The following is a 57,671-nucleotide window of genomic DNA, read 5'->3' as shown; positions in this document are numbered from 1 at the left end:
TGCTAAAAATTGCAGACGAACTTTTTGAACGCTTTGATGAGAATGGAAACTATTTCTCGGCTCAAAATTCCCCTGCTTTTATAAGTCTTACTACCGGTAAGCCTTCACAAACTATATTAAAACAAATTAATAGAGTAACCCGGGAGCAACTATGGTATTATGTTCAGGGTGCGCCGCTTTTTGATGAAAAAGGAAATGTGTCGCTGGTATTGGTTACAAGCACAGATATTACTGAGCAAAAAAATACAGAAGAAAAAATAAAATACAGCGAAGAACGCTTTCGTTCTCTTGCACAAACCTTACCGCAGATGATTTGGGTTACCGATGCTCAGGGCAATGCCGAGTTTGCATCTGAAAGATGGAAAGAGTATACGGGTATTGATCCCCGAGGCGAAGAAGAATGGAGAGCAATTGTTCACCCTGATGATTATGATACTATTAATGCAGCATGGTTTAACAGCTTAACCACCGGCAACATTTATAATGCTGATGTGCGACTTAAAAACAGTAATGACGAATACAGATGGCACACTGTAATGGGTGAGCCTGTTTTAGACAGCGAAAATGAAATAGTAAAATGGGTTGGTGCGTTTACCGATACGCATCAGGAAAAGTTATTTACACAAGAGTTGGAATTGAAAATTAAGGAGCGTACCAAAGAGCTCGAACAGTTTAATATTGAATTGGAAAAAAAGAACAAAGAGCTAGAATCTTTTGCCTATATATCAAGTCATGATTTGCAGGAACCACTTCGAAAAATTCAAATCTTAGCTACGCGCATCATCGAAAGAGAATCCTTATCAGAAATAGGAAAAGATAATTTCAACCGAATGCAGTTGGCCGCTAAACGTATGCAAACGCTAATTGAAGATTTGCTTGTTTATTCAAAAGCTAATACCGCCGAACGTATATTTGAGAATATCCACCTAAATATAGTTATTGATGAAGTTAAAGACGATTTAAGCGAAGAGCTGAAAGAAAAACATGCTACCATTGAAACAAATGAATTGTGTGAGGTTAAAATTATTCCTTTTCAATTTCGCCAGCTTATGCACAACCTCATTGGGAACGCCCTAAAATTTTCGGTTCCTAACATACCGCCACACATAATAATAAAAAGCGAACTAGGATATGGCATCGGCTTTGACAACGAAAAATTAAAACCAAAAAATAAGTATTGTCATATTACAATTTCGGACAACGGCATTGGTTTTAAACAGGAATACAGTCAAAAAATATTTGAAGTATTCCAGCGTCTTCACGGAAAGAATGAATACAACGGAACGGGTATCGGACTTGCCATCGTAAAAAAAATTATAGAAAACCACGAAGGTATTATTAGTGCCAACAGTGAGTTGAATAAAGGTGCGACTTTTAACATTTATATTCCCGCATAGTAACAAAGAATACTAAGTATCAACAAATCATGTTCTAGGGAAGTTTGTTTTATTTCAATATTTTGTTAATAGCTTCCACCGTGGTGGCATGATAACCTGATTTTGCCTTTGTATAAATTTGATTTGCCCATATTTTTCCTTCGGAAGTTTTAATCATTTCCTTATAAAGTGACGTTAAGGAATAAGTTCGGCTGTAGGACGTAAGGAATTGTTCGATGGCAGGATAGGCAAATTTATACTGATGCTGTATTGCTATTATAAACCATTGGCGACGCACTACGAAATTTCCGCCGTTGGTAAAATTGAATTCGGTGTCGATGGCTGTCATTTCCTGAGCTGTTATATCCTTTGGCAGGTAATCAATGAAATGTTGCTTTTCGTTTGTTGATTTTATCTTTTTGCTTAATCCTTTTACTCCTGTTTTTCTCCATGTCTTTTGAATTCTGTCAATAGCGTTGAAATCTGCTGATACCGGATTAATTATGTTGGATGGAATTCCCGGTTTGTAAATCCAATCTTCCATTTTTATTTTGTTTGCCAATGCCTTATCGCCTTTAATTAAGTTGGTATTGAAATAATCTACAAAGTCTTCGGTTGTTATTGATTGGAAAGCATGGTCATTGAAGTAATTGGTCAGGAATTTATCAAATTTTTCACGGCCTATAGCGGTTTCAACAGTCTGCAGGAAGGCATATCCTTTTTCGTATGGAATATCACTCAACGCATCGTCGGGATTTTTTCCGGTGGAGTTTATTTTTAATCTCGTATCCGGGCTGTCTTTTCCTAAATCGGTCAAGGCTATTTCAAGTACCTTTCGGCTTAGAACCGTTTGCATTTGGGCTTCGTTAATACCGAATACTTCTTCACCAATCCTGTGTTCTACATAGGTTGTGAAACCTTCGTTAAGCCAAATATCATCCCAGGTTGCATTGGTTATCAAATTTCCGCTCCAGCTGTGTCCTAATTCGTGCGCCAACAGGCTGGTTAAGGATCTATCGCCAGCTAAAACCGTTGGAGTTAAGAAGGTTAAATTTGGATTTTCCATTCCACCAAACGGAAAGCTTGGCGGCAAAACAATTACGTCATAGCGTCCCCAGCGATAAGGGCCAAATAGTTTTTCGGCGGCGATAACCATTTTACCGAGTTCGGCGAATTCCCATTTGGCCTTGTCAATTACAGTATGTTCGGCATACACTCCGGTTCTGTTGTCTATAGATTTGAATTCGATATCGCCAACGGCAATCGCCATCAGATACGACGGAATCGCTTTGTCCTGTTTGAAAGTATAAACTCCGGTATCGTTTTTCTGTTGTGGATTTACCGCGCTCATTACTGCCATCAATTCTTTTGGAACAGTAACCTTAGCATTATAGGTAAAGCGAACACTTGGGGAATCCTGGCACGGAATCCAGGTGCGTGACCAGATGCTTTCGCCCTGAGAAAACACAAAAGGTTTCTTTTTGTCAGCGGTTTGTTCAGGCTTTAACCATTGCAGTGCTACACCATCTTTGGTTGTGTTGTAATAGATGTTGACTTTTGTTGTGTTGGATTCAATAGTAATATGGAGTGGTTTGCCGTGTAAAGCAACTTCCTTTCCTAATTCAAATTTGGTTTCCTTTTCGTCATCGCCTAAAGTAACTTTGGTTATATTCAAAGTGTTTTCATCAAAAATGATTTCGTTTCCTTTGGAAGTGTTTTCTATTGTCCAGGATGCTTTTCCGGAAATGGTTTGCGTATTAAAATCGACTTTAATATCCAGGTCCAGATGTTTGGCAATTGCTTCGTTTGGATTTGAAAAGGAATGTACATCTTTTACTAGTTGATGTTTTGGAGCAGTTTGCTTCGCCTGTTCGGTGGTGCTTGGGTCTTTTTTTTGGCAGGATGTGGCTAGAGCAATGCTAAGCAGGAGTAAACCAATCTTCTTCATATTGTATTTATTTATTTAAAAAATCCCGTTTTGAAATTTTCAAAGCGGGATTGTTATTAGTTCCCTCGACTATCTCAGGATGACATTTGGTTATGCCAGCATCGTAACCGGGTTTTCCAAATACTGTCTTAGGGTCTGAAGGAATTGTGCTCCTGTCGCCCCGTCAACCGTTCTGTGGTCGCAGGCTAGTGTAAGCATCATAGTGTTTCCAACTACAATCAGGCCGTTTCTTACTACCGGTTTTTCTTCGATAGCACCAACTGATAAGATAGCTGAGTTTGGCTGATTGATGATAGAAGTGAATGACTGGATGCCGAACATTCCTAAATTAGAAACAGTAAACGTACTTCCTTCCATTTCGGATGGTTGCAGTTTTTTAGATTTTGCTTTGCCGGCTAAATCCTTTACGTTTCCGCCAATTTGCGTTAGCGACATTTGATCTGTAAATGGTAATACCGGAACCACCAATCCGTCTTCAACAGCTACAGCAACGCCTATATTCACATGGTGATTGATGATGATTGCATCAGCCTGCCATTGGGTGTTTACTTTTGGATGCCGCTTTAATGCCATTGCACAGGCTTTGATAACCATATCATTGAAAGATACTTTCGTATCCGGAATGCTATTTATTGCGGCGCGGGATTTTATCGCTTCATCCATAAAAATTTCCACGGTTAAATAGAAATGTGGCGCGGTGAAGATTGACTCTGAAAGACGAATCGCAATGGTTTTACGCATTTGCGAATTTTTAACCACTTCGGTATCTTTTTCTCCTGCGGGAATAAACGGTCTTACCATAGAAGTTTGCGGCACCTCGACTGCGCTCGGTGTGACAACAGATTGTGTTGTAGAAGGTGTAAAGTTTTCGACATCACTTTTAGTAATGCGTCCATTTTCTCCTGACCCGTTTATTTGTGAAAGATTGATTCCTTTATCTTTTGCAATTTGTTTTGCTAATGGAGAGGCGAAAATTCTGTCAGAGTTTTCAGTTGTCGGTTGTTGGTTTTCAGTTGATGGTTGTTGCACCTCGACTGCGCTCGGTGTGACAGCCTCTGTAGACCCGCCGCCGTTTTTAAAGTTTTCGGCAACACCTGAAATATCTGTTCCTGCCGGACCAATTATGGCTAAAACGCTGTCAACAGTTGCCGATTGTCCTTCTTGAATTCCGATGAATAATAAAGTCCCTGAGTTAAAGGATTCAAATTCCATTGTAGCTTTATCAGTTTCGATTTCGGCCAAAATATCACCTTCTTTTACTTCATCGCCTACTTTTTTCAACCATGCTGCCACAGTTCCTTCAGTCATTGTGTCGCTTAAGCGAGGCATGGTTACTACTATAACTCCTTTTGGTAAAGAAGCTGTTGTCGGTTGTGCGTTGTCGGTTATCGGTTTTGATTCTACTAGAGCTTCCGCAGGTTTCTCTTCAGATTTTATTTCTGTAGCAGCCAGAGCCGAACCTTCTGAAATCATTCCCGAGATATCTTCTCCTTCTTTTCCAATGATGGCTAAAAGGGAATCTACTGCGGCGGTTTCACCTTCCTTAATCCCTATGTATAATAATGTACCGGAATTAAAGGATTCAAATTCCATGGTAGCTTTATCCGTTTCGATTTCAGCTAAAATATCGCCTTCTTTTATAATATCGCCTTCTTTTTTCAACCAGGTTGCAACTGTTCCTTCGGTCATCGTATCGCTCAAGCGGGGCATTGTGATTTTAGTCGCCATAATTATAGTCTGTGAGGGATGAAAGGATAATTTTCTTGTTCGTAAACTACGTCATACAATTGCTGTGCTTCAGGGAAAGCAGACTCTTCGGCGAATGTGACACATTCTTCTACTAAATCTTTTACTCTTTCATCAATGATTTCAATTTCTGCATCTGTAGCATAATTTTTTTCTTTGATGATGTCCAGCACTTGTGTGATTGGGTCAATTTTTCTGTATTCTTCTACTTCTTCTTTTGAACGGTATAATTGTGCATCCGACATAGAGTGACCTCTGTATCGGTATGTTTTCATTTCTAAGAAAGTTGGTCCGTCACCACGACGTGCTCTTTCCATAGCTTCGTGCATCGCTTCCGCAACTTTTACAGGATTCATTCCGTCAACTGGTCCGCATGGCATTTCGTAGCCCAAACCTAATTTCCAGATGTCTGTGTGATTGGCAGTTCTTTCTACCGAAGTTCCCATAGCGTAACCGTTGTTTTCACAAATAAAAACTACTGGTAACTTCCATAGCATTGCCATATTGAAAGCTTCGTGAAGTGAGCCCTGACGCGCAGCACCATCACCAAAATAGGTAAGCGTTACACCGCCAGTGCTGAAATATTTATCGGCGAAAGCCATACCCGCACCCACAGGAATCTGAGCACCAACAATACCATGACCGCCATAAAATCCGTGTTCTTTTGAGAAGATGTGCATTGAACCACCCATTCCTTTGGAAGTTCCGGTTACTTTTCCAAGTAGTTCCGCCATTACTTTTCGTGGGTCAACACCCATTCCGATTGGCTGAACGTGATTACGATAAGCGGTAATCATTTTATCTTTTCCACCTAAGTTCATAGCGTGTAATGCACCCGCTAAAACGGCTTCCTGACCATTGTATAAGTGTAGAAATCCTCTAACTTTTTGTTGAATATAAAGTGCTGCAAGCTTGTCTTCAAACTTTCTCCAAAGCAGCATGTCTTCGTACCACTTTAAATAAACTTCCTTTGTTACTTCTTTCATTTTTTACTTTTTGCTAAAGCGTTATAAGTTGTAATTATATTTCAACGCAAAATAGTTCACTCACACACAAATTTGCGCCCCGAAGGTTCGTGAGCAAAAGTAAAACATTCCGTGTAAGAAGTAAAATTTAAAGGGGTAATTTTTTACAGCTAAAGGAAGTTTTTGTCGAAGGTAAGGGGCAATAAATTTTTAATCGAATCTGATTTATAAATTTCACCACTTTCTCCCATAAAATAAATTTCTATTGGTGCGTTTTGCTTGAATTCATATTCAGAAATAGATTGTCTGCAACCGCCACAAGGTGGAATTGGAGTAAGAGTAGGATTTGTATCCGAAGCTGCGGAAATTGCCATTTTTATAATTGTAGCTTCCGGATAAATCGCATTTGAGTGAAAAATTGCTACTCTTTCAGCACAAAGTCCGGAAGGGTATGCCGCGTTTTCCTGATTGGAACCTAAAACAACTTTCCCATTGTCTAAAAGTAATGCGGCACCAACCCTGAATTTTGAATAAGGAGCATACGCATTTTTTCTAATTTCTATGGCTTGTTGCATTAATGACTGAACATCCTGAGGAAGCTCTTCAACGGAATGAAATGCGGTTAGCGAGGTATTGATTTCTATTTTTTTCATTTAACTATCGGGGAAAAAAAATCCAAATCTCATTTTTGAGATTTGGATGTTATTTTTATAATTTAGCACTACTAATAATCTTCGTATTTGTCGCCAAAGGCAAACGATAATGAGAAACGAAGTGTGTTTTCTAATGGGTTTTTCACTTTTGATGCTGAGAATAAATACGATACATCGACTTTAACTACGTTGTATTTGAAGCCCGCTCCAAGTGAGAAAAATTTTCTGGCTCCTTTTATTGGGCTTTCATGGAAATATCCTAAACGAAAAGCAAATGAGTCCTGATATAAATATTCTGTCCCAACAGAATAGGTAAACTCTTTTAGTTCTTCGCTGAAGCCTCCGGGCGCATCTCCAAATGAGGAAAAGATACCGGAAACCCAGTTGATTTTGTTATACTTAGCTCTATTAGATGTATTTTCATCATTAGCAGCAGTTACGTTGGCTGCATTTGTTGCGTTAGCAGCAGCTATTTCTTCAGGGTCAGTGTTATTTCCATTACCATTTGAATCAACTGGCGCAACTGAAACAGGGTCTACTCTATAAGGAGGAGTTGGTACTAAAAGTTTTGCAAACTCAACGCTTACAGATACTTTGTTGAAATCGTCAAGTATAAAATCATAACCAGCACCAATTCTCATGTTGGCTGGAAGGAAGTTGGCACTGTTATCGTCAGAGGCTCCAGCATCATAATTAATTTTAGGTCCCATATTTTGGAAATTAAAACCAAGTCGCAAACGGCCATTAAAACTTGAGAAAGCTGCTTCTTCACCTACATAATAACCTGCGACATCAACAGCAAAAGAACTAGCGGGTTTGGAATCGGTGGACTCGCCTGAAGGAATTCTTAAAGCAGAACGAATATATCTTCCGGCAATTGCCATGGAAAATCGCTCACTTAATTTCAAAGAATATGAACCATCAAATGCTAATTCATTTGGCTTAACAATTTGCGCAGGATCCTCTGCATTTTGTCTTAATTCGATTTCACCTAAACCAAAATAGCGTAAGCTAACTGCAAATGCACTTCTTTCATTTATTCTGTTATAATAGGTCGCTTGTCCCAATGAAATATCGTTAACTAAGTTAGTTAAATAAGGCGTGTAACTTGCTGTAAAGCCTTGTTTGTCTGTGGCAAATGCATATTTTGCAGGATTCCATTGTTGTGAGAAAGCATCTGTAGAAGTAGCAACTCCCTGGTCTGCCATACCGGCAGCGCGTGCATCAGCAGCTACTAGAAGAAACGGAACGCCCGTAGTAATAACCCGGCTATCTTGAGTACTTCTTTGTGTTTGTTGTGCAATGATAAGTTGTGAGGTTAATATAAATAAGATTGCGATTTTTTTCATTTTCATTTTTATAAAGGTTAACAAAGATACTATTTTCCTATAGGATTACAAGTTTTTCTATTCTTTCTGCTTTTTTGTTCGATAAAGTGGACTTTACTGTTAATTTATAGACATATACACCTTTCCCAATACGGTCTCCGAAATCATCTTTGCCATCCCAGGTTATGTCTCTCGACAGAAAACCATCTGTGGTGACTGTTTGATTTTTGGTCCAGACAATTTTACCAGTGATGGTCATTACCTGCACCTGGACATCCAATGGTTCAAATGGCCTGTTGTGGGAAAACCAAAATTCGGTATAACTCACAAAAGGGTTTGGGTAATTTAATACATGTTCGAGGGCAATGTTTTCATCACCAACCACTACAAATTGAATTTCGGAGGTTATTGGATTATTATAAACATCCCAAGCTTTAAAAGTAATTGTATGTAAACCAACCGCTAAATTCCGTAACGGAAAATAAACCCTGCCTTTTGTGTAATCATCCAGTTCAGTTTGATAATAATCATTCATGATGTAAGGTTTTGTTTCATCACCGTCAAGGATACCGACGATATCATGACCAATTCCACTTGCCGTATTTATTCCATGTTCGTCTTCGAGTTTGGCCAGAAAAAAAGGAGATTCATTTGTAATACCACCATTAACAAAAGTTTCATCATTCATATAAAGCTTTACCGTTGGGCCTGTATTATCAGCAACAGCGCTTGTGTTGATTCCTCCAATTTTAATATCTGTATTGTAACCTGCTTTGTCTAAATGAATCTGATTTCTTTTGGCGTAAAAACTAATTCTTCCGTTGCCAACAGGAATCCTGATATCTCTTGGAACTACAAATCCGAATTCAAAATTTCCACTTGTAATAGAAGCATTTCCCCTAAAAATAGTTTCCCCCAAATTTGTAAAAGTCATTGATGGACTATTGTTGTCATTGTTGAGCGTAGTGCGTATTACGTTTTTATCAAATATATTAACTGATAAGTCACCGTTATATGTTGGCAATGGATTATTATTTTCGTCTAAAACTTCTCCGGCTAATTTAACAAAAGCCAAGGATTGTAAGTCAGCTATTGGTCCAGTAATTGGCATGTCATTTACTTTAGTCAAAACCACTTTTGGACGAGGAATTGCCAACATTAAGGCTGGATCGCCCAAGTAAAACACCACGTTGCTGGCGGTAGTTGAGCTAAAGTTTTTGGCAAGGCGAAGCGCTTCTGCAATGGTTGTATAATTGTCGCTACCGTACGAAAATAAATATTCAGAAAGCTTGTCATTAAATACTTCTGCATTTCCCTGATCTATAGAACGAACGGTAGTTATCATTGATATAGCACCACCTCTTGGATTCCAGTAGGTGTATTCGCCGGCAGTTGGACGATAGGGGTTATCAAATCTCGAAAAATCGCAAGTAATCGTTATAAAAAGTGGGTATTTGTATCGGTTACTCAAGTTTTGGCCATCTGATTTTTCCCAAATTCGTTCACCGGATAAACCATCTTCACCACCATGTCCTAAATAATTGAACACTAACGCACCTTTTTCAAAAGCAGCAAAAATTTCTTCTCTTGCTTTTGGGTATCGTTTTCCTCCGGCTGAAGTTTCCTGCTCATACGAATCAAGCAATATTTTTTTGAAATTGATAAATGGTTTTTGGGCAACCAGAACATCAGTAAGATTGTTTTGCTTTAGCTGCAATGTCGCATCAGAAGGTTTGTCTGAATCATCAGCTATGGCGACATAATTGGTTCGCCAGCTACCATAAGATTTCAAATCATTGTATTCAATTACTTTGTTTACCATTTCATCGGCCTGTTGGGTTGTACTCACAATCATTCGTCCGACAGCAATATCAATTCCACCTAAATCAAAAGTGATGTTGGTACTGCCATTAAATGAGGTATTTCCATAATCTAATCGGCCTTCGTCGTCATCCATCATTCCAAAAAAATCATCAGATGCAAATGACGATTGTGATTCGGTATAACTGTTTAATGCCTGATATATCGGGACGATATTGGTGTTATTGGGAATGCGGTCTTTAAAATCATAGGATGCGTCTCCAAAAAGGTTTACATATTTTACACGTTCTCCTATTGGAGCATTGAAATAAACATATTTCACAAAATTTCTAATCGCACCGATATCTTGTTTTCCGGATGCAAATTCGGGATAAATGCTTTCCAGATTTACTACTTTCACATTCAAATTGGAATAACTTCGATGAAAAGCAGCTAATTTTTCGGCTTGAATATTTAAAAATTTCGGGGTAATAATTAAATAGTCAATTTTCTGCCACTGCCCCTGAGCATTATTAAAAACGGTCCCTTTTAAATTTTGGTTATCCACTTTTGATTTCGAATCTTTTGATGGCGTATAATAATCGGAATTGTCAATGGCGACATATTTCCGAATTTCTCCCATATACGATTTAAATGAAAACGCGCTGGACGATGTGTTTTCTACTTTGGTTACGTTAAACCTATCGGTGATGTCCCAAATTTGGGAGATTGATGACGCATTTGAAAGCTGGTATTCGCCAACACCTGTTAGCGAAGCTGCCTGGTCAAATTGAAATTTAAATTGTTTTCCGAATGCCTGAAGATTTCTCTTGGCTTTAATGTTGATGTAATCTAAATAGCCTCTCGAACTTGGCACGCCACCATTATCAAAAGTTACTTTGATGGTAACATCTTCGGTAGATACATTGGCATTTGAAAAAAAATTCTTTTCTATAATTAGGGCATCGCTACTACTTCCGGGATCGAGAGAGATATTTCCAACCAATTGGGAGTTGGCTTCTATTTTAAAATTATTGGTAGTCGAAGTTACGGCAGCAACATGCGTTCTTATTTCAATAGGCGATGAGGTTACAATATTTGGAAATTTAAATTGAAAATCCTGTACGTTGTCAACGCTAAAGCCTTCGCCAAACCAAATTCTGCCTAATTTTTCAACATTTACTTCGTCAATTTCGTGAAACTGATAATCGTCAAAAGTGGTTATAGGTGTTGCAACTCCTGTTGGTTGTGTTATATCAACAATTCGCTTTCCAACATCACCTTGCGTTGTTACATAATAATAGGATTTATCAGCATAGATGTTTAAGCTGCTTTTGTAATCGTCACTCCAGGTATCCATACCTTCTGCATAAAAGAGAATAAAATCCGGGCTATCAAAAACGCCATCGCTTTCGCCGATAACCTGAATGGCGTTTTCGGTTAAATCGATAGGGTAGTCCACAGAGTTCAGTAGCGGTAGCATTCTTCCGCCATTGCCATAGATTTTTATTTTTCGTGGGTCAACATTGGTATCAAGTCCTAAACTTTGAAGAAAGCTTTTGGTTATTTTGTACACTCCTGATTTTTGAACATAGAACCGATACCAATTCCCAGTGCTTAAAACAGAGTTTTCGATGGCGGTAATATTGTTAGGAGCTTGTGCCTTTGCCGCGTTTTGTGGAACTGTATAGTTAAATGAAATTAGTTTTTTAAAAGAGTTTCCTTCCTTAACTATAGGCGTAAGCGTAATTTTCCCATAATACTTGTCTCTGGCATTATAGCTTTTAAAAGTCGATTTAAAACTGGACGGAATATTTTTTTTGGAAATATCTCCAAGCTGGCTTTCGAGAATAGGTTCAAATACAAGATTGGTTATTTGAATTCCATTTTCACTCACCTTATTGTTTAAGGACATTGTCAAAGAAAAAGATACCGTTTTGGAATAAACATCGAACTCGTAGTTTTGAGGATTAAACTGAGGAACCATATACGACATTCGGCCATAAGACAATTCTTTCTTGTCTGTCCAATTCACTGAAACGTTTCCCTGATCTTGGGCAATGGCTAAGAATGTGCTCAAAAGCAGTAAGCAAAAAGTAATAATCCTTCTCATAAGTATACAGTAAACGGATTTTTTCGAAAATTAGTATAAAAAAACAAAAAAATATTTTTTTTGAGACAAAATACAATAAAACTATTAATTTTGCGTTATATATAAAATCCGCTTAGGGAGCGAATTCAGTATTAATTAAAAAAAGTTGTTGCAATTTAATGGTAAATACTTATATTGCGCCTCGAAATTTATACCTACTATGAATATGAAAGTAAACAAAATTATAGCAGTAAAATTATTACTATCATTAGTGATAATGGTCGGTTTTACGAGTTGTAGTAAAAAGTCTGAATCAAAAGGCGGTTCAAGAGCAACCGGTTGGAAAATCAACGATAAAAAGGGAGGTTTTCAATATGCTTCAAAATTTAAAAAACAAGCAACGGGACCAGGTTTAGTTCTGGTTGAAGGTGGGACATTTACCATGGGTAAAGTTCAGGATGATGTGATGCATGATTGGAATAATACGCCAAATCAGCAACACGTGATGTCTTTCTACATGGACGAAACTGAAGTAACCAATATGATGTATATGGAATACTTAAATTGGCTAAAAACAGTTTTCCCGCCAGAACAGGAAAATTATAAAAACATATATGAAGGTGCTTCTCCGGATACCTTAGTGTGGAGAAATAGATTGGGATATAATGAAACGATGACAGAAAACTATTTGAGACATCCGGCTTACGCTGAATATCCTGTAGTTGGAGTTAACTGGATTCAGGCGACGGAATTTGCGAAATGGAGAACGGAGCGTGTAAACGAAAAAATTCTTGAAGACCAACGTTATTTGAAAAAAGATTCCAAAGTTACAGATATGACCGCTGACAAAGTTTTCAGTACCGAGGCTTATCTTGCTTCGCCATCTACTGCAAAAGGGGGAGATGAAAAACTTGTTTTGAAAAAAGGTAAAGGAAGAGGAACTGCTCCAAAAGCAAGTAGTACTCCTGGCGCCAATAACACAGCTGGTAATAGCGCTAAAAATGTATATGCGCAAAGAACTTCCGGTTTGTTTTTACCTGAATATAGATTACCGACTGAAGCGGAGTGGGAATATGCTGCTGCTGCTGATGTAGGACAAAGAGAATACAACGCCTACAAAGGGCAAAAGAAATATCCTTGGTCCGGAAGTTATACACGTTCAGGAAAAAGACAGGTTAGAGGTGATCAATTGGCTAACTTTAAACAAGGAAAAGGAGATTACGGTGGAATTGCCGGATGGTCTGATGACGGTGCGGATATCACTAACAAAGTTAAATCATATCCTCCAAACGATTTCGGATTGTATGATATGGCAGGAAACGTAGCAGAATGGGTTGCCGATGTTTACAGACCTATTGTAGATGATGAAGCAAATGATTTCAATTACTACAGAGGTAACGTTTACATGAAAGACAAAATTGGTGAAGACGGTAAAGTAGAATTAGTTACTGCTGAAACCCAAAAATTTGATACTTTATCAAACGGTAAAATTGTATCTAGAAATTTCCCTGGACAAATTGCGCAAGTTCCGGTTGATGATAAAGAAACTTATTTGAGACAAAACTTTGACAAATCAGACAACAGAAACTATCGTGATGGTGATAAACAATCAACAAGATATTTCAAATTTGGTGGTTCAGAAGAAGGTGATGAAAAAGGTAAATTGAGAGACGACCAAAGAATGTACGATTCTCCTAAACATAATGTATCTACTGATAGTTTAGGGAATATGGTTAAAAAATATGACCATTCAAATAAGCGTACCACTTTAGTAAATGATGATGTTAGAGTTTACAAAGGAGGTTCCTGGAGAGACAGAGCGTATTGGTTAGATCCTGCACAAAGAAGATATTATCCACAAGACATCGCAACAGATTACATCGGATTCAGATGTGCTATGTCAAGAGTAGGTGCAAAAGCTGATAAAAAGAAAAGAGCAAGAAACTAGTTTTTAGTTTTATGAATAATAACAAAAAAGCCCTATTTTTAAGGGCTTTTTTATTTTAACTATTTTGCGAAATGACCATTCAGAATATTCATGATTTATTTTTAAAATGCAGCAAAGTTTCAATCGATACAAGAAAGATTGAACCTAACTCTTTTTTTGTGGCCATCAAAGGAGAACGTTTTGACGCTAATACTTTTGCCAAAGAAGCATTAGAAAAAGGAGCAAGTTATGTTGTCATTGATAACGCCGACTATTATATTGATGACAGAACAATTTTGGTGGAAAATAGTTTAGCAACGCTTCAGGAGTTGGCAAAATTTCATAGACAATATTTAAAACTCCCTGTCATTGCCTTGACAGGAAGCAACGGAAAAACCACGACAAAGGAATTAATCAATGTCGTTCTGTCAAAAAAATTCAATACAAAAGCCACAATTGGAAATTTAAACAATCATATTGGAGTTCCGTTAACTCTCCTTTCTTTTACCAATAAAACTAAAATGGGCATTGTAGAAATGGGCGCCAATCACCAAAAGGAAATAGAATTTTTATGCGAAATTGCCCAGCCCGATTATGGTTATATTACCAATTTTGGCAAAGCGCATCTCGAGGGTTTTGGTGGAGTAGAAGGTGTGATAAAAGGGAAGAGTGAAATGTATGCTTATCTAAAATCTAATGATAAGTCTGTTTTTGTAAATCTTGATGACGAAATTCAAAACCATAAAACTATAGATTTCAATAGAATTACCTTTAGCCAAAATAATCAAAGTGCGAGCGTTTTTATAAAAGATGTTACGGCAAATCTTTTTGTTAAAATTGAAACACTTGGAGTTGAAATCAATTCTCATTTAATTGGATTCTACAACGCTAATAATATAAACGCGGCAATTACAATAGGAAACCATTTTGAAGTTCCCACAGGTGACATAAAAGCCGCAATTGAAGATTATATTCCCGAAAACAATCGTTCTCAATTACTAAAAAAAGGCTCTAACGAAATCATCCTTGATGCTTATAACGCCAATCCAAGCAGTATGATGGTTGCCTTGGAAAACTTCATTCAATTAGACAAAAGGAACAAATATATTATCATCGGCGATATGTATGAGTTAGGTGTAGAAAGCCTTGCTGAACATAAAGCCATTGTTGATTTTTTGGATCAAAACAGTTCTTTTGAATGTCATTTTGTTGGCAAGGATTTTTTTGCAAACGGTATTCAAAATGAGCACTTCCATTTTTATAATACATTTGAAGAATTTGCCCAATATCTTTCTTCGGTAAAATTGGAAAATCGGACACTTCTTATTAAAGGTTCCAGGGGAATGGCTTTAGAGCGAGCATTGGAGTTTCTGTGAAACTACTGGAGATTTTAAGGGATTAGCTACGCTGTTCCCAAGTGGTTTGACTTGCACAACAAACCAAACTTGTTTGCAACAAGTTTTAATTTTATAACGGTTTACAAAGCGAGCTTCTGACACCGCCATAAAATAAAAAAACCGAAACGTTAGTTTCGGTTTTTTTTGTGGGCGATGAGATTTGAAATTAAAAGGAGGAAGCCCAGTGGGCTTCAGGTAAACAGCTTTAGCTTGTAAATGTAACTGGGATTAGCTACGCTGTTCCCAAGTGGTTTGCCCTGCACAACAAAACCAAACTTGTTTGCAACAAGTTGTTTTTTTATTTTATAACGGTTTACAAAAGCGAGCTTTTGACGCCGCCATAAAATAAAAAAACCGAAACGTAAGTTTCGGTTTTTTTTGTGGGCGATGAGGGATTCGAACCCCCGACCCTCTCGGTGTAAACGAGATGCTCTGAACCAACTGAGCTAATCGCCCTAATGCGAGTGCAAATATAGACTACTTTTTTAATATTGCAAACATATTCGATAAAAATTATAAAATTTCTGCAACTACAAATGTGCTTCCGCCAATATAAATTAGGTCATTACTATTTGCATTTTCTATAGCAACCTGATAAGCATTTGATACAGAAATGTATGTTTCGCCGATAAGATTAAAGTCCGCTGCTTTTTCTTTTAAAATTATTTCGTCTAATCCTCTCGAAATATTTGGTTTGCAAAAATAATAAATAGCTTGTCTAGGAAATAATGGCAGAATTTCATCGAGGTTTTTGTCATTGACCAATCCCAAAACAATATGTAACCGTTTGTAGTGCTCCTTTTTCAATTGATTTATGACTATTGTCAATCCGTGAGCATTATGCGCAGTATCGCAAATAATCTTTGGATTGTCTCCCAGTTGTTGCCATCTGCCTTGTAATCTTGTATTTTTAACCACATTCAAAAAGCCATTTTTAATGTCGGTTTCAGATACAGATAGTAACTCGTTGCCCCGCAATACTTTTAGGGTTTGCAAAACAGTTTTCTTATTTTGAATTTGATAATCGCCAAGCAAGGCAGATGGGTAATCCTCTTGTATTAAATCGGAAGCAAAATATATTTCGGAATTGGTTTCTTTGGCTTTGACCAGAAATACAGGTTTAGTTTCAGCAGTATATTCGCCAATAACCACAGGAATATTTGGTTTGATAATGCCGGCTTTTTCAAAAGCAATGGCTTCCAGCGTGTTTCCCAAAAATTGAGTATGATCAAGTCCGATATTGGTAATAACCGAAATTAATGGAGTAATGATATTAGTTGAGTCCAATCGGCCTCCCATTCCGACTTCAATAATATTGATGTCAGTTAGTTCGGCTACGAAATACTCAAAAGCCAATCCGACGCTCATTTCAAAAAAACTCAATTCATTGGCTTCGAAAAACGGTTTGTTTTTATTTATAAAATCACAAACATAATCTTCGGAAATAGGTATTCCGTTGATGGCAATTCTTTCGCGGTAGTCTTTTAAATGAGGCGAAGTATATAAACCGACTTTATACCCGGCTTCCTGTAAAACCGATGCCAATAAATGTGAAGTAGAACCTTTTCCATTGGTTCCCGCCACGTGAATGCATTTCAGGCGAAGTTCCGGATTTCTCAAATGTCTGGCTAACAAAACAGTATTGGTAATGTCCTCTCTATACGCTGTGGCACCTTGTGCTTGATACATCGGCAATTTGTTAAACATCCAATTGAGTGTTTCTTTATAGTTCATAATTTTCGGAAAAAATTGGCGGTCAATATACTTTTATACGTTTTTTTTCGTTTATATTGTGATGCGTATTCGAAAGCACAAAATTGAAATTATTTTCAGAATTAATTGCCATAAATCAGATAAATATGATAAGCACGTTTTTACAATTACAAGCTGACACTTTAGCTCAAGCGCTTCCTACAGTAGATAAAGCAAATGCTGCTTTAACCAATGAAGTTTCGGTTTTGGAATTTATTTTTAAAGGTGGTCTGTTCCTAATCCCAATTGCCATTTTGTTATTCTATACCATCTACCTCGTTTTTGAGCGCTATTTGTATATCCACAAAGCAGCTAAAATCGATAATCATCTGATGAAAGATATTCGTAATCATTTGAATAATGCTAACATTGAAATGGCAGTTTCTTCGGCCGAAAGAACGGGTAACTCTCAAGGAGCAATCATAAAAGAAGGTGTGCTAACAATTGGGAGGCATATTGGGGAAATAGAATCAAATATGGAACGTGCGACTAATATCGAAATTGGCTATATGGAAAAGAAATTAGGACAATTAGGCCTGATTGCCGGTATTGCACCAACATTAGGTTTTATCGGAACTATTTCCGGAGTTATTAAAATCTTCTATAGTATTTCGGTAACGGAAGACATTAGTATCGGAAATATTTCAGGAGGATTATATGAAAAAATGATTAGTAGTGGAGCCGGTTTGATAGTTGGGATTATTGCCTACAGCGCTTATCACTTATTCAATGGAAAAATTGATGCGTTTTCATTATCCATCCAAAAACAAATATTAGAATTTGTAAATATAATTCAAAGACCAAATGGCAATAAAGCGAAATAAACGATTTCACGCAGAAGTCGCCACATCCTCTTTGAGCGACATTATGTTTTTCCTGTTGCTGTTTTTCTTAATCATCTCAACATTGGCAAATCCAAATGTTATCAGAATGACATTGCCAAAATCGAAAACCAACGAGAAGACAAACAAGCAACTTATTACATTATCTGTAACCGAAGAAAAAAGATATTTCATTGACAAAGAGGAAGTGCTTTTGGAACAATTGGAATCCCGATTACTTGAATTAATGGATCCCGAAAAGCAACAAACGGTAATAATTAGAATTCCGGCTACGATGCAGGTGCAAGACCTGGTTGATGTATTGCAAATAGGAGTGAAGAACAAACTGAAGTTTGTGATAGCCACGAGTCCGAAATAAGCTTTATAAAATTAAATAATTTAGCATATGAAACTGAAAACTTTACTTTTGATGGCATTTGTAACGGTATCAACTTTTGCGCAGGAAACCGAATTTAAATTTTCGAAAGAAGGACTAACCGATTTTATTGTAACCAATTATGATGGATCTGCGAAAGATACGTACAACAGAGCATTAGCATGGGTCAAAGACACCAGCAAAAAAAGCTTTGTAAACTTCGTTGTGGTTTCCTCTGTCGAAAACGAAAATGAGAAACTTGTTATTGAAGGCGTGAAGCAAAATTTTATTTGCAGTAAGGCCGGAGGGACAAATGTGTGCACATTCGCCACCTTTACCATTGCCATCACTTTTAAAGATGGAAAATACAAATTGGAAGCTGTTGGCTTAAGTGAAAAAGCCAATAATTCCATTAATACTGTTGTCCACAATCTGGATGATTTTTCAGAGTATTATGATAAGGATGGTACGTTGAAAAAATATAAAGATGAGGTTCCCGTGGCTTATGAATCACTTTTTAATGATTTGAATAAAAGCCTGATTGCCTTTATGGATAAGAAGAAGAAAGCAGAAAACTGGTAAATCTTATTTAAACTTAAAAGAAACCCGTCTCGTTTTTGGAGCAAGATGGGTTTTTGTAATTAATAGTTTCTCGTATATGTTGTTTTTTCCTTTAAGATTACCGATTCGGTTCCGTCGTTTATTTTGAACTTAGTTTTTAGGGTTTCAGGTTTATCTATTCGTTGGATAAAAACCATAAAATGTAAATGCGGTCCATTGGACCAGCCTATATTTCCGCTGTAGCCTATTAAATCATTTTCCTTAACAACATCCCCTTCTTCCACAGCTGCTCCGTTTTGTTTTAAATGAACGTATTGCGAAAAGGTACCGTCGTTATGATACAGCAGGATATAATTGTTAAAGGCGGCACAGCTTCTGACTCCACAATTTTGATTATTGTTTTCAACCACCTTTACTACGATTCCGTCTCTGGCTGCGAGGATACTTGTTCCAACCGGCATTGTGAAGTCAAGTGAATTTTCATTTTGATGCGAAAAGCTTCCATTATACCCTTGGAAAATAGAAAACGAACTTCCCTTTTGAAACGGAAGGGAATAGTTGTAATCGATAGGATTGGTGATGGTGCTATCTCCATAGTTGACCTTAGATTTTGTGGTAAAGCCACCACCGCTATTGGGTTTGACTTGTTCAAGTGTAGTGATAACAAACCCTTTTGTCTTAGCCGGGACAACAAAAATTTTGTGATTGCCATTGGACGATGAAAGGTTTGTAAGTTTGAAGTCTATCAGCATGGAAATTGGACAAAACTCATCGTTGTCTGCTAAAACCTTATATCCGTTTGCGGTTTTCTCGTGGTAAAGATTTTTTTTAATCTGCGAAAAACAGGGAATAGTGAAGGTTAATAATAAAACAAAGATTATTGATTTCATAGAAATTAGTTCAGGCTGAAGGTGTAAATTATTTTTCCGACCTGGGTTTCCGGCGCATTACTGTCGGCTTGCCATTTTGTATTCATTGCAGCAATCTTAGCTTGGTCGAGTAAGCATCTTGCGGTGTTAGTTGTTCCCTGAACTCCGGCTGTCACACTTACCGTATTTCCATTTCTGTCAACTGTTACCTGAACTGCGACCCGGCCTTGCTCCTGACAGGTATAATCCGGTTGGGGTTTGTTTAGCGCTTTTCGATTACCCAATGAATAGCCTGAACCGCTTCCGTTTCCACCACCATTTCCTGAACCTGTCCCGGTGCCCGTCCCTGAACCTGTCCCTGTTCCATTGCCAGAGCCTTTTCCGCCACCAGTCCCTGTGCCGCTTCCGTTCCCGTAATAACCGTTTGAATCTAAATTACCACTTGCGCTTCCTTTATTGCCGTTTTTAGTATCATTACCATCACCACCTTTATTGCCTAGAATACTCGATAGAGCATCATTCGCATTTTTAGAAACCTTTGGTTTTACTACGGCCGGTTTTACATCTTTTTTAACCGGAACCGGAGTCTTGACATTGTCTTTCTTTGGCACAACAACATTGTCGTCTGCGTTATCATCTGAAAGCACATCCTCATCCGGGGTAGTCGCTGAGGCTGCTTTAACCTGTTCTTTTACGTTTAAGACTTCACTTTTGTAATTATCGCCCATGCCAAAATCGCTATCGCCAAAATTCATCTCGATGCCGCCACCGCCACCACCGCCCATGATTTTCATGTCAGCAGGAGGCCAAAAACGCAATAGGAAAAGTAAAAGAATTAATAAAGCATATACCACTGTTGTAAGGGCTAACGATTTTTTGTCATCTTGAGATAGTTCAAAACTCATGGCTTTTTGTTTTGTTCGTTAATAGATATAACGCTTAAAAATACAAATTATTGTGTAATAGCAACGTATATTTTTTATTAGACAAGTTGTTTCAGGGCAATTTCAAAAGCAGTAGCGCTGATGTTTTTTTTGTCTGCATTCAAATTGTGTGCCTTTTCTAATGCTCCCTTTATTATTTCCGAAATATCAGAAAAGATAGCTTCGTCGGTCATTTGGACTTTTTTCTCCATAAAATAAGCAAAGACCCTTGCCATGCCACAGTTTGAAATAAAATCAGGAATCAAACTTACTTTGCTGTCGGTTTCTTCCATAATGCTGCCAAAGAAGATTTCTTTGTCTGCAAAAGGCACATTGGCACCACAGGAAATTACTTCTAAACCGTTGTTGATCAGATTGTCAATTTGTTCTTTGGTTACCAAACGGGATGCCGCGCAGGGTGTAAAAATATCTGCGCCCAATGTCCATATTTTTTGATTGATTTCTTCAAACGGAATCATATTTTGCGCTACCAGTTTGTTTCGGTCTTTGTTTAAGAACAATCTTTTAATATCATCAAAAGTATAACCTTCTTCGTTTATGATTCCACCATCACGGTCGATTATCCCGATAATCTTTGCGCCCATTTCGGCAAGATAGAAAGCGGCAGCGGAACCAACATTTCCAAAACCCTGAACAATGGCTTTTTTACCCTGTACATCGCCGCCATATATAGTATAATAATGGCGAACGGCTTCGGCAACGCCATAACCTGTAATCATATCTGCAATTGTATATTTACGCAAAACATCCGGAGAGAATTTAGGATTTTCTATTACTTTAACAACACCTTGGCGTAATTGCCCGATGCGGTTGATCTTATCAGCTTCAGTAGGTTTGAAATGTCCGTTGAAAACGCCTTCCTGCGGGTGCCATACACCACATTCTTCCGTGAACGGAATTACTTCATGAATCTCATCGACATTCAAATCACCGCCGGTTCCATAATAACTTTTTAATAATGGAGAAACGGCTTTGTACCAACGTTGCAGTACCCCTTTTTTGCGAGGGTCATTTGGATCGAAATTGATACCCGATTTTGCACCACCAATTGCCGGGCCGGAAACAGAAAATTTAACTTCCATTGTCTTTGCCAACGATAGCACTTCGTTCATGTCCAATCCTTTTCTCATTCGCGTTCCGCCACCGGCAGCGCCACCACGGAGGGAATTAATTACTGTCCAGCCTTCTGCTTCCGTTTCGGAATCTTTCCAGTTGAATACTATTTCGGGTTGTTTATTTTCGAATTTTTTTAATAATTCTTTCATGAGATTAGCGTGTTTGGTGGCGCAAATATAGTGATTCAGAATTGTGTTTTTGATGAAAAGAGAATACGTATCACTCAAAATGTAGTTCCGTCCAAGTAATGCTTCTGCTAACCTAAACACAATCAGATTATATCCAAATCCTGTAAAAGGGGATGTATTGAATATTTCAGATTCAGAAAACGCAAGCTACAGAATTATAAATACTCTAGGACAGCAAGTTGCTAAAGGAACAGTTCAAAATGGTGTAATTGCTGTTTCCGGATTGACCTCAAACCTCTATATGTTAGAACTTGAAGTAAATGGACAAACCGTTGTAAAACGTTTTATCAAGGAATAATCTTGAATTTATAAAATTAAAACGCCGCTCATTGAGTGGCGTTTTTTATTTTAAAATAATTCCCGAAGAATGGTTGTGTTTTGCTCCGGTAACACTCGCTAAAACATTGATTTCGTTTCGTAGTTTCAAAACGCCAAGCAAAGCAAAAATAAGGGCTTCCTTGTATTCTAAAATCTTAGCATCAGGAATAATGATTTCGATTTGAGGTAAATGAAACTGCATTTTTTCCATCAAAAAATCATTATAGGTTCCTCCGCCGGTTGCTAATAGTTTCCCTTCTTTTTTTGGTAGTGCTAAAGCTGTTTGTTGCGCGATGTGTTCGGTAAAAGTTCGCATTTTGTCTTGGTTTGGAATACTATATTTTTCTATTAACGGAAAAACAATTGCTTTTACAAATTCAAATCCTAATGACTTTGGAAACGGTTTTTTGTAATAATCCAACCCGTTTAATTCATTAAATAAATCTGTATTTAGTTTCCCTGATTTTGAAATCATGCCTTTATCGTCATAATCAAATCCTAGTTGATTCGCATAGAAATTCAGAACCGTATTCACAGGTGAAATATCAAAAGCAATTCGGTTGCCATTTTGCTCAAAAGAAACATTAGAAAATCCACCCAAATTCAAACAATAATCATACTTAGCGAACAAGATGCTGTCACCAATAGGAACCAAAGGTGCGCCTTGGCCACCAAGCTCAACATCCTGCACCCGAAAATCACAAACTACGGTTTGATTAAGGATTTTTGCTATTTCAGTAAGATTACCAATCTGAAGTGTAAATCCGTTTTGTGGCTGATGCAGAATCGTATGCCCATGAGAACAAATGGCATCCAGGTTTTTTAAATTATGTTTTTCGATAAAGGTTTTGATAACATTGGCCAAAAGAAACGTATAATCTTGATTCAGTTTCCTTAATTCTTCCTGAGAAAAATCAACCGCAATTTTTAGTTTATTGAGCCAGTTATTGTCATACGAAAGGGTTTCTGTTTCAAGAATAGTAAAATCCCATTTGCCATCAATTATTGAAAAATGTATATGTGCCAAATCGATGCCGTCAAGCGATGTGCCGGACATAACTCCGATAACGTTATAAGTTTCTTTATGCATTGGCTAAATTTACGAAAACGTTTGAAATTTTAACATTATTATCATACTTTTGGACACCAAAATTAAAGAATAGAAACACATAATCTTCACAACTATGGATTTTAATTTAAATGAAGAACAAGTAATGATTCAACAAGCCGCGAGAGATTTTGCAATCGCGGAATTATTGCCTGGAGTAATTGAAAGAGACGAGCATTCAAAGTTCCCAACCGAGCAGGTTAAAATGATGGCGGAATTAGGATTCTTAGGAATGATGGTCGATCCAAAATATGGTGGTGCCGGTTTAGACAGTGTTTCTTATGTTTTGGCCTTGACCGAAATTGCAAAAGTTGATGCTTCGGCTGCGGTTATTATGTCAGTGAACAATTCTTTGGTTTGTGCCGGAATGGAAAAATATTGTTCGGAAGAACAAAAAATGAAATATTTAGTTCCATTAGCAAAAGGGGAAGTTATTGGAGCATTTTGTTTATCAGAGCCGGAAGCGGGAAGTGATGCAAGTTCTCAAAAAACAACCGCGAAAGATATGGGCGATTACTATTTGCTAAACGGAACCAAAAACTGGATTACAAATGGCGCAACGGCTTCGACTTATTTAGTGATTGCGCAAACCGATGTAGAAAAAGGGCACAAAGGAATCAATGCTTTTATCGTTGAAAAAGGCTGGGCAGGTTTTGAAATTGGTCCAAAGGAAAAGAAGATGGGAATCCGCGGAAGCGATACACATTCGTTAATGTTTGCCGATGTTAAAGTTCCAAAGGAAAACAGAATTGGTGCGGACGGATTTGGTTTCAACTTCGCAATGAATGTGTTAAACGGAGGAAGAATCGGTATTGCTTCCCAAGCATTAGGAATTGCAACCGGAGCTTATGAAATGGCATTAAAATATTCTCACGAAAGAAAAGCTTTTGGCAAAGAAATTTTTAAACATCAGGCAATTGCATTCAAATTGGCAGACATGTTTGTGAAAATTACAGCGGCCAAATTGCTGATTATGAAAGCGGCTTGCGAAAAGGATGAAGGAAAAGATATTGCGCACTCGGGTTCAATGGCAAAACTATACGCGTCGGAAATTGCTTTGGAGGTTGCAAACGAAGCAGTTCAAATTCACGGAGGAAATGGCTATGTTGCCGAATACCATGTAGAACGCATGATGCGAGACTCGAAAATTACCCAAATTTATGAGGGAACTTCAGAAATTCAAAGAATTGTAATTTCCCGTGGTTTGGTATAAGATTTTTTCTTTATATTTGATGGATTACTTAAAAATTAAAATTAATACTCACTAAACCCTTTCAGCAATGGAAGGGTTTTTTGGTTAACTTTGATGGGAAATGTAAGTGTTATGAAAAGAATAATCTATTTATGGGTTTTATTTTCTTTTTCAAACTCCTTTTCTCAGCAAAAAAGTGAGGTCAAAGAAAAAAGGGAAATTGGATTAGAAATTCAAAAATATCCAGTGGGTACAATTACTGTTATCACTTATAATTATTTTTTTAAAGAAACTTGGGCGATGCGATTTAGGGTTGGAGGTAATTTTGCTAACAGAAAGGATGAGAGCGGCTTTAATGATGATGAAAAAGCAAATGGTTTTGGTGGTAGTTTTGGAATAAACAAATACGTTCGTTCGGGCAACGGTAATTTTATATTTGGAGCTAACGTGGATGTATGGAACATGTGGACAAAATGGATTGATTATAGTGAGATTCCTCAGAATGGTAAAACATATACATTAGTAATTCAGCCATGGATAAATGCGGGATATTTATACAATTTTTCAAAAAAATTTAATGCCGGAATTTATCTGGGATTTGGAAGAGAAATTAATGTCATTACAGATGGTGAAAATGTTGGACAAGGTTTGATGGGAAGTTTAACGTTATCTGGGAATTATAAATTGAATTAAAAATGTATGAAGAACTAAAATATTGGTATCTCCGCGATCATAAATTATTTTGGACATTGAGTATGTCTCAAATCAAGCAATTATGTATTATTACGGGTTATAAAAAAGCTAAGAAAGGCGATATCATTTATTTTTCTTCTTCAGATGTGCCTCGGGTTTTTTTACTCAAAAAAGGCAATATCAAAATTGTTTCCATTGATGAAGATGGTAACGAAACCATCAAAGATATTATTCAGAAAGGCGATTTGTTTGGCGAACTAGAATTGGATAATGATAGAAATTCCAATGAATATGCCAAAGCCTTAACCGATGAAGTTGCCATTTGCAGTTTCCTGATGTCGGACTTTGAGGATTTATTGTTGCGAAATCCAAACCTGGCGCTTTCGTATACTAAATTCGTCGGTCTGAAAATGAAGCGCCTCAAAAACAGTTATGCCAACCTGGTTTCTAAAGATGCGAAGACACGTCTGCTTAGTTTTCTAAAAGATTGGGCAGAACGCGATGGTAAAAGAGAAGGAAACAGAGTTATTATCGAAAATTACCTTACGCAAAACGATATTGCTCAAATCATTTGTACTTCGCGTCAAACCGCTACATCATTACTAAATGAATTAGAAGAAAATGGTTTGATGCATTATGGAAGAAAAGAGATTATCATTGAGGATGTGAATAAGTTAAAAGATAAATTTTAAGAACAAAAAAATGAAACTAATTATTATTTTTTTATTTTCAACATTTATCACCTATTCTCAAAATCAAAATTTTGAAATAAAAGATACAATCGAAGTTAATAAAGTAAAACTACCTACGTATTTTTTTAATGTTGAAAAGAATAGTCATTCTAATCCAGCAATGGTTTTCATTGTAAATAGTAAAGATTTTGAAAAAATAAAAAAGTTGATTCCAAAATTATATTTTTCAAGAAAACAAGAATACACCGATTTTTATGTTTTAAGCGTTAAAAGTTTAAATGATATTGGTGCGGTTAAGAGCTATCTTAACGAAATTGATTTAGATAGAATGAAAAGGCAAAAGTCCACATTTCTAAGAATTTATGAGTTTGATAAAAACCATCAGAAAATCACTTACACTTCCTTATTTAAAACATTCACTGAGACAATTGATAATGTTTATTATTTGAAATCAGTTGAGGAACTGTGTAAATATATGGTATGTAGAATTAGATAAGCCTTTGAGATAAATAATACAAGTTTTAAACTTTTTCCCACCAAATGTAAACTACCCGACAAATCGCTTTTTCAAACTGTCTTAGTTTTGCTTCAGAATCAAATAATATTAAAAATGAAAAGACAAATTTTAATCCTGTTCATTGCCTTTATATCTGTGACAACTTTTGCACAAACCGCTGCGAAAAGAACAGCCGAATTCAATTTGGATAAAAAAGTAGCCATTCAAGGCTACGACCCCGTTGCTTATTTTACGCAAAAAAAAGCAGTAAAAGGGAAAGCTGCAATTGCAACAACTTATGAAGGCGTGACCTATAATTTTTCGTCGCAAGCAAATAAGGATTTGTTCCTTAAAAATCCTGCTGGCTACGAGCCGCAATACGGTGGATGGTGTTCTTATGCGATGGGAGCAAATGGTGAAAAAGTGGAAGTAAATCCTGAAACTTTTAAAATCCTGGACGGAAAATTAAATCTGTTTTACAACGCCTTTTTCAATAACACACTCAAAAGCTGGAACAAAGACGAGGTCAATCTGAAGAAGAAAGCGGATAGTAACTGGAAAAAAATTGTCAACTAAAACCAGCACAATGAAAAACCCAATATTTATCTGGATTGTAAAACTTATAGCGGTAATAATCCTAGTACAAACGTTATATTTTAAATTTACAGGAGCAGAAGAAAGCGTTTATATTTTTACCAAACTGGGTATGGAACCTTTTGGAAGAATAGGTTCCGGATTAGTCGAATTGATTGCCTCAATTTTAATTTTAATTCCAAGAACTACATTAGTCGGCGCTTTATTAGGAGCAGGAACAATGCTTGGCGCAATTTTTTCACACCTTTTTGTGTTAGGAATTGATGTAAAAAATGATGGTGGAGAATTATTTATTTTAGCAATAATTACTTTACTTTGCTGCACGATATTAATTATTCAGGACAGGAATAAAATTCAGGATTTACTAAAACTTAAGTTTTAAATAAAAAATATGCTCATAACCTCTTTGCACAAAACATTAAATGAATTGGAGTCGTTGTTACAGCAGCTCTCGAATCATGATTTTACTTCGCCTTGTAAAGGTTTGAGCAATTCAACAATTGGCGAACATACGCGTCATATCATTGAAATGTTTCAATGTTTGGAAAATCAATATGCTAATGGCATTGTGAATTATGATAAAAGAAATCGGGATTACCGAATTCAATCGGATACTCATTTTGCTTTACAATGTTTAGCTGATATTAAAAACCAATTAGAAAAAAGCAATAAAAATTTACTGCTCGAACAAATTGTTGATGAAGAAGAATTGCACATCGAAAGCAATTACTTCAGAGAGTTATTATACAATCTGGAGCATTGCATTCATCACCAAGCCTTGATAAAGGTAGCAGTGCTGCAATTGGAACATCTACAAATCGATGCTGATTTTGGCGTGGCTCGTTCTACTATTGAATTTAGAAAACAATGTGCACAGTAAGTTTTGTCAATACCAATGGCAAAATTATCATCACTTCCAACCGTGATGAGAGAATAGTGAGACCAAACGCCATTGAACCCAAAAATTATGGCATCAACAACAAAAAAATCATCTTTCCAAAAGATAAAAAAGCAGGCGGAACATGGTTTGCGATAGATGAACATGCTACCATTTTAGTGCTTTTAAATGGTGCCGATGAAAAACACATTCCCAAAGAAACGTATCGAAAAAGCCGTGGTTTGATTTTAATAGATTTAATCAGTTGCAAATCAGCAATAGAGGAATGGAAAAACATTGATTTAAAAAATATCGAACCTTTTACCTTAGTGCTTTTTGAAAATCAAAAACTGTATCAGTTGCGATGGAATGAAATCCAAAAAAGCACAACAGAACTAAACAGCAATCAAAGTCATATTTGGTCTTCTTCAACCTTATATTCAAAAGAAATCAGGGAAGAAAGAGCCAACTGGTTCTATACTTTTCTCGATATAAAGCCGGAAGTGAATGCCGATGAACTGTTCAATTTCCACCGTTATACCGAAGAAGAAAACACACAACACGGATTGGTTATCAATAGAAATGATGCATTGAAAACGCTGAGCATCACACAAGCAGTAATCGAAAAAAACAAAGTTGAAATTCATTACAACGATTTGATTGCCAAACAGGATTTTTCCAATACCTTTATTTCTGTATAAAATTCACAATTCATAATTCTTGAAACTATTTCTCCATAAGTTGTTCCACTGGGAATATTGGCCATTTCAAATTGTCTATATTCCTATTTATTTTTTATGGGCATATTATGCGCTGAAAGCCAGAACGATTTTCTTTTTCAATGCCTGCAACCCAACAATGAAAAATGGCGGTTTTGTAATGGATAGCAAAATAGAAATCTATGAATTAATTCCACAGCATTTTTATCCAATAACCAAATTCGTTAAAGAAAAAATACCCTTTAGAGAGGTTGAGACATTATTGGAAACTTCCAAAATCAAATTTCCTTTTATTGTAAAGCCCGACATTGGCCTACGCGGTTCGGCGGTAAAAAAGGTAACCAATGTAAACGAATTAGAAGCCTATCACAACAAAGCAAATTTCGATTATTTATTGCAGGATCTGATTCCGTATGAAAATGAAGTCGGGATTTTTTATGTTCGTTTTCCGCATGAAAAGCATGGAAGAATTACCGGAATTGTTGCCAAGGAATTTTTAATAATCGAAGGAAATGGCCTTTCAACCATCGAAGAATTACTGAAAACAAATCCACGATACGAATTCCAATTAAAGACTCTCGAAAATGAATATGGCAATCTGCTGAAAACGATTTTAGCCAAAGGCGAAAGACGAAATCTGGTGCCTTATGGAAATCATGCCCGAGGTGCCAAATTTTTGGATTATAGTAATCTGATTTCTCCCGAATTAACCAAAGTTATTGACGAAATGTGCCTTCAGGTTCCCGAGTTTTATTTTGGCAGAATGGATTTGATGTACAACACCTGGGACGAACTTGAGAAAGGAAAGAATTTTTCAGTAGTTGAATTAAACGGTTCCGCCAGCGAACCAACGCATATTTATGACCCAAAGCATTCCCTTTTTTTTGCCTGGAAGGAATTGGCACGTCACATCAGGTATATGTTTCAAATTAGTGTGGAAAATCACAAACGAGGATTTCCGTATCTTTCCCACAAGGTTGGTATGCAACAATATAGATTACATTTGGAACAAAGTAATAAGATTGTAAATTTTTAAAAGTTACCACAAATTTTCACGAATTTAATTTGTGCGAATTTGTGTAATTTGCGGTTAAAAACATAATTTTTGGTAAATCTTAAAAACATAGGTGTCGGTTTCCTGGTTAGCTTTTTAGGCTCAATTCCACTTGGCTATTTGAATGTCATCGGTTTTGATATTTACAATTCTTCTGGAATCAATGCTACACTTTTGTATTTATTGGGTGTGATTTGCATCGAATGCTGCGTCATTTTTTTAACCCTTATTTTTGCCAATACATTACATAAAAAAGAAACGTTGCTGAAATTTATAGAAGCTTTTTCAGTTTTATTTATGTTTGTTTTGGCCTATGTGTTTTATTCGAGCGCAGGTTCAGATGACGCCAACAGAACTGTTTTTTCAAATACTTTTCAAAACTTTTTCGTTGCAGGAATAGTCTATAGCTGCCTTAACTTTATTCAGATTCCGTTTTGGTTAAGCTGGAATTTGTATTTGCTCAACGGCAAGTATATCGAAATTTCAAACAACCGAAAATACGTTTATGTTTTCGGAACCCTTATGGGAACATTTTCGGGTATGCTGGTCTTAATCCTTTCCCTTCATTATTTTGCCAGTAACGTTGAATTCCTGTCTAAATATTTAATGAAATTCATTATTCCACTTGTGTTTGCAGGACTCGGAGTCTTTCAGGGAATCAAGTTTTACAGAAAGTATTACGGTTAAATTTCAAACGTTTCATTTCCTAAGTTTTGTTATATTTACGAACACAAAATCAATTTTAAATTGTGAGTAAAAACATCATCATCACCGGAACATCTCGTGGCATTGGCTTTGAACTCGCTTTGCAGTTTGCCAATGCAGGCCATCATGTTTTAGCCATTTCGCGCAAAATACCTCAAACTTTATTGGGCAACCAAAATATCACCTGTCTTTCCGTTGATTTATCCAAAGAAGAAGAACTTGTTGCAGTAGATAATTTTATTTCGACAACCTGGCAAAGAGTAGACATCATCATTCACAACGCCGGAAGTTTAGTCAACAAACCTTTCGCATATACTACACAGGAAGATTTTGAAAATGTATATAAAGTCAATGTTTTTGGCGCTGCTAATTTAACCCGTATATGTTTACATTATCTTCAAAAAGGAAGCCATGTCGTTTCAATAAGCTCAATGGGTGGCATTCAGGGCAGCATGAAGTTTGCCGGACTTTCAGCTTACAGTTCCAGCAAAGGAGCAATAATTACTTTATCTGAATTGTTAGCAGAAGAGTACAAAGAACAAGGCATTGCCTTCAATGTTTTAGCTCTTGGTGCGGTAAATACGGAAATGTTACACGAAGCCTTTCCGGGTTATGAAGCTCCAACATCTGCTAAGGAAATGGCGGATTATATTTTCAATTTTGCAATAACAGGAAACAAATACCACAACGGAAAAATAATTCAGGTTTCATCAAGTACGCCATAAGTTATGAGTTATAAATTATGAGGTATGAGTGATGTACTTTCCAGATATTTGCCGGAGCATGCAGTTGTCTCTTGTTTTGAATTAATCAAAGCAAATAACGTGCATCTCAAAATCGTCAACGAACGACGAACCCGTCATGGTGATTACCGTCGGGCAATTAGTGGAAATCACGAAATCACGGTTAATGCCAATTTGAATAAATACCGATTTTTAATCACATTAGTTCATGAAATTTCGCATTTGGTGGCCTATGAAAGATATGGCCGACTTATAAAACCACACGGCAACGAATGGAAGATTACCTTTCAAAGTCTAATGGTTCCGTTTATTCGCCCTGAGATTTTTCCGCATTCGGTGTTGCCATTGGTTGCCAATCATTTTAGAAACCCTACCGCAAGTAGTGATACTGATGCACGGTTGGCTTTCGCCCTAAAGCAATTTGACGAACGCAAACCAGATGTACATTATATTCACGAAGTGCCAACCGGCAGCATGTTCAGAATAAAAAACGGAAGAATTTTTCAAAAGAACGGCTTACGCGTAAAGCGTTATGAATGCATGGAAGTCAAAACAGGAAGATTGTTTTTGTTTAACGCCAATGCAGAAGTCGAGATCTTACCGGGATAATTTATTTGTCTTATCGACAAAGGAGAAATCTCATCACAATGATTAAATCCTGTTTATTATAAATATATTTGTAGCTATAATTAATAAAGAGATTGCTTCGCAAACTCGCAATGACCATGAATAAAAATTATTACGCAATATTAATGGCTGGTGGCGTTGGTTCAAGATTTTGGCCCGTAAGTACCACTGATTTCCCAAAACAGTTTCACGATATGCTGGGTTCGGGAGAGACGTTAATACAAAAAACATTCAGTCGTTTATCAAAGTTAATTCCGATGGAAAACATTTTGATATTAACTAACGAACGCTACAACCATTTGGTTTTGCAACAATTGCCAATGGTAAAACAGGAACAAGTATTGTTGGAACCGGCGATGCGAAACACAGCACCATGTATTTTATATGCGTCGCTAAAAATTCAAAAACAAAACCCCGAAGCTGTTATGGTTGTTGCGCCAAGCGATCACTGGATTGAAGACGAAGATGCCTTTTCAAGAAACATACAACAATGTTTTGACTTTTGTGAAAAAGAAAATGTATTAATGACTTTAGGAATCGAACCTACGTTTCCAAATACAGGTTTTGGTTATATCGAATTTGATAAGAGTGATGCAAACCCTATTAAGAAAGTAAATCAGTTCCGTGAAAAACCGGATTATGAAACAGCAAAAGCATTTTTGGATGCCGGAAATTTCCTTTGGAATGGGGGCATTTTTATTTGGAGTGTAAAATCGATTACAGCTGCTTTTGAAAAATTTCAACCACAAATGAATGCATTATTTAAGCAAGGTTCTGAAAGTTATAATACATCCAACGAAAAGCAATTTATAGAACAAAATTACCCTGATGCCGAAAATGTTTCTATTGATTATGCCGTAATGGAAAAAGCAAGCAATGTGTTTGTTCTGCCCGCCACTTTTGACTGGAATGATTTAGGAACATGGGGATCGCTGCATGACAAATTAGACAAAGACGACAATAATAATACAGTTGTGAATGCTACAGTAATTTTAGAAAACGCATCCAACAATATTATTCGATCTGAAGCAAAAAAACTTGTAGTTATTGACGGACTCGATGATTATATCATTGTGGATAACGAAAATGTATTGATGATTTACCCTAAAAGTAAAGAACAGGATATCAAACGAATTACGGACGCGGCGAATAAATTATAAAAGATAAGATTTTACTCAACTAAAATATTTTTGCTATCTTGTGATGATATCCAAAAACAAGAACGATGTTTTGTAAAAGATTGTATTTATTTTTCGCATTTGTGTTTTTTGCTCAATTTGCACAAGGACAACTGTCAAATTTTACTTTGAATGTTACAGCGACAAATGAATCATGTCCTTCTAATGGCACATTAATGTTTACGGTTTCAAATACCACTGCAGGATCAGTAATTTTATATTCGGTTTATTTACTTCCTAATGTCACTACTCCGATCTCGGTTCAGTCGGCAACAACTATATCGGGATTAACCGCCGGTACTTACAGGATTATAGCAACGCAAACTTTGGGAAGTGTAAGCGGTACACGGCAACAGGATATCACAATTAGCATTTCAATAATTCTTTTAACTTATCAAATAACCAGTACTAATGAAATTTGCGGAAATGACGGCACCATAACGGTTCATGTCACAACGGGTACCGCAGTAACGTATGAGATTTTTTCGGGACCAATGACAAGGCCGTCACAAGCCTCTAATGTCTTTACAGGTTTGACAGCCGGGATTTATCAAATAAAAGTATTTGATATTTGCGGCCAGGCAGTTGTTCAGACATTTACTTTATTCCGGACTAATACCGATTTAAATTTTCTTTTAATGATCCCAGCCTTAAGTACTTGTACTATGGCTAGTATTGGAGCCAGTTTTCAGTTAGTTTCGCCAACAGGAATAATTCGATATCCTATTCAGGTAACCACTCTCTTTTCTCCACCAACAGGGCCATCGATTACTTTTAATCAAACGATAAACAACGGAAATGGATTTTCTCAACAAGTCCCATACTACCCTGGCCAGACATGTAACTATTCATTTACCATAACGGATGGTTGTGGCACAGTTTATCATTTAGGCGGTGGCTTTAATAATTTGCCTCCTATTGGGTCTGGTTATGCAATTGCATCTCAGGATTGTGTTTTTCAGATGATAACTTTTTCTCACGTAGTTTCATTGATTTTGATGTCAGCACCTGCAGGTTATGCAGGCACATTGCCGCAAAGTTTTACCTCTTCAATAGTCAATTTTGAGGTAATAGTTCATGATGTAATTCAGGGCACTTATGTTTTTAACCTTATTGATCCATGTGGTAATCCCCAGACCGTTACAGTAATAGTTCCGCCAAATCAAAGTTCTGCCAATCCTCCTTACTATGTGGTTGCAAACGCGACATGTGTAGACGTGACACTATTTATATATGATATTAATCAGCTGATAATGGTTTCAGCTCCTCCCGCATATACCGTTCCATTACCTCATGACTATAGCAGTATAATAAATTCGGCACATTATGCGGTTTTTATTCATTTACCTGTTGGAACTTATGTTTTTAATGTTTTAGATCGATGTGATAATCCAGTAACACTGAATTTTATTATAACCCCACAAACAAGTTCACCAGGAGTAAGGGTTTTAGAAGGATGCGAAAATGGTGTTGGTTCAGTTCGAGTTTCGGGAGATTTGGTAACTATTTCGATAACTGCCGCACCAGTTGCTTATACGGGTCCGGTACCGGCTAATCTAACAGGAAATATTACCGCAAACGGAACCACATTAACCTTGGACACGATGCCTCCCGGAATTTATACTTTCCAATCTACCAATTCCTGCGGTGGTTCTTTTACAACTCATGTATCAATTGCAGGTTATCAGGAAAATACAAATGTTATACTTACTCCAAACTGTGGTTCCTTTAATCTTACTTTGAATCATACCAGTAATAATAATATTGGTGTATCATTTTGGCTGCAGAAATATAGCCCTGCAGGCGGAAACTGGTTACATCCTTTGACAAACGCGGTTTATATTAATGGTGCAGTTCCCACAACAACAAATTCTTTTGAGCTAATAAATAATACTACAACTTTTAACATGGCTTTTATTGGTCATTTTAGAATATTAAAAGTATTTAGAACTTACATAAATGGTAATCCTTCACAGGTTAATTGTTTAAAAGCTATTTATGAATTTGACTTTTATAATGTGCCTAGAATTATTGATGTGTTCCCGGTTTCCTGTGGTTCAACTTTTGAAGTCGTTGTAAATGCAATAGGTAACTCAGCTTTGACTTATCGGATTATTGCTAAAAACGGTCTGCCTTTTATGGTAGAAAATGGAAGTTCAAGCTTTTTTTCGGGCTTAGCACCTGCGATATATACTTTTGAAGTTGAAGATGTATGCCATAATAGCGCAAATAGTCAATTTCAAGTGTTAAATCCGAATCCAATGACAATCGCCAGTTCCGTTTCCTGTGATGGGCAGAGCGCTTCATTAACAGTGACTAATTTTTCTTTTCTAACATATCAATGGTGGAAAGGCAGCAACATTTCCACTATTTTGAGTACTAGTAATTCATTAAACTTTTCCTCGTTCAATTCGGTTTTAGATAATGGAATATATCATGTTAGGATAACCTATTTAGGGAATCCGGGTTCCTGCTTGAATCAAGTTCTGGATTATGAAATTAACTTAGATAATTCTGTACCCGAAGCCGGAGATGATAACGCCATTTCCTATTGTGGGAGGCAGGAAATTATTGATTTGACTACATTATTGACGGGAACTTTTGATGCGTTGGGTACTTGGTCCGAAATTACTTCAAGTGGGTTACTGACAAATAATTTATGGGATTCAACAACAGTTCCTTATGCAACATATCAGTTTAAATATACTGTTACCGGAAGTTGTGGTACGACTGATGATGCATTGATAAACATCACGATAAAAACCATTCCGCAATTACCGACCGCCAGTGCTGACCCAATAGTATGTGAAACTCAAAATGTAAATCTATTTGCAACTTTTGTAGCTAGTAGCACTTATAATTGGAGCGGTCCTAACGGATTTACTTCTACGCTGCAAAACCCTGTAATAAATTCGATTTCCAGTAATGAAAATGGAGTTTATACGGTCTATGCAGATATAAATGGTTGTCTATCAGAAAATTCAAGTGTGGACATTTTGGTTAATCCGTTGCCAAGTTTTGCTTTAAATCAGGATTGCATTGGGAGAGATTATCAGGTTTGGTATACTAAACTTAATGAGGCTTCTTTTGATGAAACTAATTCAACATTTACCTGGACAGGGCCAAATAATTTTACAAGTAATAGTAACCCAATAACAATTACAGGAGGAGATTTAGGTATTTATTCTCTAAAAATAACAAACCAATACGGATGTGAAACCACTAACACTATTGATGTTGTAAGGAATATTTGTTTTATTCCAAATGTGATTACGCCAAATAACGATAATACAAATGAGAATCTCGACTTAACAGGTTTTGAGGTTACAAAACTTGAAATCTACAATCGTTGGGGCAGAAAAGTTTATGAAAAAAATAATTATTTAAATGAATGGCATGGCCAGAATATGAGCGGTGGCATATTACCGGATTCAACTTATTATTACATAATTAAACTCTCAACGGAGGAAATTAAAAACGGCTGGATTTTCCTGAATAGAGAATAATTTATTCTTCTTTATTTTGTGCTTTCCTTATCTTTTTGAAAAGATTGGATGAATACACAAAATCGGTTATAGCTTCATTATCAGTTTTGAAAATATCTTTTTTGTTTCCTTCCCAAGCCAAAATACCTTGTTTTAGAAAGATGATTTTTTCGCCGATCTCCATTACCGAGTTCATATCGTGTGTATTGACAACGGTGGTAATATTGTATTCGACAGTGATTTCATGTATCAGGTTATCGATAAGTATTGCTGTTTTTGGATCAAGACCTGAGTTTGGTTCGTCGCAAAAAAGATACTTTGGATTGTTCACAATCGCACGGGCAATTGCCACACGTTTTTGCATTCCCCCCGACAGTTCTGAAGGCTTTTTATGATTCGCTTGTTTTAAATCAACTCTGTGAATTACAAAATCAACACGTTTTTTAATTTCGGAAGCCGTTTTAGTCGTAAACATTCTTAATGGGAACACAACGTTTTCTTCAACAGACATACTATCAAACAAGGCGCTTCCCTGAAAGACCATTCCAATTTCTGTTCGTAATTCTCTTTTATCAGCATCCGAAAGCTCAGTATAAATCCTACCATCAAACGCGATTGTTCCTTTATCAGGCGTGTGGATTCCAAGCAAACTTTTGAGCAAAACTGTTTTTCCGGAGCCACTTTGCCCAATGATAAGATTGGTTTTTCCGGTTTCAAAAGTGGTTGTAATTCCTTTTAAGACTTTGGCGTCGCCAAACGATTTTTCCACATTTTTTACTTCTATCATCAGGTTAAAAGTAATTGCGTTAATATATAATTCACTAAAATTATCGTTACCGATGTCCAAACAAATGATACCGTACTTGCCTTACCAACTTCCAATGCACCGCCTTTCATATAGTAGCCATGAAAGGACGGAATTGTGGCGAGTATCAAAGCAAAAATAAATGTTTTGATAAAAGCATAAGCAATGTGAAACGGAATAAATTCCATTTGAAGACCACTTACAAAATCGGTGCTGTTGCCAAAACCACCATAAACACTCGCAATAAAACCACCTGTTATTCCTAAAAACATGGCAATTCCAATTACAAAAGGGTAAAGCAGTAAGGCTATTAATTTTGGGAAAACCAAATAATTCAATGAATTTACGCCCATAACTTCAAGTGCATCAATTTGCTCAGTAACGCGCATCGTTCCAATACTTGACGTAATGAACGAACCCATTTTCCCAGCCATGATTATCGAGATAAATGTGGGTGCAAATTCCAAAATTATGGATTGTCTGGTTGCAAAACCGATAAGATACTTTGGAATTAACGGATTTGTTAAATTCAATGCGGTCTGAATTGCCACAACGCCACCAACGAAAAAAGAAATGAAAGCTACAATACCAAGTGATCCAATGATTAAATCGTCAATTTCCTTGAAGATTAATGTTCTCATTACGGACCATTTTGTGGGCTTTCTGAAGATTTCAGCAAGCATCAAAAAATATCTTCCAATTTGCGATAAATAGCGAACGAGCATCATAGGATTAAAATAATGTCAAAAATAGGGAGAAGTTATGAGTTATGAGTTATGAGATGTGAGTTATTTAGCTTTAAAACAGCTTTTCTCTCATCTTTTCCCAGCGATAGTTTCGTATGAATTTCGCTTGTTCTTTAGTAACCAATAATGGTTTTTTTGCCGATTTGGCTTTCCAAAACCCATTTATGTAATCAAAGAACAATAGCGGTTTTCCTTTTCGTATTGCTAATTTTATGGAAGCAATTGACGTGATAAAAAAGCCATAACCTAGACTGTAAAACGCTTCGCCTTGCTTGTAACGTGCGGTTTTGTTATAATTGGCGCCCGTTGGTTTTAAATGTTTCACTTTCAAATTTTCGTTGGTGATTACTTTCCAATTATAAAATTTACAAAGTAATTCATCAACGGTGTCCCAACCCATAGCTGTTTTTAGTCCGCCAATTTGTTTGAAACACTCCTTTCGGTACGCTTTAAATGCTCCGCGAATATGGTCTTTGTCCGTCAGATTTTCTAAAATCCATTCACCATTTTTTTCAATATAGGCAAAGCCTCCCACCATACCGATTTTGGCATCAGACTCAAAATGCCTGATTATAGTTTCGAAATAATTCGATGGAAAAATCAAATCGGCATCCGCTTTTACGATAATATCATAATGGTCATCCAACGTTTCCAATCCTTTCTGAAACGCCTGAATTACTTTGCTTCCGGGTAGATGAATGGCCTCTGAAGATGTATTTATTAATGAAATCCAGGGATATTTATCGGCGAAAGCCAAAACTATTTCAGCAGTTTTATCAGTAGAATTGTCATTGACAACCACCAGCTTCTTTGGCAAAACCGTTTGTTCCACCAACGATTGCAGGGTTAATGAAATAAATTTCTCTTCGTTGTATGATGGAATGACGATGTAGTAGTTCATAAGGAATAGTCTTTTCGCTTTTTTCTATTCTCTTTTTTCTTTTATGGCATAAACCATGTAATAACGTGGAGTGAAATACCGCAACAACGGACGGAAACCAAGTTTTTTGACGGGATGGGTAAACTTTTGGCGGTCAATAATCTTCCAACCTGTTTTTTCCAATAGCCAATCCAACTGCCAGTCTTCAAACTCGTGATAATGCCTGTCCCATTTGTCAGTTTTACTTTTGTAAGCTGGAGAAAACCATAATCGTAATGGAATGGACAGTAATAATTTGTCGCATTTTACATTTTCTAAAACCGTATACGGATTCAACAAATGCTCAAAAATCTCAAAACCTGTAAAAACGTTATAGGTTTCATTTTGTAACGCCGATTGGTCGTTGTCTAAATCTTCACCTTTCGTATTGATAACGGTATAACCATTTTCTTCCATGATTTTAGAAAACGGATTTGGAACACCGAGATCAAAAATGGTTTCTGAAGTTGTAATGTGTTTTTGCAGAAAAGCCAACGTTAAAGTAAAGCGCTTGCTTGGATATGTCTTCTCGTACATCAGTATAGTTTACAAAAGTTATAAGGTTGCGAAGTTTATAAAAAAAATCCGTTCGGCAAGTCACGGGTCAAACTTTATTACATTTTATAAACGATAGCGTTGACATTCATTCCGGCACCAACCGAAGCAAAAAGAACGACATCTCCTTTTTCAATAGAATGGTTTTCTAGCTTGCCTTTCACCAATAAATCGTATAATGTTGGAACGGTTGCCACACTTGAATTTCCTAATTTGTGAATGCTCATAGGCATAATGTCATCAGGTGTTGTCTGATCATGTAATTTATAAAAGCGCTGGACAATGGCTTCATCCATTTTCTCGTTGGCTTGATGAATCAGGATTTTTTTAACATCGGCAATGGTAGCACCGCTTTTGTCCAGACATTCTTTCATGGCTTTTGGAACATTGATCAGGGCGAATTCATATATTTTTCTTCCGTGCATTTTGATATAACGAACATCAGGGTCATACGTTTTATTAAATGAATTCCCGAAATACAGATAATAAGCTTCGTCATACGTAAAACTTGCGGTTTCGTGGGCTAAAATCCCACCTTCTTCCTCAGTGGCTTCTATAATAGTGGCCCCAGCGCCGTCAGAATAAATCATACTGTCCCTGTCATGCAAATCGACCACACGTGAAAGGGTTTCCGCTCCAATTACCAAACACTTCTTCGCTATTCCCGCTTTTATGAAAGCCTGCGCCTGAATAACACCTTCAAGCCAGCCCGGACAGCCAAAAAGCATGTCGTAACACACACATTTCGGGTTTTTTATACGCAAATCAAATTTGACTCTGGTGGCCAAACTTGGAACCAAATCGGTTTGAATGGCACCTTTTTTAACGTTGCCAAAATTGTGTGCAAAGATGATATAATCTAAAGTTTCCGGATCAATTTTCGAATCTTCAATGGCTCTTTTTGCAGCAATAAAAGCAATATCAGAAGTTTGTAAATCATCGGTAACGTAGCGACGTTCCTGTATGCCTGTTATTTCCAAGAATTTTTCCGCAACAATGTCATTCGGATGCGGAAATGGCGTTCCGTCATCATTCAAAAAAACGTGTGCGGCGAAATCTTTATTGGATACTATTTCAGTCGGAATATAACACCCCGAACCCGTTATCTTTATATTCATTGTTTAAAATATTTCACTGCTAATTTAAAAATAAAAGCCATTTAATCTCGGACAAATGTAAAGAAACAATGTAAATTATCAATATTGCTATTATTGAATGTTTTAATTATTAAAATCACATTTTTCGGCTTTTTTATTGGGCAATTTTTATCTGCATTATTGTGGCTATACTCAATGCCTGCGTTTTTATTCGTTCTGCTTTTTCGCCCTTGAAGTTTTCATCAACAGTAGTATAAAAATGGTCAAGCCAAATTTTGAACAGTTCCGCAGTGAGATGTTCTTTGGCATTGATATCCAAGTGTATCTGCGTCAGGTTTTTGGTATATCCTCCGGTTCCCAGAATGGCTTGTGACCAAAAGGTAACTAAAATGGGCAGGTGTTCCTCAATTTTTATTTTGACAACATCCGTAAAAATGTAACTGATACGTTCGTCAGCCAACAGTTTTTTATAGAACTCGTCAACGAGTAGGTATAGGTCGTCTTGGTTTTGGATGTCGTGCATTGTTGTTGGTTAAATTGTCATTATATCTTCAATTTCATCATACAAATCATTCCAATCTGGATTACGGCTGCTGATTAAAGATACTTTTGTAGCCCTGCTTCCGGCTTTTAGTTGCTTTTCTCTTCCTATTGCATCACCAATCATTTGAAATTGTTCATAGTAAACCAATTTATTCAAATTATACCGTGCCGAAAACGACTGTTGATAAAGCTTTTCTTTGTGCTCCAAAATTCTTTTAGGCAAATCCGACGTTACACCTATGTATAAAGTTGTGTTGTTTTTATTTGTTATTATATAAATAAATCCAGGCTTCATAATCAGTAATAGTTGGTCATTGCGAGTGTGTGTTTTGATCCGTCATTGCGTGTGTTTTGATCCGTCATTGCGAGTGTGTGTTTTAATCCGTCATTGCGAGGCACGAAGCAATCTGTTGTCGTTTACGTAAATCTGAGATTGCTTTGCTTCGTGTCTGGCAACTCCTCGCAATGACCTTGTTATGCTTTTACCATGCTCATAATTTTCTCTCTACTCCACCTTATGTATCCCTTTATAAACCCCTAACTGCGTAGTCAGGGTTTTTATTTCATCGTTTTTTTGCGCCAGTTGTTCCAGTAGTGCTGTTTCTTTTTCAGTTTCATACGGGATTTTTAACCATTTTTCGCCCAACTCCATCAAAAAGTTGTGTTTCACAGCATGGCTAATGCGCCACAGAATGGCAAACTGAAACGAAGGCTGCTTAAAATATTGGTTAAGGGTAGTGGGAAGCACATCTAAAGCATCGGAAACACTTTTTTTCTTAATCTTGTTTTCTTCAATATAAAACTGGATGAAGTTGCCCAATTTTGGCGGGTCATCCTTACGGGTTTTGAGGAATTTTTTCTGTAAGTCAATCATTCATTTGCGTTTTACCGTTGGTCAAATGTACAAATTTTATAAATAAAAGGTTGATATGCATAACTAATTTAGTTAAAAAAATAGTTAAACTAAGTATTATACATATATATGTTTGTTAAAATAGTAATATAGTAATTATAAAACCTATTTAATATATGTTAATTAACATATATTATTATTTAAAATAACTTTTATATAAATGTATTAAAACTATTTTATTTGGTTTAAATAACCAATTAAACATGGTCATTGCGAGATACGAAGCAATCTATTGATAATTCCTTAAAGTTGAAGGTGAGATTGCTTCGTGCCTCGCAATGACGCGGCTGTGCTTCGTGCCTCGCAATGACGTGGCTGAGCTTCGTGCCTCGCAATGACGTGGCTGTGCTTCGTGCCTCGCAATGACGCGGCTGTGCTTCGTGCCTCGCAATGATGCGGCTGAGCTTCGTGCCTCGCAATGACGCGGCTGTGCTTCGTACCTCGCAATGACGTATCATAAAAAAAGCGCCTCCAAAGAAGCGCCTCAACAATAGTGGTGTCTGATTAATTAACTCGGATTAGTGGCTGGCCTACCTGTCCCTCCTTGTCCGGCAAAACGTTGTTTTAATTGGCTGTATATGGCATCAGCGCCCGGAACACCCGCATCTGAAGCTGAGGCAAACAATTTATACAATGCAAGGGCAGAAGTGTATGCTTCGCTTCCGGCTAATAATTGGGTATCCTGTAGCTTTTCCTGTAATTGTTTGTTAAGCAGGATGATTTCGTCTAGCTGCTTAAAAAGCGTCATGTCGTTTTGCATGTTAGCAACGGATACATACGACGGAATTAGAGTCGCATTATTGAGTCCTGCGTTAATGGCATCTTCTGCAAATGTTTTATTGTTGACGTCTATTGCAGGAAGCGTGATCCGTTCATCAATTGTTAAACCAATCAAAAACGGAAGATTGGTATTAATTGTGTCTAGTGCTGTTTTTACTGCAGTAATTTGTGCAGCGGTGGCTGTTATATTCAGCCTGTTGTTCGTTAAATTTGACATAATGATTTAATGATTATTGTTTATGGATTATTCCCCTACAAAAATCAGAAATGAAATTCAAAAAAAAATCCCCACTAGAGGGGATTTTTGATAAAATAAAAATGTTATAATCCGTAATTCAATTTACATATACGCCTCAATCGGCGCGCAGGAGCAAATCAAATTCCTGTCGCCATAAGCATCATCAACACGACGAACGCTTGGCCAGAATTTGTTTTCGTGAATGTAATCCAATGGATATGCCGCTTGCTCACGAGTATAGGGGTAAACCCAAGTATCGGCAGTTAGCATTGCCAATGTATGGGGAGAATTTTTCAATACGTTATTGCTGTCATCAGCAGAAGCTGCATCAATTTCTTTTCGGATAGAAATCATCGCATCACAGAAACGATCTAACTCGGCTAAATCTTCCGATTCTGTTGGTTCAACCATTAAGGTTCCGGCAACAGGGAAAGAAACCGTTGGCGCGTGGAAACCGTAATCCATTAAACGTTTAGCTATATCAGTAACTTCAATCCCGTTTTGTTTGAATGAGCGACAATCCAAAATCATTTCGTGCGCTGCGCGTCCCATTTCGCCTGAATATAAAACAGGGTAATGCTCTTCCAAACGTGCTTTTATATAATTGGCATTCAGGATTGCATGCTCTGTTGAGCTTTTCAAGCCTTCTGCACCAAGCATCGTGATATAGCCATAGGAAATCAAGCAAACCAATGCCGAACCATAAGGTGCGGCAGAAATGGCTGTTATTGCCTGGTCACCACCTACATTAATTACCGGATTCGTTGGTAAAAATGGAACCAGTTTTTCGTTGACACAAATTGGCCCAACTCCGGGACCACCGCCGCCATGAGGGATAGCGAATGTTTTATGTAGGTTGAGGTGGCAAACGTCAGCACCAATCGTAGCTGGGTTTGTCAATCCAACCTGCGCATTCATATTGGCACCATCCATATAAACCAAACCGCCATTGTCGTGGATGATTTTGGTGATTTCACAAATAGCACTTTCAAAAACGCCGTGGGTTGAAGGATAAGTTACCATCAGACAAGACAAATCGGCTGCGTGCTCGATTGCTTTTGCCTTCAAATCTTCCACATCGATATTTCCATTTTCCATGGTTTTGGTAACGATTATGTGCATTCCTGCCATCGCAGCCGAAGCAGGATTGGTTCCGTGAGCCGATGATGGAATCAAGCACACATTTCTGTGGTTGTCGCCGCGTGATAAATGATAGGCACGAATAGCCATAAGCCCGGCATATTCGCCTTGCGCACCGGAATTTGGTTGTAAAGTAGTGCCGGCAAAACCGGTTACTACATTTAATTGCTGCTCTAATTTTTTAAGCATTGTAATGTAACCTTCTGCCTGCTCAATCGGTGCAAAAGGGTGAATGCTGTTCCAGTTCGCCATTGATAACGGCAGCATTTCGGCAGCGGCGTTTAGTTTCATTGTGCAGGATCCTAAGGAAATCATCGAATGATTTAACGATAAATCCTTACGCTCTAATTTTTTGATATAACGCATCAACTGAGATTCAGAATGATGGTTGTTGAAAACATCATGCATCAGGAAAGCTGATTTTCTTTCCGAACCCGCAACGAAATTATCAGAAGTTGATAAGTTAGAAATGGTTACTTTATCTTTTCCCGTAGCTTCGGCAAAAATGGAGATGATTTGGTTAATGTCTGCAATAGAAGTGGTTTCGTTTAACGAAATTGAAATCGTCTCGGCATCAGCATAATAGAAGTTTACTTCATTTTTCTCCGCAATAGCTTTTACTTTTTGAGCATCAGCTTTTACAGAAATCGTATCAAAGAAAGCCGTGTTGGTTTGGTAAACGCCCAATTTATTTAAGGCATCTGCCAATGTCACCGCTGATGAATGCACTTTATTGGCAATGTATTGTAAGCCTTTCGGACCGTGATATACCGCGTACATTCCGGCCATAACGGCTAATAAAACCTGAGCCGTACAAATATTGGATGTCGCTTTTTCGCGTTTGATATGCTGTTCGCGCGTTTGTAATGCCATACGCAAGGCGCGGTTTCCATTCGTATCAATTGTTACTCCAATGATTCTTCCGGGCATCGAGCGTTTGTATTCTTCTTTGGTTGCAAAAAATGCAGCGTGTGGTCCGCCGTAACCCATCGGGATTCCGAAACGTTGTGTTGTTCCAACCACTACATCGGCGCCCATTTCTCCGGGAGAAGTTAATTTAACCAATGACAAAATATCGGCAGCAACGGCTACTTTTATTTCGTTAGCTTTCGCTTTTGCAATAAAACCAGTGTAGTCATTAACCTGGCCATATTTTCCGGGATATTGTAAAATTGCTCCGAAGAAATCGGTTGAAAAATCAAAAGTTTCATGGTTTCCAATCACTAATTCAACACCAATTGGCGTAGAACGTGTTTGTAAAACCGATATGGTTTGTGGTAATACTTCTTCGGAAACGAAGAATTTATTGGCGTTGTTTTTCTTTTGGTCACGGGTTCGTACGTCAAACAATAACGCCATGGCTTCGGCAGCAGCAGTACTTTCATCCAGTAAGGAAGCGTTGGCGATTTCCATTCCGCTCAATTCAATAACGGTGGTTTGGAAATTCAGGATTGCTTCAAGTCTTCCCTGCGCAATCTCAGCCTGATAAGGCGTATATGCCGTATACCAACCTGGGTTTTCGAAAATATTTCTTTGAATTACCGCGGGAATAATTGTTGGGTGATACCCCAAGCCGATATAGGATTTGAATACTTTATTTTTTTTGCCTAATTCCTGAATGTGTAGCGAATACTCATATTCTGTCATAGCAGGTTCCAATTGCAAATCGTTTTTCAGACGAATATCATCCGGAATCGTTTCGTAAATCAGTTGGTCAAAAGTTTCAACTCCGATAGTTTTGAACATTTGGTTAAGGTCACTTTCACGTGGACCTATGTGGCGTAAAGCAAATGCGTCTGTTCTCATTAAATGGTAAGTTCTTAAGTGTAAAAGTGTGGTGTTTTTAACGCAACAAAAGTAATTATTAAAGTCTAAAATTTAGGTTAAAAGAGTATCAAATTTCGAGTTTTTTTTAACTAAAAAGGATTGTTATTAACAGTTTATGTATTTTTGAAATATGCAACATTTAAGGAAGCTTCTTGACTTTTATATTCAATCCTCAATTCACGTTGGTTTGGCACTTTTTAGTTTGGTTTATGTGACAACGTTCGAGAATGATTTGTGTAAACACATTACCTATCCTTGTTGTGTTTTATTCGGAACAATTTTGGGATATAATTTTCTGAAATATTTTGACATTTTTCGGAAAGGTAAATTTCATTCGCTAAAATATTACGGCATTGTTCTAGTATGTTTTTTGGCTGTTTTCGGATTTTATTTCTTTTTTAAGCGAATGATAAATGTAGTCAAGATTCAATTGATTGTTGGTGGATTGATGGTTTTATTATATCCGTTGCTGAGGAAACAAGGAATTATAAAGATGTTTTGGGTGAGTTTTGTCATTGCCTATCTCACGGCTTTTGTGTATAGCAACGCATCACCACTTTTTCATGGAAGTGTGGCACTTGAATTCGTGAAAAGGTTTGTTTTTGTTAGTGCGCTAATGATTCCGTTTGAAATTTATGATAGCCAGCACGATGATAAAACATTGAATACATTACCTCAAAAATTCGGAATAGAAACAGCTAAAAAAGCGGGTTATTTATTGCTTTTGTTGTTTGTGATTTTAGATGTCTTGAATTTTAGTTTGAATGAAACTATCGGAATTCAATTTTTGGTTATCGATATTGTGATTGCCCTGATTACCGGATTAGCCATTTATTTTTCTTCTCTGAAAAGAAATCAATATTATACTTCTTTTTGGGTAGAAAGTATTCCGATTTTGTGGTGGGTTTTACTTTTGGTTTTCTATTAAATTTTTGATGAATTCATTTCGTTCCGCAATCAGGTTTGTCATGTAATTTTTAAGTATCAATTTGTCAAATAACTTTCCAACGATTCCAAAAGGAGTTTGATACTGAATCTCGTCTTTCATAATAACTACTCCGTTTTCTTCAGTAAAAGTGTGTAGGTGTTTAAAACTTTTAAAACGGCCTTCAACCATTTCATCCACAAAATAATGTGGCGCTTCCATTGCTGAAATCAAACTTTTATGTGTTTGATAAAACCCGAAATGTTTCCCTCTCCAGGTTACTGTTTCGTTTAGGTTAATCAATCCGCTAGTAATTCCGGCGATAGCCGTTTCTTTTGATTTAGAAATGGATAATTTATGAATATCAATATCTCTGTTGAAATCAAAAACCTTTTCTATTGGCGCTTTTATTTTGGTGGTGAGATGGATGGTTGTCATGCTATAATTTGTAATGTCCAATTATATTATGAATGAAAAGAATTGTATTTACTACAGCAAAAAGCACAAACAATGTATTCATACCATAACTTCCAATTTTAAAAAGCCGGCGTTGCGGAATTTGATACATTGGATAGTAAGCAATTTGAGTTGCCACTTTTCCGACCCAATAGGCAGCAATTAAACCCGTTAAAGCCATAGCCAATGCTGATTGTTCTTTTAATTCATTCGTAAACGCTATCGCAATCAATCCAAATGAAAAATTCAATCCCTGAATATATCGACCATACGTTTTACAGATTTCCTGATTTAGTGGTTTAAGCTGTTTGACATCATTATACCAATCAAAAACATGATGGCGAATGTATGGATAAATTAAAGCTGTAAATATTTGGCCAATACCGCTTATGATAATGAGCCAATTTGGAATTAAAAATGTGTTCATGATTTTCTATATAGTGTGTTGCTTATTTAAATCAATCCTGCCCGTTTGAGCAAAGCTTCCGGTTTTGGTTCCTGTCCGCGGAAACGTTTGTATAATTCCATTGGCAATTCGGTTCCGCCTTTTGATAAAACGTTTTCCTTAAATTTGGTTGCGACTTCCTTATTGAAAATCCCTTTTTCCTGAAAATACGCAAACGCATCAGCATCTAACACTTCCGCCCATTTGTAGCTGTAATATCCAGAGGAATAGCCACCTTGAAAAATATGCGAAAACGAAACGCTCATACAATTTTCTTCAACATCAGGATATAAAGACGTTCCATCAAAAGCTTCTTTTTCAAATGCTTTTACATCGGCAATGTTATTAGGATTATTGCTGTGGAAAGCCATGTCCAGAATCCCGAAACTTAATTGTCGCAAGGTTGCCATACCTTCCAGAAAGCTCGCGCTTTCCTTGATTTTATTGACATATTCCTGTGGAATAATCTCTCCGGTTTCATAATGTTTGGCAAAAATAGCCAGTGCTTCCGGTTCGTAACACCAGTTTTCCATAACTTGGCTGGGTAATTCGACGAAATCCCAATACACTGATGTTCCCGATAAACTTGGATAGGTTGTATTGGCTAACATGCCGTGTAAAGCGTGGCCAAATTCATGAAATAAAGTTGTGACCTCGTTAAAGGTTAGGAGTGAAGGCTTACTTTCTGTTGGCGGTGTAAAGTTGCAAACGATAGAAGCGTGAGGTCTTTCATTAACGTCATCCTTGATGTATTGAGGCTTGAATGATGTCATCCAGGCGCCGTTTCGTTTCCCTTTTCTTGGAAAAAAATCGGTGTAGAAAACAGCAACCAGTTTACCTTCGAAGTCGGAAACTTCGAAGGTTTGCACATCTTCATGGTATTTATCGATATCAAAAACTTCTTTGAATGTTATTCCGAATAACTTTTCTGCAACTGTAAATGCGCCGTTCAAAACATTCTCCAGTTTGAAGTAAGGTTTTAGTTTTTCGTCATCAAAATCGAATAGTTTCTGTTTTAGTTTTTCTGAATAATAGGCGCCGTCCCATTTTTCTAGTTGATCAATTCCATCTAGTTCTTTGGCGAAAGCTGTTAATTGGGCAAATTCCTTTTCGGCGGCGGGTTTTGCCTTTGCTAGTAAATCATTAAGAAAGGATTTTACTTTTTCCGGAGTTTGCGCCATTCTTTCTTCAAGAACAAAATCAGAATGGGTTTTGTAGCCTAATAAATTGGCACGTTCAAATCGGAGTTTGGCAATCTGTAAAGTGATTTTCTCATTGTTGAATTCATTATTCTGAAATGCTTTTTTGCCATTAGCAATGGCAATTTCTTTTCGAAGTTCCCGATTGTCTGCATACGTCACAAACGGAATATAACTCGGATAATCTAAAGTAAAAACCCATCCTTCCAGCTTTTTGGATTTTGCCAGACTAGCAGCGGCTTCAATTGTCCCTTCCGGTAAACCTTTTAAGTTGATTATATCAGTAATGTGCAATTGATAGTTATTCGTTTCTGCCAGAACATTTTCGCCATACGTTAACTTTAGTTTGGCCAATTCGGTGTCGATTTCACGTAAACGTGTTTTTTTATCATCCGAAAGCAACGCTCCGTTTCTGGAAAAGTTTTTGAATTTTTTATCGAGTAAAGTCGCCTGTTCCGTACTTAATTCCAGCTTATCTTTTTGTTCGTATACTGTTTTTACACGTTTGAACAAATCTTCGTTTAACGCAATATCATTGCTGAAAGCAGTAAGTAAAGGAGAAACATCCTGCGCAATTTTCTGCATTTCGTCACTAGTTTCAGCTGAATTCATATTGAAGAAAATAGACGATAATCTGTCCAAAGCTTCGCCTGAATAATCCAAAGCTTCAATTGTGTTTTCAAAAGTTGGTGCTTCGGGATTATTTGTAATGGCATCCACTTCAGCTCTGGCTTTTGCGATGTTTTCTTCGAAAGCAGTTTGGTAATCTTCCAATTTTATTTGTGAAAATGGTGCTGTGTTGTGTTTTGTGTTGAATTTTTGTGTTAAGATTTTCATGATCATTGCGAGGAACGAAGCAATCTCGTCCTTAATTAAGTTGTTTATTGTTTTTTAATTAGGGTTTCTAGCCCCGATAGCAGTGGAAATCCTGACATTGCGATGCACAATCTTGATGAGATTGCTTCGTTCCTCGCAATGACAGATTGGAACGTATAGCGGGAAATAGCTCCTATTACTTCTTCATTTCATCCGACGATTTGTTCACAGCATCCTTTAATGACTCTTTGTAAACAATGATTTTATCGAGTATCAGTTTGTCGTGGCTGCCAATGATTTGGGCCGCCAGGATTCCGGCATTTTTGGCTCCGTTCAGCGCAACTGTCGCCACAGGAACGCCGCCCGGCATTTGCAAAATAGACAAAACCGAATCCCAACCATCGATAGAATTGCTCGATTTTATAGGAACGCCAATCACGGGTAATGGCGACATTGAAGCTACCATTCCGGGTAAATGAGCGGCACCACCGGCACCTGCAATGATTACGGAAATGCCACGAGTGTGGGCTTTTTTGCTGAAATCAAATAATTTTTCCGGAGTTCGGTGTGCCGAAACAATATCGACTTCAGTCTCGATGTCAAAACTTTTTAGAATGTCGATAGCTTCCTGCATGATTGGCAGGTCGCTTTGGCTTCCCATGATGATGGCTATTTTGCTCATTTGTTGTATTTGGTTATTTGGTTATTTGAAATCAAATTGAAATAACTTTTATGGTATTTTTTACTTCTTCGGCAATTCTTCTGGCTTCATCCATATTTTCATTTACAATGGTTACGTGTCCCATTTTTCGGAATGCTCTGGTTTCTTTTTTGCCATAAATATGTGGCGTCACGCCATCAATTGCCATGATTTTTTCGATGTTTTCGTAGATAACGTTTCCACTATACCCTTCGGCGCCGACCAAATTTACCATAATTCCGGCAACTTTATTAGCTGTATTTCCTAACGGCAAATTCAAGATTGCACGCAAGTGATTTTCAAATTGTGAAGTATAACTGGCTTCAATACTGTAATGTCCTGAATTATGCGGTCTTGGTGCAACTTCGTTAACCAAAATTTCTCCATCGTGTGTTTGAAACATTTCTACCGCCAACAAACCTACATGATTGTATGCGGCTGAAACTTTCATGGCAATTTCAGTAGCTTTTTGAGCAACTTTTTCATCAATTCGTGCCGGGCAAATCACATATTCCACTTGGTTGGCTTCGGGGTGGAATTCCATTTCAACGACAGGATAGGTTTTTACTTCACCCGATTCGCTTCGGGCAATAATAACCGCCAATTCATTTTTGAATTTCACCATTTGTTCAGCGATGCATTCTACATTGGGCAGATTTTCAATATCCGAAATTGAACGTACCACTTTTACACCGTTTCCGTCATAGCCAAATTGGGCACATTTCCAAACAAATGGCATTTCGATTACGCCGTTTTCAATTTCAGAACGCAATTTGTTTAAGTTGTTAAATCGTTTAAAAGCCGCAGTTGGAATTTGATTTTCGATATAAAAATCTTTTTGAACACCTTTATGCTGAATTAACCTGAGGGTTTTTGGCGAAGGGAAAACTTTTAAACCTTCTGCTTCCAATTTATCCAAAGCATCAAGATTGATATTTTCAATTTCGATGGTTAGTAAATCTACTTTTTTCCCAAATTCATAAACGGTTTCATAATTCATCAAATCGCCAATTATGAAATGAGTAGCGCCAAATTGACAAGGCGCTTCTGTGCTTGAATCAATAACATAGGTTTGAATATCAAATTTTCTGGTTTCAGCCAATAGCATTTTGCCTAATTGTCCGCCACCGAGAATTCCAAGTTTAAAATCGGAAGAGAAGTAGTTCATTTAGTCGTATGTTGCCTGTCTGCCGACAGGTAGATTGGCACAAAGATAGTATTTCAAATCCAAAAATCATTTGGATAGTTGAAGTAAAACTTCTCTGGCGGCAGCTTTATATCCCGCAGATTGCTTGGCAAAATCTTTATTGATAATATTCTGCAATTCCTCTTTTACCCAATCGTGCTGCTTGGTATAATGACTCAAAGTATACATAGCGTAAACCTTTGGAGCAATTTTGGCATTGCCAATAAGCCAATCCAGACAAATTTCAATTAATTTTTCCTGTTGGGTTTCTGTTAAGTGAATTGATTTGGAAGTACTTAGAAAGAAAGCGGTTCTTGACATTCCTCTGATGGCGGATTCGTGCTTGTATTTTGAAATGGTAGCGCAAATTACATCAACAAAAGGAATAAGCATTTCGGCATGTGTTTCCACAAGCATTTCGATAATCCAAACAGCTTTGTACTGATTTTTATTGGTTAAATCTGTTGCAAATGCTACCAAATCCTTCATGTAATCCGGATTTTCGATAACAAAATCCCTAATACCATTTCGGGAATTGGTACTAGCGTTGCTTTTACTGATTCGGTTAAAAAAAGTTGTATCCATTTTGTAAATATAAAAAATACATTTTATTTAACATTTTCACTTCCAAGGTCTAACTTCTAACATTCAACTTCTTATCTTTGCAGCTTATTTAAAAATCCAAACCATATGATACACCTCCACGATAAAACGTTCGAACCATTCATTTCTTCAGAAGAAATTGATTTTGCAATCAAGAATATGGCTAAACAAATGGATGATGATTTTTTTGACGAAGTGCCTGTTTTTATTGGTGTTTTGAATGGCGCTTTTATGGTGATGAGCGATTTGATGAAACAATATCGCGGTATGTGTGAAGTGAGTTTTGTGAAAATGGCTTCGTATGAAGGAACATCAACCACCAATGATGTAAAGCAATTGATTGGACTAAATCAGGATTTAGAGGGAAGAACAGTGGTTGTTGTAGAGGATATTGTTGATACCGGAAATACGGTTGAAGAATTGAAAGCTATTTTTAAGCAAAAAAAAGTAAAGCATTTAAAAATCGCAACCCTTTTCTTTAAACCGGAAGCTTATAAAAAAGACATTAAAATTGATTATGTAGGTATCAGAATTCCGAATAAGTTCATTGTTGGCTACGGTTTAGACTATGATGGATTGGGAAGGAATTTACCAGACATCTATCAATTAGCGAAATAACTCAAACCCGAGGCACAGCCGAATTGTATGGAGCGCAGCGGAATAAATTATAATTCATAACTCATAATTATTTAAAATGATTAACATCGTTCTTTTCGGAAAACCAGGTGCAGGAAAAGGCACACAAGCTGAATTTTTAAAAGAAAAATACAATTTGACACATCTTTCAACAGGCGATATTTTTAGATATAATATTAAAAATAATACTGAATTGGGTCAACTTGCCAAGACTTTTATGGACAAAGGCGATTTAGTTCCCGATGAAGTAACCATTCAAATGTTGCAAAGCGAAGTGGACAAAAATCCGCAATCAGCAGGTTTTCTATTTGATGGTTTTCCAAGAACATTGGCGCAGGCAGCCGCTTTGGATACTTTTTTGGAAACAAAAAACCAAAGTGTTACAGCTACTGTAGCGTTGGAAGCTGATGATAATATTTTAGTCGCACGTTTGTTGGAAAGAGGAAAAACTTCAGGCAGACCAGACGATCAGGACGAAGGAAAAATAAGAAACCGTTACGATGAATACAACCAAAAAACAGCTCCTTTAATGCACTATTATGAAGGACAAGGCAAGTTTCACGTGGTGGACGGAATTGGAACAATTGCGGAAGTAACAGCGCGTTTGACTAACGTTTTCGATAAATTTTAATTTTTTTTTTGTTATTGGTTATTACAACTAGCTTCGCTCAATTCGCCCTTGGCTCGGGTCATAATTTATAGCTTATAACTCAAAATGGAAATACTAATCATACTCTTTTTAATCCTGCTCAACGGCGTTTTTTCCATGTCGGAAATTGCATTGATATCGGCGCGTAGAAATCGATTGGAAACAGCTGCGAAAAAAGGAAACAAAGGCGCCAAAACAGCATTGGATTTACTCAATGCACCCAATAAATTGCTTTCCACGGTTCAGATAGGAATAACGTTGATTAGTATTTTAACAGGTATATTTTCGGGAAATAAAATTACTCAGGACACTCAAGTAGTTGTAGAAGGATTTTCAGTATTAAAACCTTACGGACATACTATTGCCGTTGGGATAGTGGTAGTGATTTTGACCTTCTTCTCTTTAGTATTAGGAGAATTATTACCAAAAAGAATTGGACTGAATTATCCAGAAACCATTGCCAAAGCGGTAGCACTTCCGATGAAAATGGTTTCAATTGTAACAATGCCATTTATTTGGTTGTTAACTATTTCAACCGAAGGAATTCTGAAAATCCTGAAAATAAAACCTTCAGCTGACGGAAAAGTAACTGAGGAAGAAATTAAGGCCATCATCAAGGAAAGTACAGAAAGTGGCGAAGTGCAGGAAATAGAACAGGACATAGTGGAGCGCGTTTTTCATATTGGCGATAGAAAAATCAATTCGTTAATGACGCACCGACAGTCGATTGTCTATCTTTCACTTGAAGATTCGATCGAAGAGTTGAAAGCTAAAGTTTTGGAAGAATTGCACTCGATATATCCCGTTTGCAAAGACAATATGGATGATGTTGAAGGTGTCGTTTTACTGAAAGATTTGTTTGCAAGTTTTGAAAAAGGCACATTCAATTTGAAATCTATTACCAAAACACCGGTTTATTTGATTGAGCATACTTCGGCCTACAAAGCGTTGGAGAATTTCAAGAAATCGAAAGTACATTATGCCTTAGTTACTGATGAATACGGTGTATTTCAAGGAATAATTACGTTAAACGATATCTTGGAAGCTTTAGTTGGTGACGCCGCCGATTTTGATGAAGATGAGTACCAATTGATAGCGCGCCAAGACGGAACCTGGTTGGTAGATGGACTGTATTCATTACATGATTTCCTGACGTATTTTGATATGGATGAGTTGACCAATGATTATGAAGTAACAACTGTTAGCGGATTAATTATGACCGAAATGGGAAAAATACCAACAACGGGAGAAACAGTAATTTGGAACAAATTAGAATTGGAAGTCATAGACATGGATGGTGTTAAGATTGATAAAGTGCTGGTAAAAACGTTAAAAGAATAAAGAAAACATGACAGAAGGAAACTTCGTAGACTACGTAAAAATATATGTTTCTTCCGGAAAAGGAGGAAAGGGTTCTTCGCATCTGCACAGAGAAAAATTTATTGAAAAAGGTGGTCCTGATGGTGGTGATGGCGGTCGCGGTGGTCACGTAATTTTGAAAGGAAACAAGAGCCTCTGGACGCTGTTTCACTTAAAGTTCGCCCGCCATGTCAAAGCAGGTCATGGTGGTGATGGCGGAAGTTCAAGAAGTACAGGTCATGATGGCGAAGACATTACGATTGAAGTTCCTTTAGGAACGGTAGTTCGCGATAAGGAAACCGATGAAATATTATTTGAAATAACCGAAAATGGTGAAGAAAGAATTTTGGCCAAAGGAGGAAAAGGTGGATTGGGTAACTGGAATTTCAGAAGTTCCACCAATCAAACGCCTCGTTATGCGCAACCGGGTATGCCACCGGAAGAATGGGATATTGTCCTGGAGTTGAAAGTTTTAGCAGATGTTGGTTTAGTAGGTTTTCCAAATGCCGGTAAATCGACTTTGCTTTCTGTGTTGACATCGGCTAAGCCAAAAATTGCCGATTATCCTTTTACAACTTTAAAACCTAATTTGGGAATTGTTGCCTATCGTGAATTTAAATCGTTCATTATGGCTGACATTCCCGGAATTATTGAAGGCGCAGCTGAGGGGAAAGGATTGGGACACTATTTTTTGCGTCATATTGAACGAAATTCAACGTTATTATTTTTGGTCCCTGCGGATGCCGATGATATCAAAAAAGAATACGAAATCCTTTTGGATGAATTACGTCGTTACAATCCGGAAATGTTAGACAAGGATAAATTGCTTGTTGTTTCAAAATGTGATATGCTTGATGAGGAATTAAAAGCCGAACTTAAAGCGCAACTCAAAAAGGAAATTAAAGGAATTCCGTTTATGTTTATCTCTTCCGTGGCACAGCAAGGATTGACAGAACTAAAGGATAAACTTTGGGAAATGCTCAATGTTGACACTGAAGAACCAGAAAACAGTCATGGTTTATAAAATAAAAAATCCCGATTAAAGCGGGATTTTTTATTTATAATTAATTTATTAATTTTTTGGTAACTACAACATCATTGCCCAAAGTAATTTTTGCAATGTAAACCCCATTAGGATAATTGAAGGCGGCCGAAAATTGGTTTGAAATCTCGGTTGGAGAGTAAGTATTGATAAGTTTTCCGGCTATATCATAAAGACTGATTTCTTTAATAAATTCAATCGATTCTATTCTTATTACATGACTGGAAATCGAAGCAAAAGTGTTTGTAATACTTGGATTGTCTGTCCCTAATGCACTTCCCGTGAAACGAAGGGAAAATCGATCATTGTATATGCCAACAGGTAACGAAATACTGAAGTCGGCATTTTTAATATCATAATCCGTTCCCGTTTCTGCATCATGAATGTATAATTGAGTATCTTCAGAGATGTTTTCCAATGTGTCAATTTTAATTGTGCATATACCAGCTGTAGAAGTTTTTAGGCCTAGAGGTACTATTTGGTCTAGATTAAAATTTGAAACCCCCTGAATAGTCAATTTGGTATCGGTAGTTTTCCAATATAAATCTTCAGCATTTTCATCTATAATCGGAGCATCATAACCTACATCAAAATAATCGGTAGCGTTCTCATCAACACCTACTAAAATTTGTCGGTATATATTAGAAGGTGATTGATACAATAATCTGATTTTTTGTCTTGTATCAATGGTGTCACTTGCTGTTTGAATCTGATTGCCAGACTTGAAAAATACCGAATTGCTCGCTGATTCAATTTTGAAAGTTCGTTGACTGTTCTTAAAATTAATGGTGCCACCAGTAACTGCCGTACTTAAACCTGGATTATTTCCTGTCAATGCTGAATTTGAGCCAGTACCAATAAAGAATCCTTGAGCTACCGGAATGTATCGTTTTGGGACTTTAGTTCCCATTGAGCCGTTAGCATTTATCAACGGATCGTTTGAAATCGCTACAACTCCACCCATTAATGTATAACTTGAATAGCCACCGATATATTGAGTCAAAATATGAGTTTGTCCTCCAAAATGATCCCAAAAATATAACGCCCCGTTAAAAATATTTGTAGCCGCTCTTCCGGCACCATCTTTTATGTTATCTTTAATAAATTCATCTGCGTCTAATGCAGATGGATATGGATTTCCAACTAGATAACTTTGATTTAAAGAAATCGACAAAGGAATAGTCCCATTATTCGGTTTACCAACAAAAACATAATTTTGCGGAGTTGTAAATGGTGCAATTCCGGTAACTCCTTTCATTGTGAAACCTTCGCCGATATTAATGGTTCCTGTACTCCCAATATATTGCCATCCTGCATAAGCTGTGCTGACGCTTGTATATTTATACATCCAACGTATACTAAGTTTAACAGGATTTGTTACTGCCCCATCTGCAAAATAAGCACCCGCGCCAAAAGTTATAGCACTTGGATTAAATAGATTTGTAGCTGAGTCTGTCCCGTCCATTAAGACACCGTTTAAAGTATAATTAGTGCCGTTGGTAGTAACCGGTGATGACCAATAGTTATAGTGATAACTACTTCTGTTACCCTGTTGGTCTTTTAAAATCTTTCCGGTTCCGGTTGTTGGATTCGCTGCTGTTCCGTTTTGAACAATTTGAGCCTCACCAACTAATCTTAAGTCCCCACTCAATTCAATAAAGATAAATTATTTGCAACTGTTAATTCAAATCCGTCAACAATGCTAATCCCAATCGCACTATTGGAATTGTTTAATGTTAAGTTATAAAAAGT

The 57,671-nt window shown here is 37.0% G+C and carries 55 protein-coding genes and 1 tRNA gene (2 of these 56 cut by a window edge); 26 read left to right on the top strand and 30 right to left on the bottom strand.

Annotation, left to right across the window (positions count from 1 at the left end):
- Positions 1-1,397, top strand: the 3' end of a protein-coding gene (locus Q0Q99_RS01310; protein WP_293890179.1) for a PAS domain S-box protein. It extends 2,590 nt beyond the left edge of the window; 1,397 of the gene's 3,987 nt are visible here — the last part of the coding sequence; its start codon lies off the left edge, out of view; the stop codon is at positions 1,395-1,397.
- A gap of 49 nt (positions 1,398-1,446) precedes the next feature.
- On the opposite strand, the gene Q0Q99_RS01305 is transcribed toward Q0Q99_RS01310, so the two are convergent.
- The 6 genes from Q0Q99_RS01305 to porU all read right to left on the bottom strand — a co-directional run bounded on the left by Q0Q99_RS01305 (position 1,447) and on the right by porU (position 11,929).
- Positions 1,447-3,324 (bottom strand): hydrolase/aminopeptidase, encoded by a 1,878-nt coding sequence (locus Q0Q99_RS01305; protein ID WP_293890177.1) that lies wholly within the window; start codon positions 3,322-3,324, stop codon positions 1,447-1,449.
- A gap of 90 nt (positions 3,325-3,414) precedes the next feature.
- Entirely contained in the window at positions 3,415-5,052 is a 1,638-nt protein-coding gene (locus tag Q0Q99_RS01300) for a pyruvate dehydrogenase complex dihydrolipoamide acetyltransferase (RefSeq protein WP_293890175.1), read from the bottom strand.
- Between the two features lie 2 nt (positions 5,053-5,054).
- Complete coding sequence (pdhA, locus tag Q0Q99_RS01295) at positions 5,055-6,056, bottom strand: pyruvate dehydrogenase (acetyl-transferring) E1 component subunit alpha (protein WP_293890173.1); 1,002 nt, start codon at positions 6,054-6,056, stop codon at positions 5,055-5,057.
- 149 nt (positions 6,057-6,205) lie between these two features.
- A complete protein-coding gene (gene cdd, locus Q0Q99_RS01290) occupies positions 6,206-6,688 on the bottom strand; it encodes a cytidine deaminase (protein WP_293890171.1) in 483 nt (160 codons plus the stop codon).
- Between the two features lie 71 nt (positions 6,689-6,759).
- Entirely contained in the window at positions 6,760-8,037 is a 1,278-nt protein-coding gene (porV, locus tag Q0Q99_RS01285) for a type IX secretion system outer membrane channel protein PorV (protein ID WP_293890169.1), read from the bottom strand.
- 37 nt (positions 8,038-8,074) lie between these two features.
- A complete protein-coding gene (gene porU / locus Q0Q99_RS01280) occupies positions 8,075-11,929 on the bottom strand; it encodes a type IX secretion system sortase PorU (RefSeq protein ID WP_293890167.1) in 3,855 nt (1,284 codons plus the stop codon).
- 205 nt (positions 11,930-12,134) lie between these two features.
- Here porU and gldJ point away from each other — a divergent pair, with 205 nt between their 5' ends.
- Together gldJ and murF are read left to right on the top strand one after the other, a co-directional pair.
- Positions 12,135-13,856 carry a gliding motility lipoprotein GldJ gene (gldJ, locus tag Q0Q99_RS01275; protein ID WP_293890187.1) on the top strand — a complete coding sequence of 574 codons (1,722 nt, stop codon included), beginning with the start codon at positions 12,135-12,137 and terminating at the stop codon, positions 13,854-13,856.
- A gap of 71 nt (positions 13,857-13,927) precedes the next feature.
- Positions 13,928-15,211 (top strand): UDP-N-acetylmuramoyl-tripeptide--D-alanyl-D-alanine ligase, encoded by a 1,284-nt coding sequence (gene murF / locus Q0Q99_RS01270; protein WP_293890165.1) that lies wholly within the window; start codon positions 13,928-13,930, stop codon positions 15,209-15,211.
- Between the two features lie 402 nt (positions 15,212-15,613).
- Here the strand turns inward: murF and Q0Q99_RS01265 are convergent.
- Positions 15,614-15,688: transfer RNA gene (locus Q0Q99_RS01265), tRNA-Val, on the bottom strand.
- Positions 15,689-15,745: 57 nt separating this feature from the next.
- Positions 15,746-16,966 (bottom strand): folylpolyglutamate synthase/dihydrofolate synthase family protein, encoded by a 1,221-nt coding sequence (locus tag Q0Q99_RS01260; protein ID WP_293890163.1) that lies wholly within the window; start codon positions 16,964-16,966, stop codon positions 15,746-15,748.
- A gap of 128 nt (positions 16,967-17,094) precedes the next feature.
- On the opposite strand from Q0Q99_RS01260, the gene Q0Q99_RS01255 reads away from it, so the two are divergent.
- Genes Q0Q99_RS01255 through Q0Q99_RS01245 form a run of 3 tightly spaced genes read left to right on the top strand, consistent with a single transcriptional unit; the run spans position 17,095 to position 18,763 of the window.
- On the top strand, positions 17,095-17,808 hold the full coding sequence (locus Q0Q99_RS01255) for a MotA/TolQ/ExbB proton channel family protein (protein ID WP_293890185.1): 714 nt from the start codon (positions 17,095-17,097) through the stop codon (positions 17,806-17,808).
- Complete coding sequence (locus Q0Q99_RS01250) at positions 17,789-18,184, top strand: biopolymer transporter ExbD (RefSeq protein ID WP_293890161.1); 396 nt, start codon at positions 17,789-17,791, stop codon at positions 18,182-18,184. The genes Q0Q99_RS01255 and Q0Q99_RS01250 overlap by 20 nt, the downstream gene beginning before the upstream one ends.
- Before the next feature lie 27 nt (positions 18,185-18,211).
- A complete protein-coding gene (locus tag Q0Q99_RS01245; RefSeq protein WP_293890159.1) occupies positions 18,212-18,763 on the top strand; it encodes a DUF4468 domain-containing protein in 552 nt (183 codons plus the stop codon).
- Positions 18,764-18,822: 59 nt separating this feature from the next.
- On the opposite strand, the gene Q0Q99_RS01240 is transcribed toward Q0Q99_RS01245, so the two are convergent.
- The 3 genes from Q0Q99_RS01240 to Q0Q99_RS01230 form a co-directional block, all read right to left on the bottom strand.
- Complete coding sequence (locus Q0Q99_RS01240) at positions 18,823-19,632, bottom strand: M23 family metallopeptidase (RefSeq protein ID WP_293890157.1); 810 nt, start codon at positions 19,630-19,632, stop codon at positions 18,823-18,825.
- Positions 19,633-19,637: 5 nt separating this feature from the next.
- Positions 19,638-20,516 (bottom strand): energy transducer TonB, encoded by an 879-nt coding sequence (locus tag Q0Q99_RS01235; protein WP_293890155.1) that lies wholly within the window; start codon positions 20,514-20,516, stop codon positions 19,638-19,640.
- A gap of 77 nt (positions 20,517-20,593) precedes the next feature.
- On the bottom strand, positions 20,594-21,820 hold the full coding sequence (locus Q0Q99_RS01230) for a Glu/Leu/Phe/Val dehydrogenase dimerization domain-containing protein (protein ID WP_293890153.1): 1,227 nt from the start codon (positions 21,818-21,820) through the stop codon (positions 20,594-20,596).
- 121 nt (positions 21,821-21,941) lie between these two features.
- Between Q0Q99_RS01230 and Q0Q99_RS01225 the strand changes: the two genes are divergently transcribed.
- Positions 21,942-22,157: a T9SS type A sorting domain-containing protein gene (locus Q0Q99_RS01225; protein WP_293890183.1), complete on the top strand. Its 216-nt coding sequence runs from the start codon at positions 21,942-21,944 to the stop codon at positions 22,155-22,157.
- Positions 22,158-22,202: 45 nt separating this feature from the next.
- Here the strand turns inward: Q0Q99_RS01225 and Q0Q99_RS01220 are convergent, their stop codons facing one another.
- Positions 22,203-23,267 (bottom strand): anhydro-N-acetylmuramic acid kinase, encoded by a 1,065-nt coding sequence (locus Q0Q99_RS01220; protein ID WP_293890151.1) that lies wholly within the window; start codon positions 23,265-23,267, stop codon positions 22,203-22,205.
- Between the two features lie 94 nt (positions 23,268-23,361).
- Between Q0Q99_RS01220 and Q0Q99_RS01215 the strand changes: the two genes are divergently transcribed.
- From Q0Q99_RS01215 to Q0Q99_RS01150, 14 genes are all read left to right on the top strand, one after another.
- Positions 23,362-24,498 (top strand): acyl-CoA dehydrogenase family protein, encoded by a 1,137-nt coding sequence (locus tag Q0Q99_RS01215; protein ID WP_293890149.1) that lies wholly within the window; start codon positions 23,362-23,364, stop codon positions 24,496-24,498.
- A 111-nt stretch (positions 24,499-24,609) separates the two neighbouring features.
- The gene (locus Q0Q99_RS01210) at positions 24,610-25,170 is read left to right on the top strand and encodes a hypothetical protein (protein ID WP_293890147.1); all 561 of its coding nucleotides are present in this window, start codon (positions 24,610-24,612) and stop codon (positions 25,168-25,170) included.
- Between the two features lie 2 nt (positions 25,171-25,172).
- Positions 25,173-25,862: a Crp/Fnr family transcriptional regulator gene (locus tag Q0Q99_RS01205; protein WP_293890145.1), complete on the top strand. Its 690-nt coding sequence runs from the start codon at positions 25,173-25,175 to the stop codon at positions 25,860-25,862.
- Positions 25,863-25,872: 10 nt separating this feature from the next.
- Positions 25,873-26,358 carry a hypothetical protein gene (locus Q0Q99_RS01200; protein ID WP_293890143.1) on the top strand — a complete coding sequence of 162 codons (486 nt, stop codon included), beginning with the start codon at positions 25,873-25,875 and terminating at the stop codon, positions 26,356-26,358.
- A gap of 114 nt (positions 26,359-26,472) precedes the next feature.
- Positions 26,473-26,934, top strand: a complete 462-nt coding sequence (locus Q0Q99_RS01195) for a YHS domain-containing (seleno)protein (protein ID WP_293890141.1) — start codon at positions 26,473-26,475, stop codon at positions 26,932-26,934.
- A gap of 10 nt (positions 26,935-26,944) precedes the next feature.
- Positions 26,945-27,334 (top strand): DoxX family protein, encoded by a 390-nt coding sequence (locus Q0Q99_RS01190; RefSeq protein ID WP_293890139.1) that lies wholly within the window; start codon positions 26,945-26,947, stop codon positions 27,332-27,334.
- Between the two features lie 9 nt (positions 27,335-27,343).
- Entirely contained in the window at positions 27,344-27,832 is a 489-nt protein-coding gene (locus tag Q0Q99_RS01185; RefSeq protein WP_293890137.1) for a DinB family protein, read from the top strand.
- Entirely contained in the window at positions 27,820-28,530 is a 711-nt protein-coding gene (locus tag Q0Q99_RS01180) for an NRDE family protein (protein WP_293890135.1), read from the top strand. The genes Q0Q99_RS01185 and Q0Q99_RS01180 overlap by 13 nt, the downstream gene beginning before the upstream one ends.
- Before the next feature lie 19 nt (positions 28,531-28,549).
- Entirely contained in the window at positions 28,550-29,584 is a 1,035-nt protein-coding gene (locus tag Q0Q99_RS01175) for a D-alanine--D-alanine ligase (RefSeq protein ID WP_293890133.1), read from the top strand.
- 69 nt (positions 29,585-29,653) lie between these two features.
- Entirely contained in the window at positions 29,654-30,289 is a 636-nt protein-coding gene (locus Q0Q99_RS01170; RefSeq protein WP_293890131.1) for a hypothetical protein, read from the top strand.
- Positions 30,290-30,348: 59 nt separating this feature from the next.
- A complete protein-coding gene (locus Q0Q99_RS01165) occupies positions 30,349-31,032 on the top strand; it encodes an SDR family oxidoreductase (RefSeq protein ID WP_293890181.1) in 684 nt (227 codons plus the stop codon).
- A 24-nt stretch (positions 31,033-31,056) separates the two neighbouring features.
- Positions 31,057-31,659 carry a SprT-like domain-containing protein gene (locus Q0Q99_RS01160; protein ID WP_293890129.1) on the top strand — a complete coding sequence of 201 codons (603 nt, stop codon included), beginning with the start codon at positions 31,057-31,059 and terminating at the stop codon, positions 31,657-31,659.
- A gap of 116 nt (positions 31,660-31,775) precedes the next feature.
- Entirely contained in the window at positions 31,776-32,837 is a 1,062-nt protein-coding gene (locus Q0Q99_RS01155) for a mannose-1-phosphate guanylyltransferase (RefSeq protein ID WP_293890127.1), read from the top strand.
- Between the two features lie 146 nt (positions 32,838-32,983).
- Complete coding sequence (locus tag Q0Q99_RS01150) at positions 32,984-36,361, top strand: gliding motility-associated C-terminal domain-containing protein (RefSeq protein ID WP_293890125.1); 3,378 nt, start codon at positions 32,984-32,986, stop codon at positions 36,359-36,361.
- 1 nt (position 36,362) lies between these two features.
- On the opposite strand, the gene Q0Q99_RS01145 is transcribed toward Q0Q99_RS01150, so the two are convergent.
- From Q0Q99_RS01145 to gcvP, 10 genes are all read right to left on the bottom strand, one after another.
- Positions 36,363-37,127 (bottom strand): ABC transporter ATP-binding protein, encoded by a 765-nt coding sequence (locus Q0Q99_RS01145; protein ID WP_293890123.1) that lies wholly within the window; start codon positions 37,125-37,127, stop codon positions 36,363-36,365.
- Complete coding sequence (locus Q0Q99_RS01140; RefSeq protein WP_293890121.1) at positions 37,127-37,873, bottom strand: ABC transporter permease; 747 nt, start codon at positions 37,871-37,873, stop codon at positions 37,127-37,129. The genes Q0Q99_RS01145 and Q0Q99_RS01140 overlap by 1 nt, the downstream gene beginning before the upstream one ends.
- Positions 37,874-37,943: 70 nt before the next feature.
- Positions 37,944-38,792: a glycosyltransferase family 2 protein gene (locus Q0Q99_RS01135; RefSeq protein ID WP_293890119.1), complete on the bottom strand. Its 849-nt coding sequence runs from the start codon at positions 38,790-38,792 to the stop codon at positions 37,944-37,946.
- 24 nt (positions 38,793-38,816) lie between these two features.
- Positions 38,817-39,347 carry a methyltransferase gene (locus Q0Q99_RS01130; RefSeq protein WP_293890117.1) on the bottom strand — a complete coding sequence of 177 codons (531 nt, stop codon included), beginning with the start codon at positions 39,345-39,347 and terminating at the stop codon, positions 38,817-38,819.
- A gap of 77 nt (positions 39,348-39,424) precedes the next feature.
- A complete protein-coding gene (locus Q0Q99_RS01125; RefSeq protein ID WP_293890115.1) occupies positions 39,425-40,483 on the bottom strand; it encodes a 3-oxoacyl-ACP synthase III family protein in 1,059 nt (352 codons plus the stop codon).
- 133 nt (positions 40,484-40,616) lie between these two features.
- Positions 40,617-40,985 carry a group III truncated hemoglobin gene (locus Q0Q99_RS01120; RefSeq protein WP_293890113.1) on the bottom strand — a complete coding sequence of 123 codons (369 nt, stop codon included), beginning with the start codon at positions 40,983-40,985 and terminating at the stop codon, positions 40,617-40,619.
- Between the two features lie 9 nt (positions 40,986-40,994).
- A complete protein-coding gene (locus Q0Q99_RS01115) occupies positions 40,995-41,300 on the bottom strand; it encodes a GIY-YIG nuclease family protein (protein WP_293890111.1) in 306 nt (101 codons plus the stop codon).
- Positions 41,301-41,510: 210 nt separating this feature from the next.
- The gene (locus Q0Q99_RS01110; RefSeq protein ID WP_293890109.1) at positions 41,511-41,879 is read right to left on the bottom strand and encodes a transcriptional regulator; all 369 of its coding nucleotides are present in this window, start codon (positions 41,877-41,879) and stop codon (positions 41,511-41,513) included.
- Positions 41,880-42,426: 547 nt separating this feature from the next.
- Positions 42,427-42,915 carry a hypothetical protein gene (locus tag Q0Q99_RS01105; RefSeq protein ID WP_293890107.1) on the bottom strand — a complete coding sequence of 163 codons (489 nt, stop codon included), beginning with the start codon at positions 42,913-42,915 and terminating at the stop codon, positions 42,427-42,429.
- Between the two features lie 123 nt (positions 42,916-43,038).
- Positions 43,039-45,882, bottom strand: coding sequence for an aminomethyl-transferring glycine dehydrogenase (gene gcvP / locus Q0Q99_RS01100; protein WP_293890105.1), 2,844 nt, complete (start codon positions 45,880-45,882; stop codon positions 43,039-43,041).
- A gap of 427 nt (positions 45,883-46,309) precedes the next feature.
- Here gcvP and Q0Q99_RS01095 point away from each other — a divergent pair, with 427 nt between their 5' ends.
- A complete protein-coding gene (locus Q0Q99_RS01095; protein WP_293890103.1) occupies positions 46,310-46,831 on the top strand; it encodes a hypothetical protein in 522 nt (173 codons plus the stop codon).
- On the opposite strand, the gene Q0Q99_RS01090 is transcribed toward Q0Q99_RS01095, so the two are convergent.
- The 6 genes from Q0Q99_RS01090 to Q0Q99_RS01065 form a co-directional block, all read right to left on the bottom strand.
- A complete protein-coding gene (locus tag Q0Q99_RS01090) occupies positions 46,811-47,266 on the bottom strand; it encodes an SRPBCC family protein (RefSeq protein WP_293890101.1) in 456 nt (151 codons plus the stop codon). The genes Q0Q99_RS01095 and Q0Q99_RS01090 overlap by 21 nt on opposite strands.
- A gap of 1 nt (position 47,267) precedes the next feature.
- Entirely contained in the window at positions 47,268-47,711 is a 444-nt protein-coding gene (locus Q0Q99_RS01085; protein ID WP_293890099.1) for a hypothetical protein, read from the bottom strand.
- Positions 47,712-47,737: 26 nt separating this feature from the next.
- Positions 47,738-49,765 (bottom strand): M3 family metallopeptidase, encoded by a 2,028-nt coding sequence (locus tag Q0Q99_RS01080; protein WP_293890097.1) that lies wholly within the window; start codon positions 49,763-49,765, stop codon positions 47,738-47,740.
- 175 nt (positions 49,766-49,940) lie between these two features.
- The gene (gene purE / locus Q0Q99_RS01075) at positions 49,941-50,426 is read right to left on the bottom strand and encodes a 5-(carboxyamino)imidazole ribonucleotide mutase (RefSeq protein ID WP_293890095.1); all 486 of its coding nucleotides are present in this window, start codon (positions 50,424-50,426) and stop codon (positions 49,941-49,943) included.
- A gap of 31 nt (positions 50,427-50,457) precedes the next feature.
- Positions 50,458-51,612, bottom strand: coding sequence for a 5-(carboxyamino)imidazole ribonucleotide synthase (locus Q0Q99_RS01070; RefSeq protein ID WP_293890093.1), 1,155 nt, complete (start codon positions 51,610-51,612; stop codon positions 50,458-50,460).
- 66 nt (positions 51,613-51,678) lie between these two features.
- The gene (locus Q0Q99_RS01065; RefSeq protein WP_293890091.1) at positions 51,679-52,215 is read right to left on the bottom strand and encodes a hypothetical protein; all 537 of its coding nucleotides are present in this window, start codon (positions 52,213-52,215) and stop codon (positions 51,679-51,681) included.
- A 105-nt stretch (positions 52,216-52,320) separates the two neighbouring features.
- On the opposite strand from Q0Q99_RS01065, the gene hpt reads away from it, so the two are divergent.
- The 4 genes from hpt (at position 52,321) to obgE (ending at position 55,901) form a co-directional block, all read left to right on the top strand.
- Entirely contained in the window at positions 52,321-52,851 is a 531-nt protein-coding gene (gene hpt / locus Q0Q99_RS01060; protein WP_293890089.1) for a hypoxanthine phosphoribosyltransferase, read from the top strand.
- A gap of 76 nt (positions 52,852-52,927) precedes the next feature.
- Complete coding sequence (locus tag Q0Q99_RS01055) at positions 52,928-53,500, top strand: adenylate kinase (protein WP_293890087.1); 573 nt, start codon at positions 52,928-52,930, stop codon at positions 53,498-53,500.
- Positions 53,501-53,584: 84 nt separating this feature from the next.
- Positions 53,585-54,859 carry a hemolysin family protein gene (locus Q0Q99_RS01050; protein ID WP_293890085.1) on the top strand — a complete coding sequence of 425 codons (1,275 nt, stop codon included), beginning with the start codon at positions 53,585-53,587 and terminating at the stop codon, positions 54,857-54,859.
- 7 nt (positions 54,860-54,866) lie between these two features.
- On the top strand, positions 54,867-55,901 hold the full coding sequence (obgE, locus tag Q0Q99_RS01045) for a GTPase ObgE (RefSeq protein ID WP_293890083.1): 1,035 nt from the start codon (positions 54,867-54,869) through the stop codon (positions 55,899-55,901).
- A 40-nt stretch (positions 55,902-55,941) separates the two neighbouring features.
- Here obgE and Q0Q99_RS01040 read toward each other — a convergent pair whose 3' ends face one another.
- Positions 55,942-57,570: a T9SS type A sorting domain-containing protein gene (locus Q0Q99_RS01040; protein WP_293890081.1), complete on the bottom strand. Its 1,629-nt coding sequence runs from the start codon at positions 57,568-57,570 to the stop codon at positions 55,942-55,944.
- Positions 57,567-57,671 carry the final stretch of a PKD-like domain-containing protein gene (locus Q0Q99_RS01035; protein WP_293890079.1) on the bottom strand. Its footprint extends 5,868 nt past the window's final position, so only the last 105 of its 5,973 coding nucleotides appear in the window; its start codon lies off the right edge, out of view; the stop codon is at positions 57,567-57,569. Before Q0Q99_RS01035 ends, Q0Q99_RS01040 begins: the two co-directional genes overlap by 4 nt.

This window comes from Flavobacterium sp. (assembly GCF_025352425.1).
Taxonomy (GTDB): domain Bacteria; phylum Bacteroidota; class Bacteroidia; order Flavobacteriales; family Flavobacteriaceae; genus Flavobacterium.
The sequence above is the reverse complement of the archived record's forward strand: the minus strand, read 5'-3'. Positions and strand labels throughout refer to the sequence as shown.

Bases quoted from the DNA above. Each gene is read 5' to 3' on its own strand.
- Q0Q99_RS01305 (WP_293890177.1), bottom strand. From the start codon at position 3,324: ATGAAGAAGATTGGTTTACTCCTGCTTAGCATTGCTCTAGCCACATCC.
- Q0Q99_RS01300 (WP_293890175.1), bottom strand. From the start codon at position 5,052: ATGGCGACTAAAATCACAATGCCCCGCTTGAGCGATACGATGACCGAA.
- pdhA (WP_293890173.1), bottom strand. From the start codon at position 6,056: ATGAAAGAAGTAACAAAGGAAGTTTATTTAAAGTGGTACGAAGACATG.
- cdd (WP_293890171.1), bottom strand. From the start codon at position 6,688: ATGAAAAAAATAGAAATCAATACCTCGCTAACCGCATTTCATTCCGTT.
- porV (WP_293890169.1), bottom strand. From the start codon at position 8,037: ATGAAAAAAATCGCAATCTTATTTATATTAACCTCACAACTTATCATT.
- porU (WP_293890167.1), bottom strand. From the start codon at position 11,929: ATGAGAAGGATTATTACTTTTTGCTTACTGCTTTTGAGCACATTCTTA.
- gldJ (WP_293890187.1), top strand. From the start codon at position 12,135: ATGAAAGTAAACAAAATTATAGCAGTAAAATTATTACTATCATTAGTG.
- murF (WP_293890165.1), top strand. From the start codon at position 13,928: ATGACCATTCAGAATATTCATGATTTATTTTTAAAATGCAGCAAAGTT.
- Q0Q99_RS01260 (WP_293890163.1), bottom strand. From the start codon at position 16,966: ATGAACTATAAAGAAACACTCAATTGGATGTTTAACAAATTGCCGATG.
- Q0Q99_RS01250 (WP_293890161.1), top strand. From the start codon at position 17,789: ATGGCAATAAAGCGAAATAAACGATTTCACGCAGAAGTCGCCACATCC.
- Q0Q99_RS01245 (WP_293890159.1), top strand. From the start codon at position 18,212: ATGAAACTGAAAACTTTACTTTTGATGGCATTTGTAACGGTATCAACT.
- Q0Q99_RS01240 (WP_293890157.1), bottom strand. From the start codon at position 19,632: ATGAAATCAATAATCTTTGTTTTATTATTAACCTTCACTATTCCCTGT.
- Q0Q99_RS01235 (WP_293890155.1), bottom strand. From the start codon at position 20,516: ATGAGTTTTGAACTATCTCAAGATGACAAAAAATCGTTAGCCCTTACA.
- Q0Q99_RS01230 (WP_293890153.1), bottom strand. From the start codon at position 21,820: ATGAAAGAATTATTAAAAAAATTCGAAAATAAACAACCCGAAATAGTA.
- Q0Q99_RS01220 (WP_293890151.1), bottom strand. From the start codon at position 23,267: ATGCATAAAGAAACTTATAACGTTATCGGAGTTATGTCCGGCACATCG.
- Q0Q99_RS01215 (WP_293890149.1), top strand. From the start codon at position 23,362: ATGGATTTTAATTTAAATGAAGAACAAGTAATGATTCAACAAGCCGCG.
- Q0Q99_RS01210 (WP_293890147.1), top strand. From the start codon at position 24,610: ATGAAAAGAATAATCTATTTATGGGTTTTATTTTCTTTTTCAAACTCC.
- Q0Q99_RS01205 (WP_293890145.1), top strand. From the start codon at position 25,173: ATGTATGAAGAACTAAAATATTGGTATCTCCGCGATCATAAATTATTT.
- Q0Q99_RS01200 (WP_293890143.1), top strand. From the start codon at position 25,873: ATGAAACTAATTATTATTTTTTTATTTTCAACATTTATCACCTATTCT.
- Q0Q99_RS01195 (WP_293890141.1), top strand. From the start codon at position 26,473: ATGAAAAGACAAATTTTAATCCTGTTCATTGCCTTTATATCTGTGACA.
- Q0Q99_RS01190 (WP_293890139.1), top strand. From the start codon at position 26,945: ATGAAAAACCCAATATTTATCTGGATTGTAAAACTTATAGCGGTAATA.
- Q0Q99_RS01185 (WP_293890137.1), top strand. From the start codon at position 27,344: ATGCTCATAACCTCTTTGCACAAAACATTAAATGAATTGGAGTCGTTG.
- Q0Q99_RS01180 (WP_293890135.1), top strand. From the start codon at position 27,820: ATGTGCACAGTAAGTTTTGTCAATACCAATGGCAAAATTATCATCACT.
- Q0Q99_RS01160 (WP_293890129.1), top strand. From the start codon at position 31,057: ATGAGTGATGTACTTTCCAGATATTTGCCGGAGCATGCAGTTGTCTCT.
- Q0Q99_RS01155 (WP_293890127.1), top strand. From the start codon at position 31,776: ATGAATAAAAATTATTACGCAATATTAATGGCTGGTGGCGTTGGTTCA.
- Q0Q99_RS01145 (WP_293890123.1), bottom strand. From the start codon at position 37,127: ATGATAGAAGTAAAAAATGTGGAAAAATCGTTTGGCGACGCCAAAGTC.
- Q0Q99_RS01140 (WP_293890121.1), bottom strand. From the start codon at position 37,873: ATGATGCTCGTTCGCTATTTATCGCAAATTGGAAGATATTTTTTGATG.
- Q0Q99_RS01135 (WP_293890119.1), bottom strand. From the start codon at position 38,792: ATGAACTACTACATCGTCATTCCATCATACAACGAAGAGAAATTTATT.
- Q0Q99_RS01130 (WP_293890117.1), bottom strand. From the start codon at position 39,347: ATGTACGAGAAGACATATCCAAGCAAGCGCTTTACTTTAACGTTGGCT.
- Q0Q99_RS01125 (WP_293890115.1), bottom strand. From the start codon at position 40,483: ATGAATATAAAGATAACGGGTTCGGGGTGTTATATTCCGACTGAAATA.
- Q0Q99_RS01120 (WP_293890113.1), bottom strand. From the start codon at position 40,985: ATGCACGACATCCAAAACCAAGACGACCTATACCTACTCGTTGACGAG.
- Q0Q99_RS01115 (WP_293890111.1), bottom strand. From the start codon at position 41,300: ATGAAGCCTGGATTTATTTATATAATAACAAATAAAAACAACACAACT.
- Q0Q99_RS01110 (WP_293890109.1), bottom strand. From the start codon at position 41,879: ATGATTGACTTACAGAAAAAATTCCTCAAAACCCGTAAGGATGACCCG.
- Q0Q99_RS01105 (WP_293890107.1), bottom strand. From the start codon at position 42,915: ATGTCAAATTTAACGAACAACAGGCTGAATATAACAGCCACCGCTGCA.
- gcvP (WP_293890105.1), bottom strand. From the start codon at position 45,882: ATGAGAACAGACGCATTTGCTTTACGCCACATAGGTCCACGTGAAAGT.
- Q0Q99_RS01095 (WP_293890103.1), top strand. From the start codon at position 46,310: ATGATAAATGTAGTCAAGATTCAATTGATTGTTGGTGGATTGATGGTT.
- Q0Q99_RS01090 (WP_293890101.1), bottom strand. From the start codon at position 47,266: ATGACAACCATCCATCTCACCACCAAAATAAAAGCGCCAATAGAAAAG.
- Q0Q99_RS01085 (WP_293890099.1), bottom strand. From the start codon at position 47,711: ATGAACACATTTTTAATTCCAAATTGGCTCATTATCATAAGCGGTATT.
- Q0Q99_RS01080 (WP_293890097.1), bottom strand. From the start codon at position 49,765: ATGAAAATCTTAACACAAAAATTCAACACAAAACACAACACAGCACCA.
- purE (WP_293890095.1), bottom strand. From the start codon at position 50,426: ATGAGCAAAATAGCCATCATCATGGGAAGCCAAAGCGACCTGCCAATC.
- Q0Q99_RS01070 (WP_293890093.1), bottom strand. From the start codon at position 51,612: ATGAACTACTTCTCTTCCGATTTTAAACTTGGAATTCTCGGTGGCGGA.
- Q0Q99_RS01065 (WP_293890091.1), bottom strand. From the start codon at position 52,215: ATGGATACAACTTTTTTTAACCGAATCAGTAAAAGCAACGCTAGTACC.
- hpt (WP_293890089.1), top strand. From the start codon at position 52,321: ATGATACACCTCCACGATAAAACGTTCGAACCATTCATTTCTTCAGAA.
- Q0Q99_RS01055 (WP_293890087.1), top strand. From the start codon at position 52,928: ATGATTAACATCGTTCTTTTCGGAAAACCAGGTGCAGGAAAAGGCACA.
- Q0Q99_RS01050 (WP_293890085.1), top strand. From the start codon at position 53,585: ATGGAAATACTAATCATACTCTTTTTAATCCTGCTCAACGGCGTTTTT.
- obgE (WP_293890083.1), top strand. From the start codon at position 54,867: ATGACAGAAGGAAACTTCGTAGACTACGTAAAAATATATGTTTCTTCC.